54 protein-coding genes (2 of these 54 running past the window's edge) are annotated in these 57,671 nt (G+C 43.0%); 31 read left to right on the top strand and 23 right to left on the bottom strand.

Going from position 1 to position 57,671, the window contains the following annotated elements:
- Positions 1-415 carry the 3' portion of an ASCH domain-containing protein gene (locus K1F36_RS04735; RefSeq protein ID WP_220112757.1) on the top strand. Its footprint begins 50 nt before the window's first position, so only the last 415 of its 465 coding nucleotides appear in the window; the start codon falls outside the window, past its left edge; the stop codon is at positions 413-415.
- 50 nt (positions 416-465) lie between these two features.
- Here K1F36_RS04735 and K1F36_RS04730 read toward each other — a convergent pair whose 3' ends face one another.
- The 5 genes from K1F36_RS04730 to K1F36_RS04710 all read right to left on the bottom strand — a co-directional run bounded on the left by K1F36_RS04730 (position 466) and on the right by K1F36_RS04710 (position 5,682).
- Complete coding sequence (locus tag K1F36_RS04730) at positions 466-1,602, bottom strand: Gfo/Idh/MocA family protein (RefSeq protein ID WP_220112756.1); 1,137 nt, start codon at positions 1,600-1,602, stop codon at positions 466-468.
- A gap of 20 nt (positions 1,603-1,622) precedes the next feature.
- Entirely contained in the window at positions 1,623-2,858 is a 1,236-nt protein-coding gene (locus tag K1F36_RS04725; RefSeq protein WP_220112755.1) for an MFS transporter, read from the bottom strand.
- A gap of 102 nt (positions 2,859-2,960) precedes the next feature.
- Positions 2,961-4,190: a nucleoside permease gene (locus K1F36_RS04720; protein ID WP_220112754.1), complete on the bottom strand. Its 1,230-nt coding sequence runs from the start codon at positions 4,188-4,190 to the stop codon at positions 2,961-2,963.
- Positions 4,191-4,213: 23 nt separating this feature from the next.
- Positions 4,214-4,657, bottom strand: a complete 444-nt coding sequence (locus K1F36_RS04715) for a DinB family protein (protein WP_220112753.1) — start codon at positions 4,655-4,657, stop codon at positions 4,214-4,216.
- 26 nt (positions 4,658-4,683) lie between these two features.
- Positions 4,684-5,682, bottom strand: coding sequence for a sugar phosphate isomerase/epimerase family protein (locus K1F36_RS04710; protein WP_220112752.1), 999 nt, complete (start codon positions 5,680-5,682; stop codon positions 4,684-4,686).
- 136 nt (positions 5,683-5,818) lie between these two features.
- On the opposite strand from K1F36_RS04710, the gene K1F36_RS04705 reads away from it, so the two are divergent.
- The 5 genes from K1F36_RS04705 to K1F36_RS04685 all read left to right on the top strand — a co-directional run bounded on the left by K1F36_RS04705 (position 5,819) and on the right by K1F36_RS04685 (position 12,022).
- Positions 5,819-7,537, top strand: a complete 1,719-nt coding sequence (locus K1F36_RS04705; protein ID WP_220112751.1) for a GMC oxidoreductase — start codon at positions 5,819-5,821, stop codon at positions 7,535-7,537.
- Complete coding sequence (locus K1F36_RS04700) at positions 7,537-8,190, top strand: gluconate 2-dehydrogenase subunit 3 family protein (RefSeq protein ID WP_220112750.1); 654 nt, start codon at positions 7,537-7,539, stop codon at positions 8,188-8,190. The genes K1F36_RS04705 and K1F36_RS04700 overlap by 1 nt, the downstream gene beginning before the upstream one ends.
- A gap of 588 nt (positions 8,191-8,778) precedes the next feature.
- Entirely contained in the window at positions 8,779-9,069 is a 291-nt protein-coding gene (locus K1F36_RS04695) for a hypothetical protein (RefSeq protein WP_220112749.1), read from the top strand.
- A gap of 235 nt (positions 9,070-9,304) precedes the next feature.
- Positions 9,305-10,039 carry a LytR/AlgR family response regulator transcription factor gene (locus tag K1F36_RS04690; RefSeq protein ID WP_108245468.1) on the top strand — a complete coding sequence of 245 codons (735 nt, stop codon included), beginning with the start codon at positions 9,305-9,307 and terminating at the stop codon, positions 10,037-10,039.
- Between the two features lie 15 nt (positions 10,040-10,054).
- Complete coding sequence (locus tag K1F36_RS04685; RefSeq protein ID WP_220112748.1) at positions 10,055-12,022, top strand: tetratricopeptide repeat-containing sensor histidine kinase; 1,968 nt, start codon at positions 10,055-10,057, stop codon at positions 12,020-12,022.
- On the opposite strand, the gene K1F36_RS04680 is transcribed toward K1F36_RS04685, so the two are convergent.
- Entirely contained in the window at positions 12,015-12,584 is a 570-nt protein-coding gene (locus K1F36_RS04680) for a DUF3109 family protein (RefSeq protein ID WP_220112747.1), read from the bottom strand. The two genes, K1F36_RS04685 and K1F36_RS04680, sit on opposite strands and share 8 nt — an antisense overlap.
- Positions 12,585-12,705: 121 nt before the next feature.
- Here K1F36_RS04680 and K1F36_RS04675 point away from each other — a divergent pair, with 121 nt between their 5' ends.
- Entirely contained in the window at positions 12,706-13,290 is a 585-nt protein-coding gene (locus tag K1F36_RS04675) for a MarC family protein (protein ID WP_220112746.1), read from the top strand.
- A 9-nt stretch (positions 13,291-13,299) separates the two neighbouring features.
- Complete coding sequence (locus K1F36_RS04670) at positions 13,300-13,500, top strand: hypothetical protein (RefSeq protein WP_207031408.1); 201 nt, start codon at positions 13,300-13,302, stop codon at positions 13,498-13,500.
- Position 13,501: 1 nt separating this feature from the next.
- On the opposite strand, the gene K1F36_RS04665 is transcribed toward K1F36_RS04670, so the two are convergent.
- The 3 genes from K1F36_RS04665 to K1F36_RS04655 form a co-directional block, all read right to left on the bottom strand.
- A complete protein-coding gene (locus K1F36_RS04665) occupies positions 13,502-15,130 on the bottom strand; it encodes a S41 family peptidase (protein ID WP_220112745.1) in 1,629 nt (542 codons plus the stop codon).
- A gap of 14 nt (positions 15,131-15,144) precedes the next feature.
- Positions 15,145-15,582 (bottom strand): deoxycytidylate deaminase, encoded by a 438-nt coding sequence (locus K1F36_RS04660; RefSeq protein WP_207031406.1) that lies wholly within the window; start codon positions 15,580-15,582, stop codon positions 15,145-15,147.
- 85 nt (positions 15,583-15,667) lie between these two features.
- Complete coding sequence (locus tag K1F36_RS04655) at positions 15,668-16,252, bottom strand: HupE/UreJ family protein (RefSeq protein WP_220112744.1); 585 nt, start codon at positions 16,250-16,252, stop codon at positions 15,668-15,670.
- Between the two features lie 239 nt (positions 16,253-16,491).
- Here K1F36_RS04655 and K1F36_RS04650 point away from each other — a divergent pair, with 239 nt between their 5' ends.
- Positions 16,492-17,646, top strand: a complete 1,155-nt coding sequence (locus tag K1F36_RS04650; RefSeq protein ID WP_220112743.1) for a PepSY-associated TM helix domain-containing protein — start codon at positions 16,492-16,494, stop codon at positions 17,644-17,646.
- On the opposite strand, the gene K1F36_RS04645 is transcribed toward K1F36_RS04650, so the two are convergent.
- Complete coding sequence (locus tag K1F36_RS04645) at positions 17,643-18,380, bottom strand: TerB family tellurite resistance protein (RefSeq protein WP_220112742.1); 738 nt, start codon at positions 18,378-18,380, stop codon at positions 17,643-17,645. The two genes, K1F36_RS04650 and K1F36_RS04645, sit on opposite strands and share 4 nt — an antisense overlap.
- Positions 18,381-18,502: 122 nt before the next feature.
- Here K1F36_RS04645 and K1F36_RS04640 point away from each other — a divergent pair, with 122 nt between their 5' ends.
- The 4 genes from K1F36_RS04640 to K1F36_RS04625 all read left to right on the top strand — a co-directional run bounded on the left by K1F36_RS04640 (position 18,503) and on the right by K1F36_RS04625 (position 21,874).
- Positions 18,503-18,913, top strand: a complete 411-nt coding sequence (locus K1F36_RS04640) for a BrxA/BrxB family bacilliredoxin (protein WP_014032829.1) — start codon at positions 18,503-18,505, stop codon at positions 18,911-18,913.
- A gap of 78 nt (positions 18,914-18,991) precedes the next feature.
- Entirely contained in the window at positions 18,992-19,726 is a 735-nt protein-coding gene (locus tag K1F36_RS04635) for a lysophospholipid acyltransferase family protein (protein ID WP_220112741.1), read from the top strand.
- Positions 19,726-20,385 (top strand): HD domain-containing protein, encoded by a 660-nt coding sequence (locus K1F36_RS04630; RefSeq protein WP_220112740.1) that lies wholly within the window; start codon positions 19,726-19,728, stop codon positions 20,383-20,385. Before K1F36_RS04635 ends, K1F36_RS04630 begins: the two co-directional genes overlap by 1 nt.
- Positions 20,386-20,449: 64 nt before the next feature.
- Entirely contained in the window at positions 20,450-21,874 is a 1,425-nt protein-coding gene (locus K1F36_RS04625) for a Gfo/Idh/MocA family protein (RefSeq protein WP_220112739.1), read from the top strand.
- 113 nt (positions 21,875-21,987) lie between these two features.
- Here K1F36_RS04625 and K1F36_RS04620 read toward each other — a convergent pair whose 3' ends face one another.
- The 7 genes from K1F36_RS04620 to K1F36_RS04590 all read right to left on the bottom strand — a co-directional run bounded on the left by K1F36_RS04620 (position 21,988) and on the right by K1F36_RS04590 (position 34,018).
- Positions 21,988-23,061 (bottom strand): PA0069 family radical SAM protein, encoded by a 1,074-nt coding sequence (locus K1F36_RS04620; RefSeq protein ID WP_220112738.1) that lies wholly within the window; start codon positions 23,059-23,061, stop codon positions 21,988-21,990.
- 108 nt (positions 23,062-23,169) lie between these two features.
- Entirely contained in the window at positions 23,170-24,723 is a 1,554-nt protein-coding gene (locus tag K1F36_RS04615; protein WP_220112737.1) for a hypothetical protein, read from the bottom strand.
- A 24-nt stretch (positions 24,724-24,747) separates the two neighbouring features.
- On the bottom strand, positions 24,748-25,530 hold the full coding sequence (locus tag K1F36_RS04610; protein ID WP_220112736.1) for an enoyl-CoA hydratase/isomerase family protein: 783 nt from the start codon (positions 25,528-25,530) through the stop codon (positions 24,748-24,750).
- Between the two features lie 39 nt (positions 25,531-25,569).
- The gene (locus K1F36_RS04605) at positions 25,570-26,985 is read right to left on the bottom strand and encodes a sensor histidine kinase (protein ID WP_220112814.1); all 1,416 of its coding nucleotides are present in this window, start codon (positions 26,983-26,985) and stop codon (positions 25,570-25,572) included.
- Between the two features lie 130 nt (positions 26,986-27,115).
- A complete protein-coding gene (locus K1F36_RS04600; RefSeq protein ID WP_207031388.1) occupies positions 27,116-27,661 on the bottom strand; it encodes a CopD family protein in 546 nt (181 codons plus the stop codon).
- Between the two features lie 19 nt (positions 27,662-27,680).
- Entirely contained in the window at positions 27,681-30,806 is a 3,126-nt protein-coding gene (locus K1F36_RS04595; RefSeq protein ID WP_220112735.1) for a VPS10 domain-containing protein, read from the bottom strand.
- A gap of 77 nt (positions 30,807-30,883) precedes the next feature.
- Positions 30,884-34,018 (bottom strand): WD40/YVTN/BNR-like repeat-containing protein, encoded by a 3,135-nt coding sequence (locus K1F36_RS04590; RefSeq protein WP_220112734.1) that lies wholly within the window; start codon positions 34,016-34,018, stop codon positions 30,884-30,886.
- 106 nt (positions 34,019-34,124) lie between these two features.
- Between K1F36_RS04590 and K1F36_RS04585 the strand changes: the two genes are divergently transcribed.
- The 7 genes from K1F36_RS04585 (at position 34,125) to K1F36_RS04555 (ending at position 41,473) form a co-directional block, all read left to right on the top strand.
- Positions 34,125-34,913 (top strand): 3-keto-disaccharide hydrolase, encoded by a 789-nt coding sequence (locus tag K1F36_RS04585; protein ID WP_220112733.1) that lies wholly within the window; start codon positions 34,125-34,127, stop codon positions 34,911-34,913.
- Between the two features lie 10 nt (positions 34,914-34,923).
- Complete coding sequence (locus tag K1F36_RS04580; RefSeq protein WP_220112732.1) at positions 34,924-36,348, top strand: Gfo/Idh/MocA family protein; 1,425 nt, start codon at positions 34,924-34,926, stop codon at positions 36,346-36,348.
- Positions 36,349-36,366: 18 nt separating this feature from the next.
- A complete protein-coding gene (locus K1F36_RS04575) occupies positions 36,367-36,873 on the top strand; it encodes a DinB family protein (RefSeq protein ID WP_220112731.1) in 507 nt (168 codons plus the stop codon).
- A gap of 61 nt (positions 36,874-36,934) precedes the next feature.
- On the top strand, positions 36,935-38,011 hold the full coding sequence (locus K1F36_RS04570; protein WP_258538934.1) for a DmpA family aminopeptidase: 1,077 nt from the start codon (positions 36,935-36,937) through the stop codon (positions 38,009-38,011).
- Between the two features lie 99 nt (positions 38,012-38,110).
- On the top strand, positions 38,111-39,250 hold the full coding sequence (locus K1F36_RS04565) for an SPFH domain-containing protein (RefSeq protein ID WP_220112729.1): 1,140 nt from the start codon (positions 38,111-38,113) through the stop codon (positions 39,248-39,250).
- A gap of 187 nt (positions 39,251-39,437) precedes the next feature.
- Positions 39,438-40,532: a TFIIB-type zinc ribbon-containing protein gene (locus K1F36_RS04560; RefSeq protein WP_220112728.1), complete on the top strand. Its 1,095-nt coding sequence runs from the start codon at positions 39,438-39,440 to the stop codon at positions 40,530-40,532.
- A 5-nt stretch (positions 40,533-40,537) separates the two neighbouring features.
- A complete protein-coding gene (locus K1F36_RS04555; protein WP_220112727.1) occupies positions 40,538-41,473 on the top strand; it encodes an SMP-30/gluconolactonase/LRE family protein in 936 nt (311 codons plus the stop codon).
- A 1-nt stretch (position 41,474) separates the two neighbouring features.
- Here K1F36_RS04555 and K1F36_RS04550 read toward each other — a convergent pair whose 3' ends face one another.
- Genes K1F36_RS04550 through hemH form a run of 4 tightly spaced genes read right to left on the bottom strand, consistent with a single transcriptional unit; the run spans position 41,475 to position 45,925 of the window.
- Entirely contained in the window at positions 41,475-42,575 is a 1,101-nt protein-coding gene (locus tag K1F36_RS04550) for a lactonase family protein (RefSeq protein WP_220112726.1), read from the bottom strand.
- Positions 42,576-42,628: 53 nt separating this feature from the next.
- Positions 42,629-44,005, bottom strand: coding sequence for an MATE family efflux transporter (locus tag K1F36_RS04545; protein WP_220112725.1), 1,377 nt, complete (start codon positions 44,003-44,005; stop codon positions 42,629-42,631).
- Between the two features lie 47 nt (positions 44,006-44,052).
- Entirely contained in the window at positions 44,053-44,877 is an 825-nt protein-coding gene (locus K1F36_RS04540) for a DUF3050 domain-containing protein (protein WP_313790062.1), read from the bottom strand.
- 1 nt (position 44,878) lies between these two features.
- Positions 44,879-45,925, bottom strand: coding sequence for a ferrochelatase (hemH, locus tag K1F36_RS04535; protein WP_220112724.1), 1,047 nt, complete (start codon positions 45,923-45,925; stop codon positions 44,879-44,881).
- Positions 45,926-46,071: 146 nt separating this feature from the next.
- On the opposite strand from hemH, the gene K1F36_RS04530 reads away from it, so the two are divergent.
- The 3 genes from K1F36_RS04530 (at position 46,072) to K1F36_RS04520 (ending at position 49,439) form a co-directional block, all read left to right on the top strand.
- Positions 46,072-47,145: a mechanosensitive ion channel family protein gene (locus K1F36_RS04530; protein WP_220112723.1), complete on the top strand. Its 1,074-nt coding sequence runs from the start codon at positions 46,072-46,074 to the stop codon at positions 47,143-47,145.
- Between the two features lie 85 nt (positions 47,146-47,230).
- The gene (locus K1F36_RS04525) at positions 47,231-48,586 is read left to right on the top strand and encodes a hypothetical protein (protein WP_220112722.1); all 1,356 of its coding nucleotides are present in this window, start codon (positions 47,231-47,233) and stop codon (positions 48,584-48,586) included.
- Positions 48,555-49,439 carry a DUF1460 domain-containing protein gene (locus K1F36_RS04520; RefSeq protein ID WP_258538933.1) on the top strand — a complete coding sequence of 295 codons (885 nt, stop codon included), beginning with the start codon at positions 48,555-48,557 and terminating at the stop codon, positions 49,437-49,439. The genes K1F36_RS04525 and K1F36_RS04520 overlap by 32 nt, the downstream gene beginning before the upstream one ends.
- Here K1F36_RS04520 and K1F36_RS04515 read toward each other — a convergent pair.
- Together K1F36_RS04515 and K1F36_RS04510 are read right to left on the bottom strand one after the other, a co-directional pair.
- Positions 49,425-50,183, bottom strand: coding sequence for a ThuA domain-containing protein (locus K1F36_RS04515; protein WP_220112721.1), 759 nt, complete (start codon positions 50,181-50,183; stop codon positions 49,425-49,427). The genes K1F36_RS04520 and K1F36_RS04515 overlap by 15 nt on opposite strands.
- An 11-nt stretch (positions 50,184-50,194) precedes the next feature.
- On the bottom strand, positions 50,195-51,073 hold the full coding sequence (locus K1F36_RS04510) for an AraC family transcriptional regulator (protein ID WP_220112720.1): 879 nt from the start codon (positions 51,071-51,073) through the stop codon (positions 50,195-50,197).
- A 210-nt stretch (positions 51,074-51,283) separates the two neighbouring features.
- Here K1F36_RS04510 and hemA point away from each other — a divergent pair, with 210 nt between their 5' ends.
- The 8 genes from hemA to hemB all read left to right on the top strand — a co-directional run.
- Positions 51,284-52,540: a glutamyl-tRNA reductase gene (hemA, locus tag K1F36_RS04505; protein WP_220112719.1), complete on the top strand. Its 1,257-nt coding sequence runs from the start codon at positions 51,284-51,286 to the stop codon at positions 52,538-52,540.
- Complete coding sequence (gene hemC, locus K1F36_RS04500; protein WP_220112718.1) at positions 52,537-53,463, top strand: hydroxymethylbilane synthase; 927 nt, start codon at positions 52,537-52,539, stop codon at positions 53,461-53,463. Before hemA ends, hemC begins: the two co-directional genes overlap by 4 nt.
- A complete protein-coding gene (locus K1F36_RS04495; protein ID WP_220112717.1) occupies positions 53,441-54,151 on the top strand; it encodes a uroporphyrinogen-III synthase in 711 nt (236 codons plus the stop codon). The genes hemC and K1F36_RS04495 overlap by 23 nt, the downstream gene beginning before the upstream one ends.
- Positions 54,152-54,212: 61 nt before the next feature.
- Entirely contained in the window at positions 54,213-55,238 is a 1,026-nt protein-coding gene (gene hemE, locus K1F36_RS04490; RefSeq protein ID WP_220112716.1) for a uroporphyrinogen decarboxylase, read from the top strand.
- Entirely contained in the window at positions 55,235-55,726 is a 492-nt protein-coding gene (locus tag K1F36_RS04485) for a DUF6973 domain-containing protein (protein ID WP_220112715.1), read from the top strand. The genes hemE and K1F36_RS04485 overlap by 4 nt, the downstream gene beginning before the upstream one ends.
- A complete protein-coding gene (gene hemF / locus K1F36_RS04480; protein WP_220112714.1) occupies positions 55,723-56,625 on the top strand; it encodes an oxygen-dependent coproporphyrinogen oxidase in 903 nt (300 codons plus the stop codon). Before K1F36_RS04485 ends, hemF begins: the two co-directional genes overlap by 4 nt.
- A gap of 28 nt (positions 56,626-56,653) precedes the next feature.
- Positions 56,654-57,442 carry a PhzF family phenazine biosynthesis protein gene (locus tag K1F36_RS04475; protein ID WP_220112713.1) on the top strand — a complete coding sequence of 263 codons (789 nt, stop codon included), beginning with the start codon at positions 56,654-56,656 and terminating at the stop codon, positions 57,440-57,442.
- A 27-nt stretch (positions 57,443-57,469) separates the two neighbouring features.
- A protein-coding gene (gene hemB, locus K1F36_RS04470) for a porphobilinogen synthase (protein WP_220112712.1) crosses the window boundary here: on the top strand, positions 57,470-57,671 show its 5' portion. It continues 788 nt past the right edge of the window; 202 of the gene's 990 nt are visible here — the first part of the coding sequence; its start codon is at positions 57,470-57,472; the stop codon falls past the right edge of the window.

Here is a 57,671-nt window from a genome sequence, read left to right as displayed (position 1 = left end):
TTTGGAGTTTGCTTCTGAGGATGCGCCCAAGACCATCCACTTTTGCGATAATGAAAAGGATGCGGACCTGTGTGCTGATTTAATCTGTAAAGAGACCAAAAGGGCCACCACACACTCGCTAAAAGGAATACAGCTCCGCAATGAAGCTTTGCCCAAAATCGGGGATTTTTATGTGGTTACGGACTGGAGTGGCGATGCCAAATGTATTATACGAACCACTGCTGTTAAGCTTCTTCCCTACTTCAGCATCAGGGAAGAGCATGCCCGTTTGGAGGGTGAAGGAGATAAAAGTCTGGATCATTGGAAAAAGGTCCATTGGGAGTATTATACCCGGGAACTATCTGACTTAGGGGCCAGGCCTACCGAGAGTATGATTGTGGTCTTTGAGCAGTTTGAGATGCTGTACAAAAAATAATGGCTGCCAATCGGCAGCCATTATCTATGCTTTTTTGAACGGGGTCAGGTTTAATCCATGTCCACCCAAATGTTCCCTTGCTTGTGGGATGCTACCGTGTTCTCTATAAAGTTCAGACCGCGTACACCATCCATCATGGTAGGGAATTCACCATCATTGTATTCTTCCCCGCGAATGGCTCTTGCCACGCCTAAATAGATATTGGCCATGGAATCAAAAATACCTTCTGGGTGCCCAGGGGGCAACTTTGTTCCGTCCAAAGACAGTTTGGAATTATACTCATGTCCTGGCTTGTATACCTGCAACGGTTCGGGGTCGTTCAATTTGTATAGATAATTGGGGTTTTCCTGTTCCCATTTCAACCCTCCTTTTTCACCGTAAATGGCTATGGTCAGATTGTTTTCCTCTCCAGTGGCCACTTGACTTGCCCTAATGACTCCTTTTACGTTCTTGTCCATACGTATAAGGGCGGTACCATCCATGTCCATCACATTGTCATCGTACATGTAGTTGAAGTCGCAAAGCAAGGATTGCACCTGCAGACCGGTGGTGTATTCTATCATGTTAAAGGCGTGTACACCGATATCTCCCATACAGGAACTGATTCCCGCTTTTTTGGGGTCGAGCCTCCATACGGTTCCTCTCTTTTCCTTATCGTGGATAATGGGGTTCATCCAACCTTGATAATATTGTGCATCAACTTTGTGTACTTTCCCAATAACACCGTCCTTTATCATCTCGCGCATTTGGCGCACCATGGGATAACCTGTGTAAGTGTGCGTTACAGCAAATACCTTTTTGACCTCTTTAAGGGTCTCTTGAAGAATTTTAGCCTCTTCATATGTGGTGGTCATCGGTTTTTCACAAATGACGTGGAAACCGTTGTCCAACAGCTTTTTTGCCATGGGAAAGTGCAAAAAGTTGGGCGTAAGAATAGAACAAACTTGAATACGTTCGTCTTCTGGAAGCTTCATTTCTTCTTCTATCAACGTATCAAAATCTTTATAGATACGATTGGTTGGAATATCAATTTCCTTGGCAAAGGCTATACTTTCATTATGGTCTGGGTTAAACACAGCACCAACAATCTCGTAATTATCATTAATGAAGGCTGCCACCCTGTGCAGCACACCAATAAGCGAATCCCCTCCTCCTCCGAGAATTCCAAGTCTAATCTTTTTAGGCATTTTTATTGTTTTTTTTCTAATTATACTACTTCTTCTGTATGGCCCTGCGGCACTCTTCTTTCTTCCAATTTCTTACGGAACACGAACAAAATGGAAAACAGAATCAACACTGCCAACGGAAAAAACATCATTTTCCCTAAGGTTGCCTTTCCTGCTGCCAATTCCGCCACCTCATCGGCAAGTCCAGATGAAACTGCCGTTTCTTTTGCAGTGTCCAACCACCCACCGATTACCGGTTGCCAAATGGCCGTGGAGAACATTCCCGCACCCCCTACCAAGGACATTCCCAATGCCCCTGTTTTTGGAAGATATTCCGAGGTAAACCCTATCATGGTAGGCCAAAAATAACAAACTCCCAACGCAAAAAGAACGGCTGCCAAATAAATCATGGAGCCTTCGGCAACACTCATACTATAAACTGCGGCTGTTGTGATCAAGGCGGACATCACCAAAACCCCGATGGGATTGAGCCTATGTACAATGGGCCCGGCAAAATATCGGCCTATCGCCATAATACCTGTCACCATGGCCAAGACCAGCATTGGACTAGCCCCAGAATTACCCAAAATTCGTTCCACCCATTGTTGAGGGCCAAATTCTGAAATTGCAGTGAGGGTCATACACAACATGATAAAAATAAACAAGGGGTCTGCAAGACCTTTGATGTTCTTGGTGGTATCCGTTTCGATATGTTCGCTTTCTGGAAACTGTTGCTTAAAGAACATATATCCGTAAATAAGCGTAGGTATCAACATTACCGCAATCTGTAATTGCCAACCCATTCCAAAGTCGGTCATAAACTTGGAGATAAGTGAGCCGATTACAATTCCTCCAGGGAACCATACGTGGAACCTGTTCAGCATCGCCGTCCTGTTCTTGGTGAACATATCGGCGATCATTGGATTACAGGCCGCTTCCACCGAACCATTGGCGAAGCCAATAAAGAAGGTGGATATAATCAGTGTCCAAAAACCTCCTGCCATCATAGTTAGGATCAACCCAAGCATATGGCAGACAAAAGCCGTTACCATAAGTTTACGTGCTCCGATTTTATTGTAGAGCAATCCGCCAAAGATCATGGCAATGGGGAATCCAAAAAAGCCCATACTGTTTATCCAACCCAATTGTTGATTGGAAAGCATGAACTCCTCCCCTAATTGGGTCAATATACCAGCCCTAATGGCAAAGGTCATGGATGTGACCACCAGCGATATACAGGCTGCTAGAAATAGCTGATTCTTGTTTACGTTTTTCATGTTTGTTTCGGTTAATTGTGGTTTAATCTATAAATCTTATGTCACTTCTTGTTTTTATCATATTGAATCAAAGGATGTCCGAGCATGTGCATTCTCGGTTGCCTAAGATTTATATTCGACTTTCTCGTTCTTGAATATTAGTGCAAATAGGATAAATACGACTGCCGCGAACGCTGCTGGATAAATCCAGATACTCTCCCAAGCATGGGCACCGTCTTTCATGGTAAGTGAATCTGTAATTTGTCCTGCAATCCAGAAACCTATGAGCATTCCCACTCCATAAGTAGCCAATGTGATCAACCCTTGAGCGGCACTCTTGTACTTTTCTCCAGCTTTGGTATCCGTGTAAATCTGCCCGGATACAAAGAAGAAATCATAACAAATTCCGTGCAGTGCAATTCCAAGAATCAACATAAACGACAATTCATCCGCATTACCATAGGCAAAAAGCAGGTAACGAACAGTCCAGGCCAACATACCTACCAATATGGTCTTCTTAAATCCAAATCTGGTAAAAAAGAAAGGTAGTGCGAGGATAAAAAGTGCTTCGGAAATTTGGCCTATGGCCATTTTACCGGTTGGATTTGGCAACCCTATTTCTGCCAAGAACGGATTGGCGTTTTGATAATAGAAAGCCAATGGGATACAAATCAATACCGATGAGATAAAGAACACCAAGAAATTTTTGTTCTTCAAGAGTTTCAATGCTTCAAGTCCCAACACATCAGAAATGGTCACTTTTTCGCTTTTGTCCACTTTTGGTGGGGTCTTTGGCAAAGTAAAGCTGAAAAGTCCCAAAACTGCCGAGGCAATTCCGGCCATTAAAAATGTATTTTTAAGCATTCCCGCTTCCAAGGCTTCTGGAGAGTCCCAAACAAAAAGGTAGCTTATTACCAATCCCGCAACAATCCACCCAATGGTTCCAAACACACGGATGTTCGAAAACTCCTTTGCCGGGTCTTTCATTTGATTAAAGGAAATGGAATTCACCAAAGCCAATGTTGGCATATACAAAATCATGTATCCCAACACATAGGGGTAGAAAGCAACAAAATCCTCCGACTGATACATCTGGTACATTAAAAAAGCACCAATAAGGTGCAGTACTCCTAAAATTCGTTCGGCATTAAAATATCTGTCGGCAATCAGTCCTATAATGAACGGGGCTATGATAGCGCCCCAAGATTGTGTGGAAAAAGCCATTGATGACTGCCCTGCAGTTGCTTCTAGATTATTCCCTAGGAATGTTCCCAAGGTAACAAACCAACCTCCCCAGATAAAAAACTCGAGGAACATCATAAAGGATAGTTGGAATTTGGTCTTAATATTCATTGTTGGTATTCAAAAATTAGTAATTATCGTTTGTAATGCACATAGTCCAAAGGCTCGGGCACTATCCCCGCATTTCTCAACTCCATCATAATTTGCCCTCGATGGTGCGTGGAATGATTGATGATATGAAACAGGATGTCCTCCAGTTTATTTGAAAAATTCTTTCCTGTGCTGTTGGTATATTCCACTCGTTTATCAAAAGTATCCGTGCTGGATACAATTTCAAAGGAAGTTCGTTGATTTTCGTAATGAATGTCTTCCCATATATCTACCTTATGCAGGTCCCAGACTCCAAATTCAGTTGGGGATTCCAGTATCCTTTGGTTCCAAATATGATGGGCATTGAGTATATGACTAAAAAGTCTAATGCAGTTGTCCGGAACCTGGCCCGGACCACTGCATTGTTCAATTATTTTTTTGTTACAATAAAAATTGTAATCGAAGAGCTGTTGTAAAAATCCCTTCATCTACCCATTTATATTTAGTAGGATAATTATTCCAGTACTTTTTCCAAAAGTTTCTTGGTTGCCAATATTCCTTCTTCTTCGCTAAGTTCAGAGCCTTCGTACTCCACTCCCACATAACCTTCGTATCCAGCCTCGATAACAATATCCATGAGTCTTTCAAAATCAATGACGGTTTCATTACCATTCTCATCAAAATTGTAGGACTTCGCGCTCACCCCTTTGGCGTAGGGCATCAATTCTTTTACACCTTTATATTTGTCATACTCTTCCAAACATTTGGACGAATAATAGTCTCCTTCTTCCCTTTTGATACAGAAATTTCCAAAATCCGGCAGTGTCCCACAATTCTCCATACCTACTTTTTCCATTACCTCGGCCAGCATTTCCGCATTGGAAGATGGTCCTCCGTGATTTTCCACTATTATATTGATGTTCTTGTCCTTGGCGTACGTGGCCAATTGCTTTAGTCCGGCCACCGAAGCTGGCATCCATACTTCGGGTTCCATGCTTCCGTTAAGGTTAACGCGAATGGAATGGCAGCCCAGAGCAGCAGCTGCATCTACCCATTTATAGTGGTTTTCCACGGCTTTTGTTCTTTCAGCTTCATCAGGAACCGCGATGTCGCCCTGTCCGTCCACCATGATTAAAAGGTTTTTTAGACCATATTTTTCACTCTCGGCCTTACTTTTTTCCACCCAGTGGCTCATGGCTTCTTCAGAAAAATTGGCTGCTTGCAGTTCTTTATAGTATAGGGCACTCACGTATTCCAAGCCTTCAAACCCCCATTTGCTTGCTTTTTCCGCAAACGTGTAGGGATCAACGCCTTCTTCAAAGATCATTTTGTGTATGGACCATTGTGCCAAAGAAAGCTTAATGTCCGGTTTAGGCTCATCTTCTGCTACCACCTCGGTGGCAGATTCCTCAGCTGTTTCCTTCTTTGAATTCTCTTTACAGGAATAAAATCCTAAAAAAGCCACGGCAATAAGTGTGACAATACTTTTCTGTGCTAAACTACTTCTGTTCATATTTTTACGTTAGTTAATTTCGTGCGGAATCCAAAAACTACAACGTTATAGTGCTGAATTCTCAATAAACATAGGGATTAAATGTAGAAAATTAATTTAATAATTAATACATTTAGCAAATAAACAATCCGAATAAATGAGTAAATTTTATTACAATCAGGAGCAGGAATCCTACGATGCCATAGTGGTAGGTACGGGTATCAGCGGTGGTTGGGCTGCAAAAGAATTGTGCGAAAACGGTCTCAAGACTTTGGTCTTGGAGCGTGGCCCCATGGTAAAACACCGTGAAGATTACCCTACGGCCAATATGGACGATTGGGATTTTAAGCATGCGGGCAGAGCAACCCGAGAAGACGTTAAGCAACAAGAGAAACAATCCAGAACTGGTTATACCACCGGTGCAGCTTCAAAGCATTGGTTTGTAAACGACTTGGACCATCCTTACAACGAGACCAAACGTTTCGATTGGATGAGAGGTTACCACGTAGGTGGACGTTCTATTATGTGGGGACGACACAGCTACAGGTGGAGCGACATTGATTTTACTGCAAACAAAAACGAAGGAATCGCCGTTGATTGGCCAGTACGTTATAAGGATATAGCTCCTTGGTACGATAAAGTTGAAAGTTATATCGGGGTATCCGGTGAAAATTTAGGTCTGCCTCAACTTCCCGATGGACAGTTTGAGCCCATGATGGAACTCAATTGTGTAGAGGACCACGTAAGAGGCAAGGTCGCCGAACATTTTGGTGGCCGTGTCATCACCGCAGGTAGGGTGGCCCACATAAACAGTGACAAACAGTTTGATGGTGACGGTCGGGTTCGTTGTCAATTTAGGAACCGTTGTATTAGAGGATGTCCTTTCGGAGCATATTTCAGCAGCGTTTCCTCTACATTGCCAGCTGCCGAAGCTACAGGAAACATGACGCTTAGACCGGATTCCATTGTACACGAGGTAATCTATGACCCCAACACCAAGAAGGCTACAGGCGTTAAGGTCATCGATAGAGAAACCAAAGAAGAGTTTGAGTTCAAGGCAAAAGTTATTTTCCTATGTGCTTCTGCCATTGCTTCTACTTCCATTTTGATGCAATCCAAATCGGATAGGTTCCCTAATGGTTTAGGAAACGACTCCGGAGAATTGGGCCATAATGTTATGGACCACCATTTCTTGGTAGGCGCATCCGGTAAGTTTGATGGGTATGAAGACAAATACTACAAGGGTAGAAAACCAAACGGAATCTACATCCCAAGATTTAGAAACCTTGGCGGTGATTCCGATATGAAAAACTTTAAACGTGGTTATGGCTACCAAGGGGGCGCAGGTAGAGGCAATTATGAAGAATTGATCGCGGAAGCTTCGTTCGGTAAAGATTACAAGGATGCCGTTCTTACCCCGGGAGGGTGGACAATGAACATGCTCGCGTTCGGTGAAACCTTGCCTTACCATGATAACAAAATGACCTTGGATTACGACAAGAAAGACAAATGGGGGCTTCCTACCGTTACTTTTGATGCGGAAATTCGTGAGAATGAGCTGAACATGAGAAAAGACATGCAAGATCAAGCCGTTCAAATGCTCGAAAAAGCAGGCGCGAAAGACATTACCCCTTACGATGCGCCCTATGCATTGGGTCTAGGTATTCATGAAATGGGTACCGCAAGAATGGGACGTGATCCAAAGACTTCCGTTGTAAATGGCAACAACCAAGTACACGGATGTGAAAACGTATATGTTACCGATGGCGCCTTTATGGCATCTGCAAGTTGTGTAAACCCATCGTTGACATATATGGCATTTACAGCAAGGGCTGCCAACCATGCTGCCCAAGAACTTAAAAAAGGAAATATATAATGGAAAGAAGATCAGCACTTAAAAATATGGGATTGGCCTTCGGTTATGCCGTGGCCACGCCGACATTGTTATCGCTATTGCAGAGCTGTAAAGACAAACCTGCATATGCGGAGTGGACACCTAGTTTCCTAAGCAAAGAACAAGGATATGCCATGGCTCAAACGTTGGATGTCATACTTCCAAAAACGGATACACCATCTGCAACCGAGGTGAACGTGCATACGTTTATAGATGCCTATTTGGATGAAGTTATGCCATTGGACCAAAGGGAGTTTGTCGTCATGAAAATGAACAAGTTCTATGACAAGGTCTTGGCCGATTCCGGGAAAGAATCTTTAATGGATATTGAAGCTGCCGATATAGAGCCTGCATTGCAAGCCTATCTTAGAAAGCGTTCGGACGAAGAGGAAAAGGTACATTCTGAGGCCATAATGAACTATATGCAGGCCATTATGCAAGGAGGTGAGGCTAGTCTGGACGAAGATATTGCCCGATTCTCTTTTGCAAACGATCTGAGGGATTTGGCCACTTGGGCCTATAAATCATCAGAATATGTAGGTGAAGAGGTATTAGCTTATTTGCCAATTCCAGGTGAATATATCGGATGTGGCGACCTTGAAACCTTAACAGGTGGAAAAGCTTGGTCAATCTAAGGCTTAGATAACATCCATAAAATTAAAAAACCTCCAAATTATTGGAGGTTTTTTTATGTCGGTTTCTAAAAAAATACCCCGGATGTTCTGTTGTGGGGTGAACATTTCCGAGGTATTAAATCAATAAACACTATCACCTGTGCCATTCTAGGCACAAAATAACTGTATACACAATACAGGAATATCTGTTGTATCGGCACAGTAATTTGTTGAAGATTTCCTAAAACGGTTTTAGTATCCTACGCTTTTCAGCGTGTGGAATCTACCTAATCTAGTTCTTGGGTCAACGCCGACAAAGATTTAAAAATACCTTGAGTTTTTAAAGATTCAACGCTAAAAACACCCGTAAAGTTTTTAACATAAAATGTTGAAATCTAGGCACTGGCTTAATTTGTAAGCAATACTTTACAAAATCTGTAAAAACAAAAAGACCAAGTAACATATCAGTATGTTTACTTGGTCTTGCTTTTATGATGAACCGGCTAAATAGTCAAATATTACCAAAGAGTACGGCCTCTTCAATCGAGCCTTACTAAATCTTTTTTTGTCCTAGGTAGTTCCCCCGAAACCTAAAATCAAATCCAGATTATGGCCAAACAGAAGTTAATTGTGCAAGCGGTTTATACAATCAAAAGATTGGTTGCCGTGGCCGTACAATTATTTGGTAATACAAAATTTTTAAGAGCTATCGTGTTACAAGATTATTTCCTTGCAACAACCTTATTCCAATCGCTGCCCAATTGGGCGTTGTTCTTTTCTGATACTGCGGCGAAAAACAGGGCCGCTATCAAAATCAAAAACAATATTGCACATTTTTTCATTTTCTGGCTATTTCAAAATTGTCCTCTCATTTTTGACATGCCGAATATAGACAACTAAATTTCACACATATAATGCGTATGTATAAACTGTTCTGTTTTATGTATAATTGGTTTTTGGGTATGGGAAACTAGCTTTAGCTTTTCTGTAAACTATAGTCCCAAACAGAAAAAACCAGTGATTTTTCACCTGATTCCCCTTTTTATACCAGTTATACGTGCTAAATATCCATTAACACATTATTTTATTGCCATGTAGAGAATAATTCTAAATTTGGTATAACCTATATTAGATTATGCTAGAAGCAGTAATAGTTGATGACGAGATAAAAGCCCTCCAAAGCCTAAGCTGGGAACTTACCAACTTGAGCGATGAAGTGGATATTATTGCATCTTTTACAGATGCCAGGGAAGCTTTGGACTATTTGGAAAAGAACACTCCCGATTGTCTATTTTTGGATATTGAAATGCCCGCAATGGACGGGTTCCAGTTTATAAAAAACTTGAAAAACAAGGATTTTCCGGTAGTCATTACTACAGCCTATAACCAATATGCCCTGCAGGCCCTAAAAAATGAGGCCATCGACTATCTCCTAAAACCCATAGACTCGGATGATCTGGAGGAAACCATAGCCAAAATAAAAAAGTTCAACGCTAAAAATTTGACCGTTGAACGCTTGGAAAGAATTCTTCTTAACTTTAATTCGGAATCGCAAAGCAAAAAAATAACCATCAATACGGACGGTAAATTGGTCTTTTTGAACAGCGATGAAATCCTGTATGCAGAATCGGATGGTAATTACAGTACTATTTTTTTAAAGGATGGACAAAAAATCCTTCTCACGAAAAAATTGAAGGAAGTCAATGCTTTGTTGCCAGAAAGCAGCTTTTTTAGAATACACAACTCATATATAATCAATCTCAACAAAATAAAAGAATTCCTCAAAACCGACGGCTATGTGGTTCTGGAATCCAATCATAAAATCCCTGTTTCCCGGCAAAAAAAATCCGACTTTTTGGATATGCTATAATCTCAAAATGTTCCCGTGCCTATAGTAAAGTTCCTCCTTATCAAAAACCTGCATCGAGCGCGAACCGGGTCTCTGGTCACCTTTTTGCTGTTCTCCTTTTTATATACTTTACACGCTCAAAATCTCTCCGACGAGTTTATTGACAAAACGGAAATACTGGTAAAACTTAAACCCAAGACCTACGAGGCACTGGATGAAGAGCTATCTTCCGAAAAACGGGACACCTCCTTATTAAGATACTTTGCCGACTTTAGCAAAAAAAACGACTATCTAGAAGGACAATCTTATGCCTTGAACCAATTGGGCATGAAGTATCGGAACTTTTCCCAATATGAACAGGCCGTAGCATTGCACGAACAAGCCTTGGCCGCCTCTGAAAAAGCGAACAACATTGATTTTAAAGTACTCAGTTTAAATATGCTAGGTGTGGTCTATAGACGTACCGATGGGATAAAGACCGCATTGGATTATCACCAAAAGGCGCTTGAACTGGCAGAACAAATAGAGAACCCATCCAACCATATTAAAAGAAGTATAAATGTTGCCCTGAATGGTATTGGAAACCTTTACCAAACTTTGGAGCAGTACGATTTGGCCATATTACAATTTAGAAGGGCATTGAAACTGGAAGAGGAACTGGGCAACAAACTGGGGTTGGCCATAAACCATCAAAATATTGGGCATTGCCTAGAGGAAAAGGGCGATTTGGAAGAGGCTCTGGAAAATTACAGGAAATCCTTGGCCTATAACGAGGAAATCGATTCGGAAGTAGGCCGTGTTATATGCAAGAACAGTCTGGCCCAAATCTATTTAAAACAGAACATGCCCTATTTGGCGTTGGTACTTTTAGAGCCCCTACATTCAGAATCCGAAAAAATAGGCGATTTCTCCGTAACAGGCCTGGTGTATATCAATACGGGATGGGCACATACCAAATTGGGCAACTATGAGGAAGCAGAAACCTTTATCCAAAAAGGACTTACAATGGCGCAAAACCGAAATATGCCCAGCAATATTTTGTATGCGTACGAAAAGATGTCCGATCTAGAAAACGCCAAAGGTGATTTTAAAAAAGCCTATGAGTTTTACAAAAAGGCCAGTGAACACGAAAAGGAGATTTCCAGTGCAACCAACCTACGGTACATGAACGATATTATCGTTAGGTACGAAAACGACAAGAAGAACAGCCAAATCGCAGTTTTGGCGAAAGAAAATGAAATCGTTCGGCTAAGGCTTAAAAAAAATCAGACAACTCTTCTGGTAAGTGCATTGATCGTTGGGCTTATTTCATCCATACTCTACATTCTTTACCGACAATACCAGAGTAAGAACGAGAAGAGGGTACTCACTTTGGAGCAACAAATGCTGCGCAGCCAAATGAACCCCCATTTCTTGTTCAACTCCTTGAACTCGATTAAGCTGTATATTATAAACAACGAGCAAAAAAATGCCGTTCATTATCTGAACAAGTTCTCCAAACTTGTCCGAAAAATTCTAGAAGCATCTTCCCAAAAGGAAATCCCGCTATCCGAAGAACTGGGAACCATGGAGCTATACATGAATATCGAAAATATCCGGTTCTCCAACGAAATAGATTTTAAAATAGAAGTAGAAAAGAACATCAATATAGATAATATCAAAATTCCATCTTTGACACTTCAGCCTTTTTTGGAAAACTCCCTTTGGCATGGCCTATCTCCCAAAGAAGGAGAAAAGAAAATTCAAATTAACGTGAAACACAAGGACCGAGGACACGTTACAATTGAAATTGTGGACAATGGTGTTGGGCGAACCATGGCCGAGGTAAACAAAGAAAACCGTGTGCTAAAAAGGAAATCCTTGGGTATTCGCATTACCAAGGAACGATTGGCCAATTTTGCCAAAGACTATCAAAACAAATTTGATGTGGATATCTTGGACCTGTTCGATGAGAACGGTGATCCCATTGGAACCAAAGTTGTGCTGGACATCCCCACTATCTAGTCTTTTCTGCAGCTACTTCCTCCAATTCCCTGTACCAGGCCTTTCCGAACTTTTTGATCAAAGCATCTTTTACAAACTTGTAGATAGGGACTTTCAATTCCTTACCCAAGGAGCAAGCCGGGTCACAGATTTCCCATTTATGGTAATTGACTGCGGTAAACTCCGAATATTCCCTTGTACGAACCGGATACAGATAGCACGAAATAGGTTTTTTCCATTTGGTGGCACCGGCCTCATAAGCAGCTTCCAGTCCACATTTGGCTATGCCATCATCAGAAAAAACCACATAAGCGCATTCATTATTGTTCACCAAAGGGGTTTCCCATTCACCATCCTCTCCTTTTACAAAAACCCCATGTTCTTCAATGGCAGCAATACCTTCCGGGCGCAAAAAGGGCTTTACCTCATCATAAATATTGAGTAACTTGTCCGTCTCGGAATCCTCCAACGGTGCACCATACTCGCCACCCACACAACAAGCTCCTTTGCAAGCATTCAGATTGCAAACAAAATCATTTTCCAGTATCTCTTCGGATACTATGGTTTTTCCTATCTGGAACATAATATGTCCTTACTTTTTGGGCAAAGGTAAATCAAAACCAAAAAATTGATGATTTATAAACACTTTATATGATCCAAAAGTGTTTTTTACCCGTAAATTTGCCGTCCAAAAAAAAGACGCCATGAATTTTAATTTTAAGGAAATAGCGACCGCTGGAATGGTATTGTTTGCCGTAATCGATATTTTAGGAAGTATCCCTATTATTTTATCGCTCAGAAGCAAGGTGGGTCATGTACAATCGGAAAAGGCTTCCATCGTGGCCATTTCGATCATGATTGCTTTTCTTTTCGTTGGAGAAAGCATTCTTTCTTTGATAGGAATCGATGTAAACTCCTTTGCTGTCGCTGGGGCCTTTATCATCTTTTTCCTTGCCATTGAAATGATTTTGGGAATCTCGCTCTATAAAGACGATGAACCGGAAACTGCTTCCATTGTGCCCATTGCCTTCCCGTTGATCGCGGGTGCGGGGACGCTTACTTCTATTTTGTCCTTGCGAGCGGAATACCATGTGGAGAACATTATAGTGGCCATTATTATAAACGTTATCTTTGTGTACATCGTGCTTAAATCCAGTGCCCGGATTGAACGTATTTTAGGCAAAAACGGACTTAACATTATCCGCAAAGTATTTGGAGTGATTCTTATGGCTATTGCCGTAAAGCTTTTTGTGACCAATGTAAACGGGCTACTATCGCACGGTGCTTAAAACATTGACATGAACAGGACATTTGCTTTAATTTTGATACTACTGGCGTTGGGTCTTATCGCCTACAACGTGACTTTGGTAGATTTTGAAAATCCAATACAAGGTGACAGTACGATTGCCCTAATAGGAATCGTAGCTTCTTTATGTGCCATTGTATTGATGTTGATTTTTATGACTTCCAAAAAGATTGACAAAAAACTGAAGAAGTAAGTTAAGGCTTGATGTCTATTGCCCCTAGTTGGGATTCATCAATCTTGGCCTTGTCCAAAGCCTTTACTTTTTTGAGCATTGGGTCGTACTCTCCTTTTATTTGGGCCGATAGGTTTGGCGAATACAGTTGTTCCGCAATATTCGCCTTTATGAACGCCTTGATCTTGTCCTCGTAGGCATAAAAATCCAGTTTTATCTTACGGTCCAGTACAAATTGGATAAAGTTATCAAAAAGGATATCGTCCACTTGGAATTCGTCCAAAAATTGGTTCTGTTCATAACTATCGTACATGGTTCTGTCCTCTTCTAAATGCTCGAACACAAAACGTGCGAAAAACTGATAGGTATCGTCCATACTCTCGATGGCCTCCTCCTGATTGTTCCCGATCGGAACAAAAACATCGGGGATGATTCCTCCACCTCCATAAACTACTTTGCCTTTGGGTGTAACAAACTTTAATGAGTCCGCCACCTTGATACTGTCCGCCGACTGAAGTTCGCCACTTGCATAGCGCTCCATAAACCTTTGGTAATAGTCATGGTTCCCGTCTTTATAGGATTTTTGGATGGATCGCCCCGTTGGGGTATAATAGCGTGAAACGGTCAAACGAACGGCAGACCCGTCGCCCAAATCCATTTCTCGCTGTACCAATCCTTTTCCGAACGAACGGCGTCCCACAATGGTGCCTATATCGTTGTCCTGTAAAGCTCCTGCAATAATCTCACTGGCAGATGCCGAGCGTTCGTTGATAAGAACATATACCTCTCTATTTTCAAAATCACCTTTTTTAGTAGCGTAAGCTTTTTTGACTCTTCCCTTTTTGTTTTTTGTAAATAAAATAAGCTTATCATCCCCCAAAAACTCGTCTGCCAATTTTTCGGCTATGCCCAAATAGCCTCCAGGGTTGTCCCTAAGGTCCAAGGTCAGTTTTTCAGCGCCTCTTAGTTTCAATTTGCGCAAAGCATCTTTGAACTCATCAAACGTGGATTCGGCAAAACGGTTTATTTTAATATAGCCCATATCCTTGGTCAGCATATAATAGGCCTCCACACTTCTGATGGGAACCCGATCACGGACCACGGACATATTGATCATCTTGTTTTCCGTTTTTCTATAAACTTTCAGATTGACCTTGGTACCTATTTTGCCCTTTAGGGTAGAGACCACATCATCGTTAACTATTCTTTTACCGTACAGTGTATCGGTGTCGGCCATAAGAATACGATCGCCAGGTTTTATACCGCTGATGTAACTGGGGCCGTTCTTGATGGTTCTTATCACGGTAATAGTGTCCCGGTACATATAAAAGCTAACTCCTATTCCCGCAAAATCGCCCTTCATGCTTTCGGCGACATCCTTCATTTCATCCTTTGGAATATATACAGAATGAGGGTCCAACTTGCCCAAAATATTATTGACCGTTACATCCACGATGCTATCGGTATCTACATCATCCACATACTCGTAGTCAATATAATCGATAAGCCGGTTGAGCTTGTCCTTTTTTGAATTGGTGGAGAAGAGCTTCTCCGGGGAATCGTTAAAATGGAGTTTGCCCCCTATAAAAATACCTATGGCTACTGCCAAAGCAAGTAGGGTGGGCCAAATATATCCTTTAATCTTTTTCATATAGCAATATGGTCTTAAACCATTTCTTCCAGAACTGGCAAATGAACAATCTCCACACCTGCCCTTTCCAGAAATTTTATTCCAGAGTCATCTTTATATGCACTCTGGTATACCACACGTTTTATGCCAGCTTGGTGCACTAGCTTGCTGCACTCCCTGCATGGGGACAATGTGATATATAATGTGGCACCCTCGCAAGACTGCGTTGAAGAGGCGACTTTAAGAATTGCATTGGCTTCAGCGTGAAGGACATACCATTTGGTGTACCCTTCCTCATCTTCACAATAATTTTCAAATCCTGTTGGGGTACCATTGTACCCATCGGAAATGATCATCCTGTCCTTAACTATAATAGCTCCGACCTGCCTTCTTTTACAATACGATAATTTCCCCCATTCTTGGGCCATCCTCAAATAGGCTTTATCGTACTTTTCTTGTTTGCTCGCCTTCATAAATCAAAAAAACGCTGATAATTAAATAAATATACCTGCTTTGATAGACCCTCACAACCTTCTTCAATAAATTTTAACTAAGGGCCTATATGGGGAACGTTGCTATGAGCAAGGGTATTGTAATGGCTATGATCAAAATTGAAGCGACCGTAATATAAATAGACCGTTTTACCTTCAAAAGACCTAAAACTACATAGGCAATAGCCAACACAACCAATATGATGGTCACTTGCGATAATTCTATACCGGTCGCAAAACCTAATAGAGGGGTAATCTTGTCCTCTTCTTCGGCCATCAACATCTTAAAATAGTTGGAAAATCCAAAACCGTGTATCAAACCAAAAAAAGCTGTGGACAAAATATGCAGAAAAAGACCAATATCTAGGGATTCTTTGAACACATACGCAAAATTGAACAAGGCCGTAAGCAAAATGGTGACCGGTATCAAAAACTCAATAAGACCAACATCTGCCGTAGCCACCTCATACACGGACAATGCCAACGATGTACAATGGGCAATGGTGAAAATAGTGGCCAAGACCAGTACCTTTTTCCAACTTTTAAAAGTGAACGGAACTGCAAGGGCCGACAAGAATAAGATATGATCGTAGGCTCCAAAATCCAAAACATGGGTAAGTCCCAATTTTATGTAGAACAGAAATTCTTGCATGAAGTTTTGTTTTCAAATTTACCAATAAAAAACATTTCCTCATCCAAAAGCCGGTAAACACCTTGGAATTTATTTTAAATTAATCCAAATAATGATTCTGTTTTAGGGACCAGCCATTATATTTGCGAAAATTGGATTTCAACATTAAATCAATTAAACGATTGAACAGATGTGCAGTCGTATACCGGAATTTGATTCATTTAATCCAGTTGAAATAACATGAGCGCTTAATAATCGGTATGGGAAAAAATAAGAAATACGGAATCAGAGACTTTATCAACGACGTTCACCTATGGTTGGGGCTCGTTAGCGGTATCATTTTGTTCTTGGTCTGCCTAAGCGGAACAATTCTAACTTTTGAGGAAGAAATCGAGGGCTGGTTCAAAAAGGACATGAAGGTTGAGGCCGTAGGAACCAAAAAATCAATTTCCAATTTGATAAATGACCCTGCAATCCAAGAAAAAGGAATTCTCACATCCATCACCATTCCAACCGATGAAACCTCTCCGTATGAATTTTCCATTAAAGAAGACCCCAAGCAGCGAAGGGGAACAACATACGAGATAAACCCTTACACCGCGGAACTTTTAGCCCCTGAAGATACGGGAATAGACAAGTTTATGTTCAGTATGTTCCGTATGCACAGATGGTTAATGATGGACATTAAGTTGGGAAGGCCCATAGTAGGCATTGCCACCATTATTTTTATGATATTGGCCATTTCCGGAATTGTGCTATGGTTCCCTAAAAAGATAAAATGGAAAACCGTGAAAGCTGGCTTTAAGATAAGGACCAATGCCAACTGGAAGCGTATCAATCACGATTTGCACAACACTTTGGGCTTTTATGCCTGTATCTTGATTTTGATTATGGGCATTACAGGCCTCTGCTGGTCGTTCGAAGGTTACAGGGACGGTTTAAGTGTCATTATGGGCACTCGGGTGTTCGGGAACCGTGGTGGAGGTCCGGAAATTGATTTGGAAAGTTTCGACAACGAAAAATCAATCAGCTTGGAAGAAGCCATCGCCCTTGCAAACAGAGAACTGGATTACAAAGGATTCCTATCCATTGGTCTGCCAAGTGATGAGAACCCCATGTACAGTTTTAGAAAACTGGCGGACAATTCTTGGTCAACCATTGCGCAAGACAGACTGCAAATTCATACTTCCGGGGAGGTGGTCAGCAAAGAAATCTATGCGGATAAACCGCTAAACGTTAAAATTGCGTCGGCAATCAAGCCCATCCATACAGGAACCATTTTTGGAACGTTTAGCAAATGGATATACTTCTTGGCCTGCTTGATCGCGACCAGTTTACCCATCACAGGAACTATCATTTACATAAACAAACTTAAAAAGAAGAGTAAGCGAAAAAAGAGTTTGGCCACCGTTTAGGAAATGCCCCTTTCCTTTTGAATGGTCTCGTAGGCCTTTTGTACTTCTTTGAACTTTTCTTCGGCCCCTTTGCGAATGGCCTCATTTTCGGTTACCACGCGGTCGGGATGGTATTTTTTGGCCATATTTCGATACGCCTTTTTCACCTCATCATCGGTAGCGGTCTTCTCGATTTCCAAAATCTTGTACGCGTTGTCCGTAGATTTGATGAACATGGCCATGATGCTCTCAAAATCGTGTTGGTTGACCCGAAAATATCCAGCAATCTCTCTTAATTTTTCAATCTCGGCCTTACTTACCTGTCCATCGGATTGGGCAATACCGAACAAAAAGTGAAGCATTTGCAAGCGAACTTCGTATCGGGTACGCTGCACCATAAAAGTACAGATGCGCTGCGCCGATATCTCCCTCTTTTTAATTACCTCGTTGAAGGTCCTGAAAATGGCGTTCGCTTTTTCTTTGCCATAGGTGCTCAAAAAATATTGTCGCACATAATCGAGCTCCCGCTGGTTCACCTGCCCGTCGGCCTTAATAATGATGGAGCAAAGTGAGAGTAAGTTCAATTCAAAATCGGCCGGGGAAACGGATTGTCGGGTCACATTTTCAAAAATGGAGCCAGTCCTTTTTCCGGAACCTCCAAAATTATCCAGAAAGGTCCCTACGATAAACCCTAATACCGCACCTGGAAATCTAAACATAAAATAACCGAGCAAGGCGGCTATCCACTTGATCATGTTTCAAAATTTAAAGCGCAAAGATAGGGGTTTGATTAACAAACAAAGCTTTATGCAATGTTAACGGTGATGAAAAAATCCTCACAATACCGTATCTTTGTAACATAATCAAAAAGAAGTCTATGTATCCAGAAGAATTGGTAAAACCTATGCGCGAAGACTTGGCCAGTGCCGGGTTTGAAGAACTACATACAAGTGAAGCCGTAAACGAAGCTCTAAAAAAGGATGGAACTACTTTGGTAGTGGTGAATTCGGTTTGTGGTTGTGCCGCAGCGAATGCACGGCCAGCCGCTAAATTGAGCTTGCAAAACAGCAAAACTCCAAACAACTTGGTAACCGTTTTTGCCGGTGTGGACATGGAAGCCGTTGCTACGGCAAGAAATCACATGGTCCCTTTTCCTCCTTCTTCACCAAGTATGGCCCTTTTCAAAGATGGAGAATTGGTTCACATGATCGAAAGGCACCACATTGAAGGTAGACCTGCCGAGCTGATTGCAGAAAACTTGATGGAAGCATACAACGAGCATTGCTAAAATCAGGTAATTTAAGATATGAACACGCCACCCAAATGGGTGGTTTTTTTATTTTTACCTTAATTTAAATATGTATCCGTGCTAAAACTATTGTCTTACCCACTTACCGTTCTATTCTTTTTGCTTTTTGGTCTGGTTCTGGTCATATTCCATCCCATACAATGGTTTTGCCTAAAAGTATTCGGGTACAATGCGCACAAAAAAAGCGTTTCCATATTAAATTGGTTCATTATGCGATGCACCAATGTTCTGGGTACCGGATACCGTTTTATAAACGAACAAAACATTCCCACCGATAGGCCACTGATCATTGTTACCAATCACCAAAGTATGTACGACATTCCTCCCATTATTTGGTACATGCGAAAGCACCACCCCAAGTTTGTGAGTAAAATAGAGCTGGGAAAAGGGATTCCCAGTGTTTCTTATAACTTAAGACATGGTGGTTCTGCCCTGATTGATAGAAAAGACCCTAAACAGTCCATTTCCGAGCTTCAGAAATTGGCCAAGTACATTAATGAGAACAACCGAAGTGCCGTAATTTTCCCCGAGGGTACCCGAAGCAGGGACGGTGTGCCCAAACCATTCAAAACGACCGGGCTTAAAATAATGTTGAAGAATGCTCCTTCGGCCTTGATCGTGCCCATTAGCATCAACAACTCTTGGAAATTGTTGCGTTACGGAAAGTTTCCCATGGGATTGGGTTCCCAGGTTACGTTCGAGGTACATCCTCCCATTGAAAATGAAGGCAAAGCCGATGAACTTATCGCCCAAATAGAAAGCACCATCGTGGGAGGGGTCAATACCAACTAATGAAGGAAACACAACTTATACAACACACCATCGCTTTTGTAAAGGCAGAGCTCCAAGATGCCGAAGGTGGGCACGATTGGTTCCATATTGAGCGTGTTTTCAATACCTCCAATCTACTATTGAAACATGAAGAAGGAAATGCTACGGTCGTAAAATTGGCTGCTTTGCTTCACGATATTGCAGACCCAAAATTCCATGGAGGAGACGAAAGCATTGGGCCAAAAACTGCCAAAAGTTTTCTGGAATCCCTTTCCGTTGATGAGCGGACCATTGACCACGTAGTGAACATCATCAAGCATATGTCCTTTAAAAATAGCCTGGACAAAACCGGAGGATCATTTACCTCTAAAGAGCTTCAAATTGTACAGGATGCCGACCGACTGGATGCCATTGGGGCCATTGGTATTGCCAGAGCGTTCAACTACGGAGGTTTTAAAAATAGGGAACTTCACAATCCGGATGTCCCGCCCAACCTCAACATGAGCAAAGAAGAATACAAAAACTCCAATGCGCCCACCATCAACCATTTTTACGAAAAACTGTTGTTGCTCAAAGATAAAATGAACACCGCTACTGGAAAAAAACTGGCCGAGGCACGTCATCAATTTATGCTGGATTACCTTGACCAGTTTTACAAAGAGTGGAACGGTGATGCATAAAGCATAGGATTTCTCTTCCCCTTTTTTGTATCTTGTGGACTCACATAATATCAAACTAAACATAATGCAAAGAAGAAAATTCATCAGAAATGCCGCCGCTGCTTCGGCAGCATTTTCGATTGTACCCAGTCACGTACTGGGGAAAACCCACATTCCTCCCAGCGATACCCTTTATGTGGCCGGATTTGGAGTCGGCGGAAGGGGAAATTCAGTAATTAATGGCCTGAACGATACCGGAAGAGTGAAATTTGTTGCCTTTTGCGATGTGGATGACCGTCGTGCACAACAAACCTACGAGCAATTCCCTGATGTAAAACGATACAAAGATTTTAGAAAGGTCTTTGATGCGCATTTAGGTGACATCGATGCCATTGCCGTAGCTAGTCCGGACCACACGCATGCGACCATTTCCTTGCCCTTTATGCGCGAGAAAAAACATGCCTACGTGGAAAAACCTCTTACGCACAACATATACGAAGCTCGATTAATGACCCAAGTGGCAAAAGAGCAGGGCATTGTGACCCAAATGGGGAACCAAGGAGCATCCAGTGATGGAAGCAGAATTGCCCGTGAATGGGTAGAATCCGGCATCATTGGAAAAGTACATACCATAGACTGTTGGACCAACCGACCTGTTTGGCCGCAGGGGGTGCCACTGCCCACGAAAAAAGACAGGATTCCCAAAGGATTGGATTGGGACCTTTGGTTGGGCCCTGCAAAAATGAGAGACTACAACGATGCTTATCTACCGTTTAAATGGAGAGGTTTCTGGGATTTCGGAACGGGTGCATTGGGCGACATGGGGTGCCATATTATGGAAACACCCTTTAGCGTACTTGATCTAGGCTATCCTACCGAAGCAGAGGCCAGTTGCACAACGGTTTGGGTGGATGATTTTGTGGAAGCGGATTATAGTCACTCCTGTCCACCTTCTTCTAAAATCCATTTAAAGTTTGAGCACGAAGAACATGGGGACATTGCATTGAATTGGTACGATGGCGGCCTTAAGCCTGACCTACCGGACGAACTAAAAGACGATGAGACCATTGGTGATTCCGGTGGAGGAAGTATTTTTTATGGTGATAAAGGCATTTTGATTTGCGATACCTATTCCCGAAACGCTAGATTGCTCCCTTCCGAAGTGATGGATCTATACAAATCCCCAGCACCGAAATATGATAGGGTACCAGGGGGAATAGATGGCCACTTTGCCAACTTTGTGGATGGTTGCCAGAACGGTACGCCAACTTCTTCCAATTTTGAAAAAGCGGGACGGCTTACAGAGACCGTGTTGATGGGTAACTTGGCAGTAAAGGCCTACCAATACAAAGAACTTAAGGAAGGTAAAAAACTGGGGGATTGGGATCCATATGGTTTTCCTGGTAGAAGAAAGCTTTTCTGGGACGGCGACAATATGAAGATTACCAACTACGATAAAGCCAACGATTGGGTAACCCGCGATTACCGTGATGGCTGGGAATTGAAATAAACTCCCCATAATTATATTAAAATGGCCCAAATTGGGCCATTTTTTGTTTTATCATTCTTGGCAAATACGAATCTTTTACAAGGCGAACATCCTTTTTTTTTGGCCGGTTGAGGCTAAAATAATTTCATCTGGCCGTCTTTGTATTGTTCATGAAGCTCCATGTTCAATCTCGGAAAGTTTCTGTTCTTAAAATATCGTTTCCTTGCAATCTGTGCCATTTCGTGTATTTGCTCGGCAATTTTACCTTCACCCTTGGTTCTTGTTCCAAATCGACTATCGTTGACCGTCCCACCATGGCAATCCTGAATCTGGTGCAGTACCTTCTCCGCCCTGTCCGGCATGGCCTTCTTGATCCAGTCAGAAAAAATCTGTCCAATGGCACCATTGAGCCGTACCACCGTCAATCCAAAAGAAAGCGCTCCATGGTCCGCCACCGCCTTGGCCAAGGGCAATAACTCGTGCGAATTTATTCCCGGAATCATAGGTGCAAGCATGGCGTTAACAGGGATGTTGTTATCGGATAGAACTTGGATGGTTTTAAGCCGCTTTTGGATGGATGCCGTTCTGGGCTCCAGCTTCCGCCTTGTTTTTTCGGACAAAGTTGTAATCGATACATTGACCCCCACCAATTGATGCTCATTAAGTTGCCTTAAAATATCCAAGTCCCGTAACACCAAGGCATTTTTGGTGATGATACCCACGGGATGGCGATACCTTAAAAAAACCTCGAGGCATTTCCGTGTAATCTCGAACTTTTGCTCAGCTGGCTGGTAACAATCCGTATTCCCCGAAAGCACTACGGTATTTGCCTTCCAATTTTTATGTTTGATTTTTGCCTCCAGCAACTCTGGTGCAGATTTCTTCACTAAGATTCTACGCTCAAAATCCAAACCTGCGCTATAGCCCCAATATTCGTGTGTATTCCTGGCATAGCAATAAATACAACCATGCTCGCAACCTTGGTAGGGATTCATGGAATATCCCATGCCCACATCGGGGCTGTCCACTTTGTTAACGATGGTCTTTGGAAAAATGGGTATGTACTGGGTTTTATTGCTTTCGTATTCTTCACCTTCCAATCGACAGAACTCCAAAAAGTCGTCCCGCATTTCGAATACATGCTGCAAAAACCGATTGTCCGTATTCTTTTGAGCTCCCCTTCCCTTCAAGAATTTATTGAATGACATATATTGGATTTATTCCAAATATATGGATTATATCCTAGTCCAATTAAATGGTAATCATAAAAAAAGCCTCCATTGGAGGCCATTACTATCAAACTATGTATTGCTCAACTATTTAAAGCCAACTTTTACGAGTTGCTTTCTGCCTCCTCTTTTGGCATAGAACAACATTTTATCCTCTGCCTCATCCTTTAAGGGTTTGGAAACCATAAGTGGTAACCTGGCCTCTTGCTGATCAATGATTTTTTCATAGTCCATGACCCCATTCTCATCCAACGAGATCATAAACACATTCCTGTTACGGCTAAAGCCCTGTTTAAATATCAAACGTTCGTTGTTGATCAATTGAGGGTTTTCTGCCGCAGTACAGATAAAGAAGTAGGTATTTCCATCCTTACAATACGAGCTGTAGGAAGCGTATGCGCCATCTCCTTGGGTCACTTCTGTTTTGTTGATGTTCCTCGCCCATTCCATATTACCATTTTGATCAAGCTTTACACTGACTATATCGTTATGGTGATAGCGTTCGATTTTGACCCGCTGCCCCGCACCGGTAGTTTCCAAGCCCGAGGTTACGAAGTACTCTTCGGCATTAAAGAATATTTCGTTGTTCTCCGTTACTTCGACATTTTTGAAAACAAGGTTTTTAATGTCCTTATCCTCTTCCCGGCCAAATTTATCATCCATAAATTGCTGCGAAAAGGGATTGTATTTCTGAGAACGAATATCCATTGTGTTCGGATTTACATCAAAATAAACGATGCCATTGTACCTGTTGTCCTTTCTATCGGCATAAAATCCCGTACAGACCAGTTTGTTTTCTATCAAAACGGGGTATAATGCTTCAGGGTATTTTCCTGGGTCCACAAACGACTGTGTCTGGCTCTCACTTTGGGACACTTTTATCAATTCATATTGAAACTTTCTCTCATCGACCCTAAATCTTCGTTTTTTAAAGTAAGCCTTGCCTACTATGTATGCGGTTTGAAGATCATTTGAAAATGCAACGTTCTCAAAAGCATAGTTCTTTTCCTCTACTTCATCCGAAAAATCGAACTCGAACTTTTTATTGAGCGCCGTATCGTACATATGGATCATATGTTTATTGCTTTTGCCCCTTTTGTGATGCGTACTGATCACAAAACCTGTTTTTTCCTCATTAAAAAGGATAGCCGTAGTAAATCCGCGCGAGAAATCACGGTTATAATAATTCTTCCCGACCGGATCATCCACTTTTTCCGAAGCAATGGAGAGCAACTTTTTTTCTTGAAAATTGAAATCGATAATTGGGCTACTGTGCGCCCAATATTCGTATTCACCTCTGTTTGAGTTATAGTTTAGAAACAAAAGATTCAACTGGCCGTTTTTAAGGAATCCATCTACAAAATCAAGGTCCTTGAGTTTATAATTGTACTCTTCCACGAGCTCTAAATCGCTATTGTATTTTTCGATGAGATATCCTTTTGGCTTAAGAATAAGTCCTTGATAGTAGGCGCGCACCAAAATATAGCCCCCGGATTCGTCCTCATCGATGGCCACTAAATTGGAGTAGCGGTAACGGTCCTTGTATTTTTCACCAAAATCGTAAGAAACGGGCATTTTTTGTGCGTTTACGGCCATGCCCGACAGCACAAAGCTAAATAGAAGAAGCAGGTATTTTTTCATGATTAGGCTTGGTTAGGCCAATGGTCAAGATCCAGGGAAATCGGCTTTGCGTTTTTCCAAAAATGCAGAGGTACCTTCTTTAAAATCGTCGGTCCCAAAGCAAGTTCCAAAAGCATCAATTTCCGCCGAATAGCCATCAGCATCATACCTAAAACCAGCATTTACCGCTTTTATTGCATGTTTTATGGCAACGGAGGAATTATTCGATATCCTGCTCGCTATTTTGATGCAAAAAGGCAGGAGTTCCTCGCTGGCCACTACATGGTTCACCAGTCCGTAGCCAAAGGCCTTATCGGAATCTATCATCCCAGCGGTCATGATCATTTCCATGGCCCTGCCCTTGCCCACCAACTGTGGCAAGCGCTGTGTGCCTCCATATCCGGGAACCAGACCCAAGGATACTTCCGGAAGTCCCATTCTGGCATTACTGCTGGCTACCCTAAAATGGCATGCCATGGCCAGTTCCAATCCGCCTCCCAATGCAAATCCATTGATTGCAGCGATAACGGGGGTGGACAGGTTTTCAACGAAATCGAACAGGGTCCGTTGTCCAGTTGCCGCCAATTGTCGTCCCTCCTTTACAGAGAAATCGGCAAATTCAGAAATATCGGCACCTGCCACAAAAGCCTTTTCCCCGCTTCCCGTAATAATGATCACCTTGGTTTCCGGGGCCTCATCCAATTCCTTGAAAGCTACATGTAACTCTTCTATGGTCCTTTTGTTGAGTGCATTGAGCTTTTTGGGCCTATTTATGGTAATAGTGGCCAAATTGTTTTCTTCTTCAATGTAAATGTTTTCATAATCCATATCAATCGCTATTTGGGGCGGCAAGTGTACAAATTGCCGTTATTTCTTCTGTTCCTTGGGAAAATCTATGGTAAATACGGTGCCTTTCCCAACTTTTGAAGTAAAGGTAATGGTTCCTCCATAGTTTTCCACAATGTTCTTTACCATGCCCAACCCTAAGCCAGTTCCACTGGACTTGGTAGTAAACTTGGGCTCAAAAATCCGGTGTTTGTTCTCATCTGGAATACCCAGTCCGTTATCGGCAACAGAAATCTTTACCCGGTCGCCCACCGTTGCCACCGTAACCAAAATCCGTGGAGATTCCACTTCAGGAATGGCCTGAATGGCATTTTTGACCAAATTCGTAATTACCCGAATCAATTGGGTGCGGTCCAATTTGGCCACCAATTCTTCCTCATCGGCTATAAAATGAATATAGTCTTCATTAAAGATCTCCAATGCCAATTTTACCACCTTAACCACATTCAAGGTCTCATTTTGCTGGGCGGGCATGTCCGCAAAACTGGAAAAAGCCGTGGCAATATTGCTCATGGTATCGATTTGTTGGATCAAGGTCTTGGAAAACTCCTTCACCTTTTTCTGTATATCGGGGTCACTGGGATCAAACTTACGCTCAAAACTCTGGACCGTGAGACGAAGGGGCGTTAACGGGTTTTTGATTTCGTGCGCCACTTGCTTGGCCATCTCGCGCCAAGCCTGTTCACGTTCGCTACGTGCCAATTTCACCGCGCTCTCCTCGAGCTCATCGATCATTCGGTTATAGGAATCCACCAGTTTACCAATTTCTTCGCCAGGGCTTTCCAAATAGATTTTCTCGTTCTGACGGGTCAGATTCGTGCGATTCATCTTGTCCGATATGGTCTGAAGGGAACGTGTAATATATTTTGATATAAAATAAGCCAGAACAATGGCCACGAGCAGCATCAGAATATAGACCATGGCCAGCCTAAAAAGAAACTCCTTGAGTTCCATATTATTGAAGGTATTGTCCTCAAAATAAGGAAGGTTCAATATACCGATGGGTTTAAATTTAAGGTCGTAGATATACGTATAGATGGCCTGATAGTTGTCCCCCGCGGCTCTCTTTTCCTCAACAAACTTGGTTTCCCCGCTTTCCCTTAAAAAATTGAGCACTTCGGCGTCCAAACAGGTGGCAATGGTATTCGAATCAAAACTGGGCCTTGAATTTTTGATCAAATTGCCCTCAAGATCATAAATGTTGAAATTTACATTCTGAATGTTCGCGATTTCATAGATCTCCTCGCTAAAAATCAAGTGCAAATTTTCGGTGGTAACAGGATAAGTGGTTTCCTTTAGCGTATAGTTGATACTCTTGATGAGCTGCTCTTCTTTTCGCTCCAACCTTTCTTGGTGATAATCGTTTCCCTGCTCCTTATATTGATAAACGGTGACCCCAGCAATAAGAACAGAAGCCAGCACCACCAGGGTGATCATGGAAATAAATATTCTTGACCGTAAGGAAAGTTTTTTTAGCAAGCCCGCTTGATTTTGGTATTAAATTTAAGCAATTATCGAGCCAAACAAAGCGCAAATTCAGGAGCCAAGTTCAAATCCGTTGGATTTGCTACGCATTGGGATTACGGTCCCTCACCTTTTTGTACCATCGAATGCCAAGCATCAACAGAATCATAAGTACAAACATGCCCACTATGCCGTAAATCCAATTAAAGGCACTTTTTAGTACCACCAAAAAGACCACGGCAAAAAGAATAATGGTCGCCACTTCGTTCCATATCCGCATAAATTTTGAGGTGTATTTGACCTCATCGCGCTGTAGCTGTTTAAAAATTTGATGGCATTTAAAATGATATACAAAAAGCAGTAGCACAAACGCCAATTTTACATGCATCCAAGGTTGTTGCAACCATGCTGGCATTAAAATCAACAACCAAATGGCCGTAAGCGTGCACAAAATTGCCGATGGCCAAGTGATGATATACCAAAGCCGCTTTGTCATCAACTTGAGTTGTTCGGACAATATCTCCTTGTCGGGCGATGGTTTTTGCCAAGCCTCAATATGATAAATAAAGAGCCTGGGAATGTAGAACAGACCCGCAAACCAGGTCACCACAAATATGAGGTGCAACGATTTTATGTAGGGATACAACAATTGACCTGTTTTTTAGATGTTACATTCGAATGGCGCCGATGCCATTCTCCCAAAGTTTGGCGTTAAAATTAGGTATTTCTGAATTCATCAGTGCTTCTGCACGCCGTTTTAATCCCACCCATTGTGCATCCAGCTCCGCTTTTCTATCCTTTGATGGTTGATTGATCTGTGGTAAAGCGCTGTTGCTATGGTTCATCACAAACAGATATTCTGCGGTAAACTTGTTGGGAAAGTTCTCCACATCATCATACGCTTGTGATTTACGCTGGACCATTTCGCCATCCCATTCCTTTAATTTATCCAGCAATGCTTGGCCTTCCTTTTTAAGCACCTCATTGTCCAAATCCTTCAAAAGGGTCTCCAGCTGACCTTGCACTTCTTTCAACTTGTTCACTTTGTTGTGCATATCCGTCAACTTCTTCTCAAAATCCATCATTATGGAATGATACTCTTTAAAACGCTCCTCTGTCATGTTGGTATTCGGCGTAGGAACAATGGCGCCTACTGTGGAAACCATTTTATCTCCTGCTTTCAAATTAATGGTGTATGTGCCCGGTGGCACTTTATGTCCTGAAAAGTCCGCCTCGATATATACCCCGGGTACGCCTGGGACAATGGGAGTTTTTAAATCCCAAACAAAACGATTAAGCCCTTTATCCGTCCCCAAAACTGGTTTGGGCGGGGCACCGCCGCCGTTGTGGGGAATATAACTATCATCTTTCTTGGAGGTAAAGCTACGGACCAATTTACCCGCCTGGTCCAGAATTTCCATGGTCACTTCGGTCGAATCCATTTCCTTTGGAAGATTGTAATATATCACCATACCATTGGCCGGGTTAACTCCTTCATATGGATTGGTGCCTGTCACACTTTTGGAACTACTGCTGAGCGGACTTCCCCAATATCCATGAATGGCTTCTTCCGGCTTATAAATTTTCAACTCACCTGTATTTCCCTTGTATTGGGAAAGCAGGTTGATGTTGTCCAAAATCCAAAAACTCCTTCCCGATGTTGCCACGATCAAATCCCCTTGATGCACTTTTAGGTCGGTAATCGGTGTTTTGGGTAAATTCAGTTGCAGGGCCTCCCATGTTTTGCCATTGTTCCACGATGCATAAAGACCCTTCTCGGTACCTGCATATAACAATCCTTTCTGTTCTTGGTCTTCCCGAACCACCCGGGTAAAGGCTCCGTAGGGAATTCCTTCGCTAATGTTTGTCCAACTTTTTCCATAGTCGGTACTTTTGTACAATCCAGGTGTATAGTCGTTGAATTTATATCGGGTGGTGGCAATGTAGATAGTGCTTGGGTCATGAGGCGATACTTCAATGGCGTTCACCAAACATTCCTTTAAGCCCTTCGGGGTAATATCTTCCCATGATTCTCCTCCGTTTTTAGTGATGTGTACCAACCCATCATCACTTCCCGTGATCAAAACGCCCGCTTCATGCGGTGATTCAATCAGATAGGCCAGGGTACCGTAGTTTTCGGCTCCAACAGCTTCGTTGGTGTAGGGACCACCACCTTTTCCTTGCAGTTCGTCTTGATCTCTGGTGAGGTCAGGGGATATTTCTTCCCAAGTCACTCCATTGTCCCTGGTTCGCAAAACCAGTTGTGCTCCGTGATAAAATGTTCCAGGTTCATGCTTGGACCAAATAATGGGTGCGTTCCAATTATACAGATATTTCATATCGCGGGCATCGTGTCCCAAGTATTGAATGGGTGCCGCCATCACGTTGCTGGACATTTTGGATTCCATATCCAACAGTTCGATGGTTCCCAAATAACTTCCACCCATCACATAACGTGGATTATCGGGATCAAAACCCAAAAAGGCGCTCTCGCCCCCTGCGGAATAATGCCAATCTTCTTGGTTGATACTCCATCGGCCCATAGAAAGACTTGCAATCTTTACCGAGGTGTTGTCCTGCTGTCCACCGTAAATGTTATAGGGAAACAAGTTGTCTGTATTGATACGGTAAAACTGGGCTGTGGGCATATTGTCCTGAAGCGTCCAATTCTCCCCATAATCAAAGGAAATGGTTGCACCGCCATCATCTGCCAAAAGAATGTTTTTGGAATTGTTTGGGTTGATCCACAAGTCGTGGGTATCGCCATGGGGAACGGATATGGTTTCCCATGTTTTTCCGCCATCTTCGGAACGGAACATGGAAGCACTTAGCACATAGACGGTATCTTCATCATTGGGGTCGGCAAATACTTCGATATAATACCAAGCACGCTGTACCAAACGGTTGTCGCCACTTACCATGTGCCAGCTATCCCCTGCATCATTGGAAACGAACAAGCCACCTTTATCTTGATCGGAATCACTTTCTACCAATGCGTACACCTTATTGGAATTGGCGGCGCTCACCGCAATGGCCATTTTCCCTTTTTCTTCGGGTAGCCCTTTGGTCATTTCTTTCCAAGTGTTGCCGCCATCGGTACTTTTGTACAATCCGCTTCCAGGCCCGCCACTGATCACTTTATTTGGTTTTCGTTGATGCTCCCACATGGCCGCGTACAACACCAATGGATTGTTGGCATCCATGGAAAGTTCGGCTGCTCCCGTACCTTGGTCTACATAAAGAATCTTCTCCCACGTTTTTCCACCGTCCGTGGACCGATACACTCCTCGTTCTTCATTTGGGGCGTACAATGCCCCTTGCGCAGCTACGTAGACAATATCGGGATTGGTCGGGTGGATAATGATCCGCGAAATATGCTGTGTCTTTGCAAGGCCCAACTTGATCCATGTTTTTCCTGCGTCGTTGGATCTGTACATGCCATCACCATAAGAGGTCATTACTCCCCTCGGGGCATGCTCGCCCATGCCACAGTACACAATATTGGAATTGGACTGGGACACAGCGACAGCACCCACAGAGCCCATTTCAAAAAAACCGTCCGAAATGTTTTCCCAAAGGCCTCCGGCATTGGTGGTCTTCCAAAGGCCACCTCCCGTTGTACCCATGTAATAGGTCAAAGGGTCTCCCACTACGCCACTCGCTGTTACGGAACGTCCACCCCTAAAAGGACCAATGTTCCTAAATTTCATGGGTTCAAAATAATCGTTGGCGGTCTGTGCAAAAGTGAGCGATCCAAAAACTGCACTCAGCAAAAAAAGAAATCCTCTTTTCATTGTGATGGTTGATTTGTATTATTGGTAGGTGGTCTACAATCTAAAAGCCCCTATGCAAAAACATAGGGGCCGTATTACTATTCCTCGATGCTCAAATAATCCAATTTGAGTTGATTAAATTCTTCGTTGAAGGCTGAAATCTCCTTGTCGACCAAAGCATCAAAGGCTTCCAATTGTTCTTTGATTTGACCACCAATTTCATTTTTCACGGCAATGTCCTGCTCTGTTGGGGGGAAATCGTCAATAGAAACCAAGCTGTTCAAATGCGCCAATTTGTTGGTCAATTTGATAGGGAAGTTCAATGGGTCTTGATTACTTCTGTTCTTGGTCTGATAGAGCTCCTTTTCAATGGACCCGAATTCTTCCTTCATCTTTTTGGCTTTCTCTACCAAGGCCTTCGTAGCTTCATCATCTTTATACTTTTTGATGAAGTCGTCCAGTTTGCCGTTGATCGTCCTAATCTTTTTGATGGATTGGTGCGCCCTGTCCACGGTCTCGTTCACCTCGGTGATGAAATCGTACTGTTTCTGCATATCGGCCGCAGTGACCTCTGCCCTTGGATCGGGAAGAATGGTAAAGTTTTCGGTCTGGGTCTCACCGTTTACGTTCAGCGTGACCTTGTATGTTCCAGGTACTGCTTTGGGTCCATTTAAGTTGGCCCACCATAGAATCATGCCGTCCAATCTTTCAGCACCTTTGCCACGGGTATCCCACACATAGGTGTTCCCGCCTTTCTTAGCTTCCAGTTTTTTGTCCTTTTCCTTGGCGTAAGTGCTGTAGGTTTCCAACGTATCGCCATTCATTTTGGAGTAGGTCAGGGCAATACTGTCCTTTTCCGAGAAATCCTTTAAATAAAAATGGGTGATTACACCATTCGGCAGGTTTTCCCCTTCTGTTTTTGATGGTCTGCTTGAAGCTCTTCCTTTGGTTCTATAGCTGTCCCTTGGTTTGTACAAAATGGCATCGGCCGATTTTTTCACATCATCCAATTGATGAAGTACGGTAAGGTCATCAATAACCCAAACGCTTCTACCTTGGGTGGCTACGATCAAATTGTTGTCCTTAATGGCCAAATCGGTGATAGGCACTATGGGCAAGTTCAACTGGAATTTTTCCCAATCGGCACCATCGTTGAAAGAAATGTACATTCCCGTTTCGGTTCCTGCATACAGCAATCCTTTTCTTTTCGGGTCCTCCCTTACCACACGGGTAAAGTGCTCATCTTCGATTCCGTTGGTGATTTTGGTCCAAGTTTTACCATAATCGGTGGTCTTGTAAAGGTACGGAGCAAAATCGCCTAGTTTATACCGCGTTGCAGCGACGTAGCAAGTACCTTCATCAAAAGTGGAAGGCTCGATACTGTTGATCATGTTCCATTCTGGCATACTCGGCGGAGTTACATTTTCCCATGTTTGGCCTCCATCCTTGGTCACATGGATAAGTCCATCATCACTACCGACCCAAAGCAATCCTTCTTTCAATGGACTTTCGTTGGCCGCGAAAATGGTACAGTAATATTCCACACTCGTATTATCCTGTGTAATGGGTCCGCCACTGGACACCAATTTTGTGGGGTCGTTCCTGGTGAGGTCGCCACTCAACAGTTCCCAACTCTGACCTTCATTAGTGGTCATATGCACATGGTTGGAGAAGGTATAGAGTTTATTAGGGTCGTGCTTACTGAACATGATGGGGAAGTTCCACTGAAAACGGTACTTCATCCCTTCGGCACCATGGCCCATGGGGTTATCTGGCCATACATTGACGGCCCTTGCCGTATTCTTCTCATGATTGACACGTGTCAACAAACCACCGTAACTACCCCCATAAACAATGTCGTTATTCTCGGGGTCCACTGCAATATGGGCAGATTCACCACCAGCGGTTTCTTCCCAATCATCCTCACCTATGGAACCATCATCACTCCTATAATTGATTCTAAGGGTAGAGTTGTCCTGTTGCGCCACATAAATACGGTATGGAAAAGCATTGTCCGTAGTGACCCTATAAAATTGTGCCGTAGGTTGGTTGTGATAGGTACTCCATGTTTCTCCGCCATCGTAACTCACTTGAGCTCCACCGTCATCTGCCATGATCATACGATCGGAATCTTCTGGAGCTATCCATAAATCATGATGGTCACCGTGGGGAGCATTGTTAGATTCAAACGTTTTTCCTCCATCGGTACTTTTATGATAGCTTACATTGAGCACATATACAACATCCTCATCATTGGTGTCCGCATAAATTCTGGTGTAGTACCAAGCACGTTGTCTTAGGCTTCTGTCACTATTGATCAGCGACCAAGTTTTTCCTGCATCTTCGGAACGATACAATCCTCCTTTTTCCTTGTTTTCCACCATGGCCCAAACCCTGTTACTGTTTTTGGGAGATACGGCCACGCCAATAATTCCCAATGTATCGGTTGCAAAGCCTTTGTTATTGGAAATTTCGGTCCACGTTTCACCGCTATCAGTACTCTTCCAAAGTGCAGAACCTTCCCCTCCACTATTCAAGCTGTAGGGTGTACGTTCAATTCTCCAAGTAGATGCATATAAAATTCTTGGGTTGTTGGGGTCAAAAGTAAGATCAACAGCTCCTGCCATATCATTGGCATAAAGCACTTTTTTCCAAGTCTCTCCACCATCCGTACTCTTGTAAACACCACGCTCTTCAGTAGGTTTATACAGATTGCCCATCACGGCGGCGTACACGATGTTGTGATCTTGGGGATGAATTCTCATTCTGGAAATATGACGGCTTTTGTCCAATCCCAAAGATTTCCATGTTTTCCCGGCATCCTCGGTCTTCCAAACACCGTAACCTGAAGACACGTTACCGCGAACGGTCTGCTCACCTCCACCTACATAAATTACATTATGGTCGCTTTGCGCTACCTCAACGGCACCGATACTTCCTCCAAAATAACCGTCGGAAATATTTTCCCAGGTGCGGCCTCCATCTTTGGTTCTCCAAACTCCGCCACCAGTGGCACCGAAATAATATAGGTTAGGTTCTCCAGGTACACCGGCAACTGTGCCAGAGCGTCCTCCTCGAAAAGGACCGATCAATCGGTATTCCAAACTGGAGTAAAGTTCTTGAGGGTATTCGGGCGAACTTTGTTTCTTGTTCCTGCGCTGAGAATGAGCAGGGGAAATAAATAATGTGGTGGCAAGCAAAAGCATACCAATTTTGAAAAAGCAAGTCTTCATTTTTAAAGTGTTGAGTTAGTCGGCTTTAAATGTAGTGAAAAAGACACAAAAAAAGTTGTTCAATATTTTGTACTTTAACCCAGCTTATTAAACCTAAAACTAAACAATGCTTAAATTTTTAAAGGTCGCCATTTTGATTCTGGCGATAACCGCCTGCAAAAATCAAACAAACAAAAAAGAAGAAACAGCAATCCCAGAGCCCGAAAAGGAAGAATTAGAATGGATCTATCTTTTTGATGGCTCCAGTCTGGAAGGCTGGCGAGGGTACGGAATGGACTCCCTGCCCCCTGGATGGACCATACGAGACAGTATCCTCACTTTTGATACCGAACTGGGACTGGAACAGGACTATACCGGTGGAAAGGATATTATTTACGGAGCCGAAGAGTTCGATAATTTCGAACTCTACCTTGAATGGAGAATACCTGAGGGAGCCAATAGCGGAATTTTTTATCATGTAAAAGAAGGGTATGATGGTCCTCCCGTGGTTGCACCGGAATATCAAATTATAGATGATGAAAACTATGGGAACATCCATGATCTTACAGGGTACAACTCTCAATTTGGTGCAGAGCACCCAGAACTGCTGCAAGACTGGCAAAAAACAGGGGCCGATTATGCCATGCACACGGCCGATGAATCGCAAAAAAACCTTAATCCGGTCGGTGAATGGAATTCCTCCAAAATCGTGTTCACTCCCGAAAAGGTGGAACACTGGCTCAATGGCAAAAAATTATTGGAATTTGTCCCTTGGTCAGAAGAATGGAATGCAAAAAAAGCATCGGGAAAATGGGACAACGCCCCTGATTATGGAAAATACAAAACTGGGTACATTGCCCTGCAGGACCATTCAAGTCCAATTTGGTTCAGAAACATAAAAATTAAAAAACTATAACCTCCAGACCATGAACAAAAGAGAATTTTTAAAAAAAAGTAGTGTTGGGGCGCTCGGTATTATGCTGGCACCTTCAATTTTAAAGGCAGGATTCCCAAAAGACAAACTTCGCACCGCCCATATTGGGGTCGGTAACATGGGAATGGAGGATTTAAAAGCGGTCTCTTCCCATAGTGCTGTTGAAGTGATAGCACTATGCGATGTGGATGCAATCAACTTATCCACGGCACACAAAATGCACCCCGGAGCACGTATCTTTTTTGATTACCGTGCCATGTTGGAAGAAATGGGGGACGAAATCGATGCGGTAATTGTTTCCACCCCTGACCACACACATGCCCCGGCTTCCCTGATGGCAATGAACATGGACAAGCCCGTGTACTGCCAAAAACCGTTGACCCACTACGTTTCCGAATCCAGGGAAATGAAAAAGGTGGCCGCCGAGAAAGGACTGGTCACCCAAATGGGCATACAGGTACATTCCTTTTACGACTATAAACTGGCCACGCTTTTGATACAGTCCGGCATCATTGGAAAAGTGCATACCGTACATGCGTGGTCCCCTAAAAACTGGGGTTATGATGGCCCATTACCAGAGGGTGAAGACCCCGTTCCGGACCAGTTGGATTGGAACCTTTGGTTGGGAACATCAAAACAACGTCCCTATAAAGATGATATGTACCACCCGGGCAACTGGAGAAAGTTAATGGACTACGGTTGCGGTACCTTGGGCGATATGGGTGTTCACATTTTTGACACTCCGTACAATGCCCTTAATCTGGATGTGCCCAGAACCATTAAAACGGAATGTAGACCGACCAACGGATTCGGTTTTCCGGAAAAGAATACCGTAACCTACGAGTTTCCAGGAACAGAATACACCGGAAAATCCCTGAAATGGGTTTGGTATGATGGCCCCGGAGCACCAGAAATGCACGAAGACCTTTTGTTGCCAGGAATGGAAATGAAAAAGGACAAAGATACCTCCGGTAAGAGTGATGAAAACAGCATTTCATTGGATGCTGGTGTTGCTGGTGAAAATGAGTTGCCAGAACAAGGAGCCATGTTCGTCGGAACCAAAGGACGTTTATTGTTGCCCCACTTTATGCAATTGCCCAAAAAGATCGTTCGTGGCAAATATGTGGATATCTCCAAAGAAATAGCCAAGGTATCCGAAGAGCACAATTTGGGTGAACCCATCCGAAATTATGCTACCGAAGGTCCCAAGCACTATCATCAATTTGTGGACGCTTGTTTGGGGAAGGATACCACAACCGCTCCTTTTGATTATGCCGCAAGATTGACAGAAACCATTCTGTTGGGCACCATTGCCGGTCGTTTTCCAGGAGAAACCTTGCATTGGGATGCAGAAACTGCACAGTTCAAAGAAGAAAAAGCCAACAAATATTTGGCCGGGGATTATCGTGATTTTTAAAATAGATAAATAAAGATAATGCCAACGACCCAAGAATATTGGCTTAGTGGTGCCATACTCGATGTACCAGCACTGTTACAGCCTGCGGCCCATGCGCTTTTACAGTCTGTTCGAGAAATAAAGACCTATTTAGCGGATTTTCCCGAGGATAAACTTTGGGAAAATCCATTTGGTCGGGCTTCTATTGGCTTTCATTTACGACATATTACCGGAGTATTGGACCGTATGCTCACCTACGCCGATAACAAGGGATTGACCGAAGAGCAATTTCATTTTTTAAAAAATGAAGGCAATGGAGAATCCGCGCCCTGGTCCCAACAATTGATCGCCGATTTTGAAAAAAAGGTAAATCAGGCTTTGGAATATTTTAAAAATACTCCTGAATCCATTCTTACCGAGAAGCGTTTTGTGGGGCGTAAAAAATTGCCGTCAACGGTTATTGGACTGCTGTTCCATGCTGCCGAGCACAGTCAACGCCATGTGGGACAATTGTTGGTGACGGTTAGCGCATTGAAAAATCAATAAGTCAGTTATGAATGGACTACACCATCGTTTTTGTTTTTTATTTTTCATATTGCCAATATTGATGCTAGCACAAAGCAGACTTAGAGATCATGGTGTTGAAGTAGGCGTGTTGCGTCCAGGGACTTTAAATACCATTACAGATGTACCAGGGGTAAAAGTGGGTCAATTTACTTTAAACCAAGGATATGATATTCGAACGGGCATCACCGCAATTCTACCCCATTCAGGAAATATCTTTCAGGAAAAAGTGCCTGCTGCCATCTACGTGGGCAATGGGTTTGGCAAGTTGGCAGGATATACCCAAGTCAAAGAGCTGGGCAACTTGGAAACACCTATCATATTGACCAATACCTTGAGTGTTCCCACGGCTGTAAATGCCGTAATCGGTTATACGCTCAATCAACCTGAAAACGAAAATGTCCGTTCCATAAATGCCGTGGTCGGCGAAACCAACGATGGCTACCTCAACGATATTCGAGGCCGTCATATCACAGAAGAGCATGTGCTTAAAGCCATTGAAAATGCATCAACGGGCCCTGTTTCAGAAGGAAGTGTCGGAGCAGGAACGGGAACCATTTGTTTTGGTTTCAAAGGCGGTATCGGAACATCATCCAGAGTATTACCAAAGCAATCAGGAGGGTATACCGTAGGCGTATTGGTACAGACCAATTTTGGAGGTGTTTTGCAAGTAGCTGGAGTGGAAGTAGGGAAAAAACTGGGGCATTATTCCGATAGTTTTAAATATTCCCCCGATGGTTCCTGTATGATGGTCGTACTCACCGACGCCCCCTTGGACTCCAGAAATTTGGAGCGTTTGGCCAAACGGGCCATGTTGGGGCTTTCACACACAGGCGGCATTGCAAGCAATGGTAGCGGTGATTACGTGATTGCCGTTTCTACGGCAGAGGCATGCCGAATTCCTTATGAGAGTGAAAATCCGATTCAAAATGTTCCGACCTTGAGAAATGAGGCCATGACCCCACTATTCCTTGCCACCATCGAAGCGACCGAGGAAGCTATTCTGAATTCCCTTTTTGCAGGAGAAACCATGATTGGTAGAGATGGGCATAAAATTGAGGCACTTCCAAAGGAAAAAGTGTTGGAAATGTTGAGGGAGGCAGGAAAACTTGACAGATGACACGCCAACTGTAACAATCCGACGTCATTTCACACTAATCTAACGGAAGTAATCTTCATTTTTCATAAATTAAGCATCATTTAAACTAAAAACACGACCATGGATATTTTTGGAAAAATAAAAGAAAAGCTCAGCAACGAGTTTATTGACATTGTTGAGTGGCTGGACTACACGGACGATACCATTGCCCATCGTTTCGAACGCTATCAAAATGAAATAAAAAATGGAGCCAAACTGATTGTGCGCGAAGGGCAGACCGCCGTTTTTATCAACGAGGGGCAATTGGCCGATGTATTTGCCCCCGGCACTTACGACCTCACCACAAAAAACTTGCCTATTCTGGCCACTCTAAAGGGCTGGAAATATGGATTCAACTCTCCTTTTAAAGCGGAGGTGTATTTTGTGAACACTCACTTGTTCACTGACGAGAAATGGGGGACCAAAAGCCCCATCACTTTAAGTGATGACCGCTTTGGTCTGGTGGAAATCCGAGCTTTCGGGACCTATGCTTTTAAAATTTCAGATGCTGGAAAGTTTATAAAAGATATTGTAGGTACGGACAGTAACTTTACCAATTTTGAAATCAACGAGCACTTAAAAAGTTTGATTGCTACACGGTTCACGAATACCGTGGGCCAGGCCAATTTGCCCATCGAACTCTATGCTGCCAACACCACCGAGCTTTCGGACACCTGCCGCGAGGTCATGTCGCCCGAGTTTGAAAGCGTGGGGATTTCCTTGGAAAAATTCTACATCGAGAACGTATCCATGCCAGAAGACCTTAAAAAGGAAATCTTCGAATACAGCCGTATCGATAAGCTTGATTTGGATAAATTAACCAAATTCAAAACCGCCAAAGCCATTGAGGCAGCTGCCCAAAACGAAGGCGGAACCGCCGGTGCCGGAATGGGCATGGGCATGGGATTTGTGCTGGCCCAACAAATGGGCGGTATGATGGGCGGAAACACGCAAGCAGCCCCACAACAAGCGGCGCAATCGTCGGGTGGAGCAGTACCTCCGCCAATGCCTGCACAAACGATGTATTTTTATGCTTCCAACGGAACACAGCACGGCCCCGTGAGCTTTGAACAAATGCAATCCCTTTTTGCTTCGCGGACCATTAACCGCGATAGTTTGGTTTGGAAACAGGGCATGTCCACATGGACCGCCTTGAAAGAGGTGGATGAGTTGAAATCGTTCTTGGGAGGCAATACACCGCCGCCCTTACCAACGGAATAGTTTATTATTCAATGTCTTTTCGAAATGAGCTTGCTCGGCAACGATTGAGAAATCCCTGCGTTGCAATTTAGATTTCTCAGTCGCAAACTCCTTCGAAATGACAAACAGAACACTAATTATACTATCATTCCTGTGAAAGCAGGGATCCTTAAACCATCAAGATTCCCGTCTTCACGGGAATGAAGATATGGAAGAGCAAAAAATCCAAAAGACCGAACTCAAAAAAGCCTGCACCAATTGCGGGGCGGAGCTTAAATACAAGCCTGGCACCACCAGTATCAGTTGTGAATATTGTGGCCACCAAGAGTCCATTGAAGTGGACAAAAACGGGTTTGAGGAATTGGAGCTACAGCCATTTTTACAGGAAATGGGCTCGCAAAAGCACAGTGAGGAAATCTCCATGCTGCATTGCAAAAATTGCGGTGCCGACCAACATGTGGAAGAAAACTACAAATCGCTCCATTGCGTGTATTGCGGCCAACCCTTGGTTATAGAGGACGCCTACAAAGAGAATTGGATATTGCCCGGTGCGGTGCTCCCTTTTCAAATTGATAAAAAACAATCCTTCATCATTTTTAAGAAGTGGGTAAAGCGTTTATGGTTTGCACCGAACAACTTAAAAAAAGCCTCTCTGGACCCTCAGTTTACCAAAGGGCTTTATTTGCCCTATTGGACCTTTGATGCACAATTGTACGCCTCCTATACAGGTCAGCGCGGGGAATATTATTATGAGACCAAAAGAGTCCGTAATTCGAATGGAAAAATGGTGACCCAACGAGTCCGTAAAACCAGATGGTATCCAGCCGCTGGAGAAGTTTCAGGTTTTGTGGACGATACGTTGATCAAGGCATCACATCAAAAGGCTGGAAGAATCCCTGGAAAAATTGCCTTTTGGGATTTGAAAAAACTTCAACCTTTCAACAGCGGTTTTTTATCTGGATTTGTTACCGAAAAATATACCATCCCCTTAAAAGATGGGCATTTGCATTCCAAAGAGGTGGCAAAGGACATTGCAGATTCTTGGTGCAGGCGCGATATTGGTGGCGACACCCAACGTGTGCTTTCCATGGACATGAAACTCTCCGAGGAGACTTTTAAGCATATTCTATTGCCCGTTTACGTGAGTGCCTATCGCTACAATGGCAAAGAATACAATTTTTTTATCAATGGGGAAAACGGGCAAATTTCGGGCACACGACCTTATAGTTTTTGGAAAATATTCTTTACTGTTCTTGCTGGACTAATTTTGATTGGTGTGATTGTTTTTCTTTCCAAAAAGTAAATATCATGCGTGTAATATTCATTCTAGCAGTTGTTTTGATAACATCTTGTTCCAAAAGCAACCACAGTGTCAAATTGAATTTTCATAAAGATTTGATTCCAGAGGGCATCGCCATTGATCCTGTTTCCCAAAAAGTTTATCTGAACAGCCTTTTTAAAAACAAAATTGTAAGGTCCAATCTGGATGGTACGCAACCTGAAGTTTTTATAGAAAGCAACCAATTTGGTTACCTTTCTGGTTTTGGAATGACCATAAAAGGTGATACACTTTTTGCTCTGGGCAATAGCCATACAGGTCCGGACAACCAATCCATTTTACTGTTGTTAGATGTTTCGACCGGTCAATTGATCAATACGTATTTATTGAAGAATTTTGATAAATCTTACCTCAACGATATAGCTGTAGGTCATAACGGTAATTTTTACATCACGGATTCTGAACATTCCGCCATATATACACAAAATAAGAAAAATGGACATTTGGAAATCTATTTTTCAAATACAGAAATACAGCACCCGAACGGAATTACGGTTTCCGACAATGGGCAGTACCTTTATATTGCTTCAATGAAAAGTGGAATCCGCATATTGGATATTGCCACCAAAAAACTGCTAAATTTTCCCAATGACCACAAGGGAATCGATGGAATGAAGTTTTATAAAAATACTTTGATCTGCATCGTGAATGCTCGACGTAACCCTGAAAAGAATGGTATTTTTCAGTTTACCTTAAATAAATCGGGAACCAAAATTACTGGGCAATCCAAACTTGGGTCATTTGAGAACCCAACGGATATCCCAACAACTTTTGCAATTCACAACAATCACATGTACTATGTTGCTGATTCTCAAATGGACATGTTCGATGAGACATCAGATCAAATAATAGACACTTCCAAATTGGAGGACTACCACTTGATTCAATTGAACCTAAATCCTTGATCTATTCTGTAAAAACCAAACAAACAGGGTTAGGGTGTTCCGTCTCATTCAAAAAAGTCAGGGTTCCGTTTTCCGTATCTCTTTTGAAAACCACGATGTTGCTGGTCTTTTTGTTGGCGACCAATAAGAATTCACCTGTTGGATCTATGGAAAAATTTCGGGGCCAATCCCCGCGTACCGATTCCCTTCCGACCAATTCCAATTTTCCTGAAGTACCATCCACAGCAAAAATTACGATGGTGTTTTCACCACGATTGGAACCGTACAAAAACTTTCCATCGGGTGATAGGTGAAGATCGGCACAAAAGCTTTCTCCATCAAAATCGGGAGCCAAGGTTGGAACCACTTGAACCTCCTGGTAATTTCCGTTCTCAACCCTTTCAAAAACGGAAATGGTACTGTTCAGTTCATTGATGACGTATAGTAGTTGACCTTCATTACCAAAGGTAAAATGGCGTGGCCCTGCTCCATCTTCAAACGGTATGGATGCTTGTTCGGCTTGAACGAACTTACCATCTTCTTTTCTGTATCTTTTTACAGCATCCAATCCCAAATCGGTTACCATAAGCCCATCCATATTGAACTGTGCCATGTGAGCATGCGATGTTTTTACGGAATCCAATGGTTTATGATCTATTACCTGCGGATTATCGGCCAAGGAACCATCACCATTAAGTGAAAATATGGCAACATTACCGCCTGTGTAATTGGCTACGGCCAAATGGCCATCACCCGAAAATGATACGTGGCAAGGATGTGCGCCCTGAGTGCCCATACTGTTTTGAAGTTCCAGTAAATCCTTGTTCAAACTAAAGGCCGTAACACCGCCACCCAAACTATCGAAATCATCGGTTTCCTGAACGGCATAGAGGTGTTTTTTATCTTCTGAAATGGCCAAATAGGATGGATTGGTCAACTTGGCAGCCAGTTTTTTACTGGACAGCTCTCCAGTATTCGCATCAAAAGTGTAGGTGTAGATGCCCTCGCTATCACCATCGGTGTAGGTTCCAACAAATAAGGTGTACATGGGTTTTTCTTCAGGTTTTTCGGAGCAGGCCAATGCTAAAACTACAACCAAGCCCGCAAGAACAAATTTTTTCATGGATGTTTAGTTAAACGACCCAAATTAAACATTCTAGATCAAACTGGAAGTATTTAAGATAGTTCGGCCCTGATTTCTTTCTGAAGAAAAAATCCTGTGACGACCGTTGAAAGCACATCGGCAATACAAAAGGATAGCCACACCCCTATTTCTCCCATAAAATTGGGAAGAATCAAAATCAACGGGATAAAAAAGAAGCCTTGACGCGTCAAGGTCAGCAACAAAGCAGGAATGGCCTTGCCAATGGCCTGAAAATAAGCGGCTCCTATCAATTGTATGGCAATGATCGGCGTTGCGGCAAAAACCAATCGCATGGCCAAGGGCGTATGTTGGCGCACAAAATTATTGGTCTCTATTTCCTCTGGGGACAGCTCAGGGCGATTGCTCAAAAACAGGGATGCTATTTCCGAAGGAAAAACCATCAACACCACAAAAACAAGGGTTGCCACCAAAGCTGCATATTTAATGGCAGTGTAAATGGATTCCTTTACCCGATCGTACTTTACCGCTCCATAATTGTAGCCAGCGATGGGCAAAAATCCTTGGGTGACACCAAAAACGGGAAATAGGGCGAACATCAGCATTCTACCGATTATGGCATACACGGCGACCATGGCCTCCCCGCCCAAATTGAACAATATATTGTTCATCAATAAATACGTGATGCTAGTAACCGCCTGTCGGGCCAAGGTCACAAATCCCAAGGAACCGATTTCCCGAAGAATAGATCGATCCAATCCAAAATGGGAGATATCGATTTTTAATTCGGAGTTGTCCGATAAAAAAAAGTAAAACACATAAAAAAAGCAGAGCAAGTAGCCCACCGTGGTGGCCCAAGCCGCACCTTGCATGCCCCAATCGAACACATAAATAAAGATATAATCCATCAATAGGTTTCCCACAGATGGAATGATCATGGCGATCATGGCAAAACGAGGCTTGCCTTCTGCACGGATCACGGTATTTCCCATCATACAGAGGGCCAAGAAAGGAACTCCGTACAAAATGATGGTATAGTAAATCTTGGCGGGTTCAAAAATGGCACCTTTGCCGCCAAAGGCTGGAATCAAACTATCCACAAAATAAAGGCCTAGAGCCACCATGGTGATGGTAACCAACAAGGTCAAAGTAATCTGGTTCCCGAAGGTTTTTAGGGCCTTATCGCGATTATTGGCACCCAGTGCCCGCGAAATAATGCTGGATCCCCCGATACCGATGGCCATTCCCAATGCGGCGATAAAGAAAGATACCGGAAGTACCACGTTTATGGCGGCAATGGCGATGGAACCTATCCAGTTGCCCACAAAAATGGAATCCACCAGCACGTTCAGGGACATCACCAAAATACCAATAGAAGCGGGTACGGCCTGTTTGATCAGTAATTTTCCAATGGGTTCCTGCCCAAGTTCCTCGGAGGTTATTTTGGCCATGCCAGCGGGTATTCTTTATTTAAAATGAAGGCAATTCTGGTTCAAAACTACAACGCATTCACCAAATTCCCTTTGTTCTCTTTTAGTTTTTCGGCAATACTGTCCCAAAGCTCGATTCGGAATTGGAGCGCTTGCTTGCTGTATTGTAAAACATCGTTCCACTTTTTGTCGTCGGTACCGCAAAGTGCCTTAATCATGCGCAATGCCAAAGGGCCGTGCTCGTCCCCATCCAATTCAATATGTCTTTTGAGGTAATATTCCAGTTTTTTGTAGTTGCTCGCACCTTTTTCCCCAGATTGCTCAATGATGCCCAAGAACATATCGGGAATCAAGTCTTCGCGACCAAAGGTAAAGGCAGCCGCAATACGATGCGGTTGTTGACTATTGATGACCTGGAAAGTAAATTGAAGAAAATTCTTTTCGGCCCGATTGAGTTCTGCCCCTTCAATTTGGTTTGAAATCGTTTTTAAATCAGTGAAAGACGAAATGATGGCTTCAGCCTTCTGGGTGTCCGCCTGCACCTCCTGCATGGCATCGAGGTACATTTCAAAATGACTTTTGGGTTCTCCCTCCTCGTTGAAATCGCTCTCTTCCTCCAGCACAATCTCATTAATGAACCGTGCCACCGAAGTATCGTCGGCGGGGTGCCATGGCAAGCTCACACAGGTCAAATGTTGCTGCAGGGCTTTTAAAAGTGACATAAAATCCCAAACGGCGTAGATATGGCTCTCCATGAAGGTTTTAATATCCTCAACGGATTCCAATTGAGCATACAATGGGTGGTTCTTTAATTTTTCACGAAGGGGTTGAAGCTCGTGCTCCAAGTTTTCAATTTTCATGGCAACTATTTTGTTCTCTTCTTCTTTACGCAATTTATCGGATGTTGGTTTCGGGCAATAGATCCCTTTCTTCCCAATTCTTGATCCATTTGGCCATCAATTCGGCCCAATCATCACGGTCGTTCAAACAGGGAATATGGATGTAATCACCCCCTCCAGCTTCTTGAAACTGCTCCTTTCCCTCCATGGCGATCTCTTCCAAAGTCTCCAAACAATCACTGACGAATGCTGGGGTGATCACGGCCAGTTTTTTGATACCTTCTTCCCCCAAGCGCTCAAACTCTTTGTCCGTGAAGGGTTGCAACCAAGGGTCGCTTCCCAATCTGGATTGGAACGAAGTGCTCACTTTATCCTCTGGCAGGCCAAGTTCCTTTTTTACCAGCTCGGTAGTATCATAACATTGGTGCCTGTAGCAGGTTTGGTGGGCCACAGAATTCGTCTTGCAACAAGTTCCGTTCAATTGGCAATGGAACTTGGTAGGGTCCGATTTTCTAATATGCCTTTCGGGAATTCCATGATAGGAAAATAGAATATGGTCGTAGTCAAATCCCTGTAAACCTTCGGCAATACTTTTTGACAATATTTTAATGTAATCTGGGTTACTGTAAAAAGCGGGCAATGTGGTTATGTGCATCTCGGGAAAATCCTGTTGTTGCACTTCAAGTGCTTTTACAACGACTGTTTCGTAGGACGACATGGCATAATGTGGATACAATGGTACCAAGAACACCTCATCGACCCCTTTCTCCTTTAATTCTTGTAAACCTTCTTTAATGGACCCCGAACCGTAACGCATCCCAAGGGCCACGGGAAGGTCTGTATGTTTTTGCACTTTTTTCGCGAATCTTTCGGAAATAATGATCAACGGAGACCCTTCATCCCACCAAATTTTGGAATAGGCCTCCGCGGATTTCTTGGGACGGGTATTTAATATAATCCCCCGTACAATGATGTTCCTTAACACAGGATTGACGTCGATAACGCGTTCGTCCATCAAAAATTCATCCAAATATGGCTTTACATCCTTTGCGGTAGGGCTATCGGGAGATCCCAAATTGACCAATAAAACTCCTTTTTTCACGGCATTTTAGTTTAGGCCGCTAAAATACAACACGAAGCGGACTTCACCTTTTCCACATCAAAATACTTTTTTATGATAAAATAATGATTTTCGATTTTGTTTAAGCATTCTTCCTTCCTTGGGCTTTTCTGTCTTATTTTTGAAATATGGAGTCCTTCTACGACAATGTTTCCAAAGAATCCCTTATTTATTTGGGCATTGCCCTTTTTGTACTGGTCGTACTGTATTGGAGCACATCCGTTGTGCTGAAACGTTTGGGCAAAAACCCAAAATATCTTTTGCCAAAAAGCGCATTTCGTCGCTTGGCCATTCCATTGGTATTGATTTTTATATCGGTTCTCCTACGAATGAAAGCGCTCCGCGACCTCTTGAATTTGGAAAACGCGGAATACTGGTTTAAAAAAGCCAGTACCTTGCTCTTTATCTTTGCGATGGCCTGGGCCATGATCGCTTTGCTTAAAATCATAAAAAAAGCAGTCATTCAAAATTATGATATTGGAGTAGCGGACAACCTAAAGGCACGAAAGGTGTATACACAGTTTACCATTCTAGAACGCATCTTCATTTTCATTATAATACTGTTGAGCGTAGGCTTTATTTTGATGAGCTTTGAAGAAATCCGAGAAGTGGGCATCAGTATTTTTGCCTCTGCGGGTGTTGCGGGAATCATTATTGGTTTTTCGGCACAGCAGTTTATCGGGACAATTTTGGCCGGTATCCAAATTGCCATTGCCCAGCCCATAAAACTGGATGATGTGGTGATCGTGGAAGGCGAATGGGGGCGAATCGAGGAGATTACTTTGACCTATGTGGTGGTGAGCATTTGGGACAAAAGACGTTTGATCGTGCCCACACCCTACTTTATCAACCAACCGTTCCAAAACTGGACCAAGACCTCATCTGAACTACTGGGGACCATATTTTTATATGTGGATTACAATGTTCCTTTTGATAAAATTAGGGAAGAACAAACACGTATCTTAAACAACACGGACCTGTGGGACGGTAATGTAGATGTGGTGCAGGTTACGGACACCAAACCCAATTATGTAGAAATCAGGTGCTTGGTCAGTTCCAAAGATTCGCCGACAGGATGGGATTTACGGGTGCATGTCCGTGAGAAGCTTATTGAATATTTACAAGAAAATTATCCCGAGAGCATTGCGAGGACTACGCGATTGACGGTTGAACGTAAAGAGGACAACCGCACCAACGCTTAAACTCAACCTTGTTTTTTACTGTTTGCCAGAGTTTTCTACGGTATTTTATTGAGATACTTATCTTTAAAGCAACCAAACTATGTACATGAAAAACCTATTCCCATTGTTACTGGGCATTCTTTTTATTTGTAATGGATGCTCCAAAGACGAATCCCAACCACCTAATCCCAATCCTACGGAAGGAGAAGAACCAACAAATGAAAACCCTGACGAACAAGAGCCAGAAATGGTGACCTATTTTACTTTTGAGGCTTTAACCAACACCGGTGATACAGATGATTGGGTCATCATTCATGATGAAAATGGCGTTTTGTTAGACTTTAAATCGTTCGAGTTTGGAGACAAATTTGAATTTCAGGTTTTAAAAGAAGAACCCCATCCCGATAATTTCACCATTACACTATTCAACTACAAAAACTCAGTTGAAGGAGAAATGTTGCATACAATTAAATCCTATCCAAATATATCGACGGAATCAAATTGGAAACATACTCCTAATGCTAAAGCAAACAACGAAGTTGAAAGGGGAAGCCCACTTGGCAGTGTAAGCATAACCGTGAATGATGCCATATCACCCAAATATCAGTTCTTTTCGGACACAGGAGGTTTTATTCAATCCGATTACGGTCCGGATTTTGAAGGTGTCACACAAAATATTTTCAATGAAAATATTTCTATTTATCAAGAAGAAAAGTTGTTCTACTCATTCTATGACTCCAACAACCAAGTGAAATATTATTCAATCGAAAATGTTTCCGACGGGGATGAAATCATCCTGGATTATTCAGATTTCCAGTCTTATGATAGCTATCTTGAGGTGAACCTTCCACAAGATAGTGCTCAACACAATCTATTGGCTGTGGTGAACACCTTTGAAGAAAATCAAAATATAAGTGTGTCCAACGGTATTCACTTCTATTTTATTATTGACATTGTTGATTCAGATTCCACCGACCCACTAAAGCTTGGCTATTTGGATGCCTATTCCAAATATCACAGCGTTTTATCATTAAACAATGACACCTATGCTTATAGCTTAGTGAAATTTGGTGACAAGCCGAATGAAATATCCATTCCTAATGATGCGACAATAACTGTTTTTGATGAATCAATCTCCAATTATCAATTTGAAACCAATCTGGATTTTCAAATGCAAGATGTTTCCTGGGAGGTTACAGAAGGCGAAAGATATGTAGATTTAGTTCAGACTAATTGGAATATTATTTCTGCGCCTGGGAGTTCAGGAACTATTGGGGACATTCCGGAAGAAATACAGTCAGCTTATCCAAACTTAAAGATTGAAGATTTAAATTTGACCTCGACCAAATTACATTTGGACTTCATCACCTATGATCAATTGTTACAGGTTGAATTTATCAACCCAGAACTTAAAACATATTACAACTCCCATGAGATATTCATTTTCAAACATTCTAACTAAAAGTTTTTTTCTGTTTTTTTTGATGTTGTTGGGATTCTTGACGAAGATAGAAGCCCAACAAATCACCTGTTCTACAAAGGACAAATCCCTTTTCGAGACCAAAATATCTGTGCTGGAACAAACAAAAGCATCGGGCTTAGGGGATACCATTGCTTTGGTCGGACAATCCTTTTTGGGAACGCCTTACGTGGAAAAAACCCTTGAGGTTGGCGATACGGAAACCTTGGTCGTGAATTTTGGTGGACTGGATTGCACCACTTTTGTGGAAAATGTGCTGGCCTTTAGCCTGATGCTGAAAAACCAACAGCAGGATTTTGAAAATTTCACGGAAAACCTAGAGACCGTTCGGTATAGAAACGGAAATTTAGAAGGTTACCCCTCTCGTCTCCATTATTTTACGGAATGGATTCGAAACAACGAGAAAAAGGGTTTGGTCAAGGATATCACCGCCGAACTAGGCGGAGTGGAGCTTGAAAAAGCTATCAATTTTATGGGGACACATCGAAACTTGTACCCATTTTTGGCCAGTGACGAGAATTATGAAGCCATGTTAGCTGTAGAGAAAGATATTGCCGAGGAAAAACTCTGCTACCTGCCACAGGGCCAAATTGAAGGCAAGGAACACCTCATCAAGTCGGGAGACATTCTTGCCTTGGCCACCTCCATAAAAGGGTTGGACGTGACCCACACGGGAATCGCCATCCATCAACCTGATGGAAGATTGCATTTATTGCACGCCTCCAGCAAAAATGGTGAGGTAGAAATATCCGAATTGCCCTTGGCGGATTACCTAAAAAATATCAAAAGCAACATTGGAATCATTGTGGCAAGACCGACCTTACTTTCGCTTTAGGCACCATTCAATGGCACCTAAAAGATGTTGGCGGAACATAGGTTCATCATAGGCGTCCTCGGTATGGCCACCGCCCGTATAGAAAGCTCTTCCTCCATCAAATTCGTGATACCATGCTATCGGATGATTGGAGCCATTGGTTCCGCCTTCGTAAGTGGTCTCATCCAAATTGAGCAAAACAGTAACGTCCTGATTTAAATCCTTAAAGTTGTACCACTCATCGGTTCTAGTCCAGGAATCTTGTAAGTGCTCCGTGGACGGATGCGCCTTGCTCACCACATCAATTTTTGCCTGCCGGACGTTGGGGTCGCTGGGGTGACTTACAAAATAACCCCCTACCAACTTTCCATACCAAGGCCAATCATATTCGGTATCCGACGCTGCATGGATTCCCAAAAAAGCACCTCCTCCTTTAATGTACGATTCAAATGCACGTTGTTGTGCGTCGTTCAACACATCCAACGTGGTGCTTAAAAACACGACAAGTTTGTAATTTTTAAGGTTTGAGGCCGTAAAATCCTCTCCTGATTCCGTCTGTAAAGCGATAAAACCGTTTTCCCTGCCCAGTTCCCTAAGCGTCTGCACTCCTTTCTCAATCGATTTATGCCGCCATCCTTTGGTTTTGGAGAAAACCAGTACCAATTCTGGCATTTTTTGGGCTTCCGATTCAGTTGTAGGTGTGTCTTGCGCCTCCATTTGAAATATAAAACAAAGGGCAAGCAAGGATAATGTGAAGATTCTCATATGCTGTTTGTTTAGACGTTTGAAGTTAAGTATTTTTTGGGTGTTGTACCGAACTTCTTTTTAAAAGAGGCTATAAAATGACTGGCCGTACTGTACCCGACCTTAAGTCCCACTTCGTTGACATTGTGCTTGCCGGTTTCCAGCATTTTGCGGGCATATTCCATTTTATAATCGAACAGAAACCCAAATACGGAGTCTCCATAGATTTGTTTGAAGCCTTCTTTCAACTTTTTAAGGCTCAATCCCACTTCTTGAGACAGTTCGGCCAATGTTGGCGGCTCGGCCATTCGAGAAATCATAATCTCCTTGGCCATACGGATACGACGGACATTATCCTCATCTGCCAAATAGGGGCATTGTTCCAGATCGGCGTCTTCGGTCTTGTTGAAATAGAGGGAAATCAGTTCGTAGACCTTACCCTTTAAATACAGTTTTTTGATGGATGGATGCAAGTTATAGTTCATCAATTGGCTTAGGACAACGGCCGTGGCGGGGGACACCATTTCTTGGGAATAATACTTTTTCTCCTTGTTTTCCTCACTCAAAAACGGAATGTAGTCCGCTTCATCTGAAAATAAAGAGTGAAATTTCCTGATGGTCATGACCACCGAGAGCAGCCAAGACCCTGGCGACACCACTAAATCAAGCGGTAAATCTTTTTGGGTATTGTAGAGCAAAAGGGAGTTTTCTTCATTTACCTCCAAATAGTAGTTGCCCTCGTTAAAATTGAACTTTGACTTTCCCTTCAAACAAAAGTGAAATTGAATGTAGGAACTGTCTATATCCCTTGCTATCAGCTTAGGTTCTTGGGTATCGTTCTGGATTTTGAGGATGTAAATTCCGTCTTCGACCAAAATTTCATCATATGAACCGCCAGCGATATTTTTCATATTGGTTTTCAATCTGATTTTGCTTTTGACTTAATTTAGAATCGCTCTAAATTGTATTGTTGATTATCAAATTTATCAATAATACCAATGTGTTATGTCATTTTAATCAAAAATAAATCATAAAATAACAGCCGTAGTTATTTATAGTACCGCTAGCGTTATTTTTTGACCTATAAGCCTGTTATTTTTGTGCTGCGATTTATATCCTTTATGAGGGACTACCATATTTCAAAACATAATTCCTTCTATGCCGTTGGGTTAAGTTACAAGAAGGCGGATGCAGAGGTGAGAGGAAAGTTCAGTCTGGATGTTCCTGCCATTGACCATATTTTGGGCAAGGCCAAGGAAATCGGAATTGATGGTCTTCTGGCCATCTCTACTTGTAACCGTACAGAACTCTACGGTTTTGCACAACACCCCTACCAGCTTATCAAATTACTTTGCGACGAGACCCATGGAACGGTTGAAGAGTTCCAGGAAGTGGCCTATGTGTACAAAAATCACGATGCCATTTCGCATATGTTCAAAGTGGGAACCGGTCTTGACAGTCAGATTTTAGGTGATTTTGAAATCATCAGCCAAATTAAGCAAGGGTTTTATCGTGCCAAAAAGTATGATATGGCCAATCCGTTCATGGAGCGCTTGTGCAATGCTGTGATTCAGGCCAGCAAGCGTATCAAAAACGAAACGGAAATATCTTCTGGTGCCACATCCGTAGCTTTTGCTTCGGTAAAATATATTTTGGACAATGTTGATGACATTTCCGACAAGAACATCCTCTTGTTCGGAACGGGGAAAATTGGAAGAAACACCTGCGAAAACTTGGTAAAGCACTCCAATAATTCCCATATTACCTTGATCAACCGAACTCGGGAAAAAGCGGAGGACATTGCAGGCAAATTTCAGTTGACCGTTAAGGATTATGGCGATTTGCAAACCGAAATACGTAAAGCAGATATTCTTGTGGTTGCCACGGGTGCCCAATTACCCACCGTTTCCAAAGCACTCATCTATCCCAAAAAACCATTATTGGTGTTGGATTTGTCAGTTCCCAAAAACGTATCGGACGATGTGAAGGAACTGGACAACGTGACCTTGGTGCATTTGGATCAACTCTCACAGATTACCGACGAAACCTTGGCCAAACGAAAAGAATACGTTCCCAAAGCGGAAGCTATCATAGAAAAAGTAAAAAAGGATTTCCTGAAATGGCTGGAAACCCGCAAGTTTGCCCCTGTGATCAATGCACTCAAGGACAAACTGAACACGATGAAAACCGAGGAAATCGATTTTCAGACCAAAAAAATTGAAGGATTCGACCAAATTCAGGCAGAAATCATCTCAGACCGGATCATTCAAAAAATCACCAAGCAGTTTGCCAACCACCTGAAGAGCAACGAGGTCGATACCGATGATAGCTTGGAGCTGATCCAGAAAGTTTTTCAGCTAGAACTACACTCCAAATGAGCAAAATAATCCGCATTGGAACCCGCGACAGCGAATTGGCGCTGTGGCAAGCCACCACCGTACAACAAAAGTTGGAAGCACTTGGGTACGACACCATTTTGGTTCCGACCAAATCTTTGGGAGACCAAGTGCTGGACAAGCCACTTTACGAGTTGGGCGTTACGGGCATTTTTACCAAAACTTTGGATGTTGCCCTGCTCAAAGGAGACATTGACATTGCGGTACACTCCATGAAGGATGTACCCACCCAACTGCCCAAAGGAATAGTTCAAGTAGCGGTTTTGGAACGCGCGATGACCTACGATATTTTGGTGCACAAAGGGTCAGCCTTTTTGGAAAATGACCAGCCCGCAACCATCGCGACTGGAAGTTTGCGGCGAAAAGCGCAATGGTTGAACAAATATCCCAACCACAAAGTGGTTGATCTCCGGGGAAATGTCAACACCAGATTGCTGAAACTCATTGAAAACGATTGGGAGGGTGCCATTTTTGCTCAGGCCGGATTGGAACGCATCAAACTATTGCCCAAAGATGCCATTCAATTGGATTGGATGATTCCCGCTCCAGCTCAAGGCGCCATGTTGGTCGTGGCCAAGGAAGAAGACGATTTCACCAAAGAAGCATTGGGCAAACTCAACCATCCCGAAACCGAGATGGGAACCACCATCGAGCGTGAATTTTTACGCACCTTGGAAGGAGGTTGTACCGCACCAATAGGTGCTTTGGCGCAAATAAAAGACCAAACGGTTCATTTTGAAGGTGTTGTTTTCTCTTTGGATGGCAAGCAGAAAATCGATATCAAAAAAGAAGTGAAATTGTCCGAAGCCAAAGACCTTGGAAAAATAAGTGCCGAAGAGGTATTGCAAAAAGGGGGCGATAAATTGATGCAGGAAATCAGAAATGAAAACAGTGCTCTCCACTAAAATACTGACCCCATCACAAAAGGAACTCTTTCTAAATTCCAGTTTGGGATTGGTGGAGTACGATGCCTTAAAAATCGAACCGCTGGACGTGAAGATTCCCTTCAACTACTCCAACTATATTTTTACCAGCAAGAATGCCGTGAAGGTATTTTTGAATCAATCCGAGCGTCTGGAGAAATCAAAGTTCCGCGCCTACTGTGTGGGGGAAAAAACAAAAGCACATTTGGAAGAAAATGGCGTAAAAGTGGTTGAAATGGCCCAAAATGCATCAGAATTGGCTGAAATTCTTGTGAAAAATCATCAAAACGAGTCTTTCCTATTTCTTTGTGGCAACAAGCGAAGGGATGAACTCCCTGAAACTTTGACAAAAAATAACGTTCAGTATAAAGAGCTGGAAGTCTACCGAACCCATTTAAATCCAAAGGCGTTTCAAAGGGATTTTGATGGTGTTCTGTTTTTCAGTCCAAGTGGCATCCGAAGCTATCTTTTGGAAAATTCATTAGGGAACAGCATCTTGTTCTGTATCGGAGAGACTACAGCTGCTGAAGCTCAAAAACATTCAAAAAATATAATTACAGCTAACAAACCAACCGTGGAAAATGTGTTGGTGCAAGCGATAAAAGAATTATCGATTCGTGGGGATGCTGAGCGGAGTCGAAGCGCCTTTCAAAATCGAAAAAACAATTAAAAGATTCCTGCCGGAGTTTATGCTGAGTTAAACGAAGTACAGGAATGACAAATTAAAATCTATGATAAAAAATGACCTGTTCCTAAAAGCTTTAAAAGGTGAAACCGTTGAACGTCCGCCCGTGTGGATGATGCGACAGGCAGGGCGCTATTTGCCCGAGTTTATGGAACTCCGTAAAAAATACGATTTCTTTACCCGCTGCCAGACACCGGAATTGGCTTCCGAGATTACCGTACAGCCCATTCGCCGATACGGAATGGATGCCGCTATTTTGTTCAGCGATATTTTGGTGATTCCCCAGGCTATGGACATCGAAGTGCAGATGAAACCAAATTTTGGACCTTACCTGCCAAACCCTATCCGTTCGCAAGCTGATTTGGACAACGTAATCGTGCCCGATATCCAGGACACTTTGGGCTATGTGATGGAGGCCATAACCATGACCAAGGAAAAATTGAATGATGAAATTCCCTTGATCGGGTTTGCAGGTTCTCCTTGGACATTGCTTTGTTACTGTGTCGAAGGCCAAGGAAGCAAGAGTTTTGACAAGGCCAGAGGATTTTGCTTTACCCAACCGGAAGGTGCACACGAATTGCTTCAAAAAATCACGGATACCACCATCGCCTACCTAAAAGCTAAAGTCAAGGCGGGTGTCAATGCCGTTCAAGTATTTGATTCGTGGGGCGGGATGCTCTCGCCTCGGGATTACCAAGAATTTTCTTGGAAATACATTCAGCAAATCGTGGATGCATTGAAGGACGAAGCACCCGTAATCGTTTTTGGAAAAGGATGCTGGTTTGCGTTGAAAGAAATGGCCAACTCCGGGGCTTCCGCTGTAGGCGTGGATTGGACGTGTTCCGCCCAAAATGCAAGGTACTTGACAGGGGGCAATGTTACCCTTCAAGGTAATTTTGATCCCGCCCGCTTGCTTTCGCCTCCATCAACCATCAAGGAAATGGTCACGCAAATGATTCGTGATTTTGGCAAGGATAAATATATTGTAAACTTGGGTCACGGTATTTTGCCACATATTCCCGTAGAGCACGCAAAAGCATTCATCGATGCGGTTAAAGAGTACCAAGAGTGAACCTTTTTGCGGTACTGAAACGGGTTGATTTTAAAAATATACTGAAAGTTATTTTTATAGGACTGAGCCGTCCTCACTTTATAGGGCCAACCATTAAAGCCACCAAGGATTGCATCGCCATATCGACCGATAATTATGGGAGACTCCATCATAAAAATGGTCCGGCAAATGCTTTTAGACACGCCTTTTGGAATTATTTGATCGCCAAACGGTGTTTTAGATGGCAGCAAAATGAGGAAACTGTTTTGGCCTGGGCCAAAAAAGTGACGGATTGGCACGAGGATTCATTTCCGAACAAAAAATTGGAAAAGGCAATGGATTTGCACAACAACGAAGCGGGTCGTTTCATTTTTGAGCAAAATACCGATAAATCAGAAGAAGAAGTCATCGAACTATTGAGGCAAATGGCTTTGGAATCCATCAAAATTGATGAGAACTCAACACTTTCTGAATACAAAAACCGAATGGTACATATTTTGGAACAATGAAAGATAGATTTTACACATACATTCAACAATTACAGGACGCTATTACCTCCAAACTGGAAGAACTGGACGGAACCGCCAAGTTTCAACAAGATTTTTGGGAACGTGAAGAAGGTGGCGGTGGCAGGACACGCGTCATTGAAAATGGGGCCGTTTTTGAAAAGGGCGGTGTCAATATTTCCAAAGTCCATGGGCCACTGCCCAAAAGTATGCAGAGCTACTTTGGAGTGGAAGATGTGGATTTCTTTGCCTGTGGCCTCAGTTTGGTAATCCATCCCAAGAGCCCTATGGTGCCGACCGTGCACGCCAATTGGCGTTATTTTGAGATGTACGACAAAGATGGAAACATTGTGGATCAATGGTTTGGTGGCGGTCAAGACCTTACCCCCTATTATTTGTTCGATGAGGATGCAGCCCACTTTCACGCGGTTTGTAAAAAAGCTTGTGATAGTCATAATCCAGCGTTTTATCCTGCTTATAAAAAGAAGTGCGACGAATACTTCTGGAACGCCCATCGAAATGAAGCCCGCGGTATAGGCGGGTTGTTCTTTGATTATTGCAAAGCGACCGAAGAGACCAGTATGGAAGATTGGTACAATTTTGTTGCCGAGGTCGGGGACAGTTTTTTGGATGCCTACGCACCTATTGTTGAAAAGAGAAAGGACCTTCCCTATTCCAAAGAGCAGCGCGACTGGCAAGAAATTAGACGGGGCCGTTATGTTGAGTTCAATCTCGTGCACGATAAAGGCACCCTGTTCGGCCTAAAAACCAACGGCCGTATTGAAAGTATTTTGATGAGTCTGCCTCCGCACGTACAATGGCGATATGACCATCATCCTGAAAAAGGAAGTGAGGAAGAACAGTTGATAGCAGTGCTGCAAAATCCAAAAAATTGGGTTTAATCCTTAGCTTTGCCTTGAAACCAAGCCTATGAGACAGAAAATTTACCAAATAGATGCATTTACCAGCCAGACCTTTGGCGGAAATCCTGCCGCGGTCTGTATTTTGGATTCGTGGTTGAGTCCAGAATTAATGCAAAAAATCGCCCAGGAGAACAACCTGGCGGAAACCGCCTTTGCCGTAAAGAAAGACGGGCAATATGAAATTCGCTGGTTTACCCCCGAAGTGGAAGTGGACCTTTGCGGACACGCGACACTGGCAACTGCCTTTGTGCTCTTTCATTTTTATGAATTTGATGAAAATACCATTCAGTTTTATTCAAACCGAAGTGGAAACCTCAACGTGAACAAGGCAGACAATGGTTGGTTGACTTTGGATTTTCCAACCGATAATCTGATTGCCATTCAAAATATTGAAGAGTTGGACACGGCCATCGGGCAAGCCCCAATAAAAACCCTGAAGGGCAAAACGGATTATATGATGGTCTATCAATCACAAAAGGAAATTGAAGCCATTGAACCCAACCATCATTTGCTTGAAAAATTGGATGTTCGTGGCGTTATCGTAACCGCACCTGGGGACGAAGTGGATTTTGTTTCCCGTTTTTTTGCTCCCGCTTGCGGCATTCCCGAAGATCCTGTGACCGGTTCCGCCCACACTTCGTTATCGCCATATTGGTCCGAAGTTTTGGACAAAACCAAAATGACGGCCAAACAACTTTCCCAGCGAGGAGGTGACTTGGTCTGCGAATATTTGGGCGAGCGCGTTAAAATTTCCGGTAAGGCCGTGCTTTATTTAACTGGGGAAATCGATATATAAATAAAAACATCGCTTAAAACTAAATATATGTACCCACTCATAAGAAACAGAAGACTTCGAGCATCCGAATCCATTAGAAGATTGGTGCGGGAAACCACATTGACACCAGATGACTTTTTGGTGCCTTTATTTGTGACCGAAGGCAAGGGAATCAAAGAAGAAATACCTTCTATGCCCAACTATTTTAGGCTGAGTTTGGACAATTTGGAGAAAGAAGTAACGGAACTTT

The organism is Flagellimonas abyssi (assembly GCF_019457905.1).
GTDB lineage: Bacteria > Bacteroidota > Bacteroidia > Flavobacteriales > Flavobacteriaceae > Flagellimonas > Flagellimonas abyssi.
The sequence above is the reverse complement of the archived record's forward strand: the minus strand, read 5'-3'. Positions and strand labels throughout refer to the sequence as shown.

Bases quoted from the DNA above. Each gene is read 5' to 3' on its own strand.
- K1F36_RS04520 (WP_258538933.1), top strand. From the start codon at position 48,555: ATGAGATATTCATTTTCAAACATTCTAACTAAAAGTTTTTTTCTGTTT.
- K1F36_RS04620 (WP_220112738.1), bottom strand. From the start codon at position 23,061: ATGTCATTCAATAAATTCTTGAAGGGAAGGGGAGCTCAAAAGAATACG.
- K1F36_RS04695 (WP_220112749.1), top strand. From the start codon at position 8,779: ATGGCCAAACAGAAGTTAATTGTGCAAGCGGTTTATACAATCAAAAGA.
- K1F36_RS04625 (WP_220112739.1), top strand. From the start codon at position 20,450: ATGCAAAGAAGAAAATTCATCAGAAATGCCGCCGCTGCTTCGGCAGCA.
- K1F36_RS04645 (WP_220112742.1), bottom strand. From the start codon at position 18,380: ATGATCAAGTGGATAGCCGCCTTGCTCGGTTATTTTATGTTTAGATTT.
- K1F36_RS04720 (WP_220112754.1), bottom strand. From the start codon at position 4,190: ATGAATATTAAGACCAAATTCCAACTATCCTTTATGATGTTCCTCGAG.
- K1F36_RS04580 (WP_220112732.1), top strand. From the start codon at position 34,924: ATGAACAAAAGAGAATTTTTAAAAAAAAGTAGTGTTGGGGCGCTCGGT.
- K1F36_RS04660 (WP_207031406.1), bottom strand. From the start codon at position 15,582: ATGAAGGCGAGCAAACAAGAAAAGTACGATAAAGCCTATTTGAGGATG.
- K1F36_RS04725 (WP_220112755.1), bottom strand. From the start codon at position 2,858: ATGAAAAACGTAAACAAGAATCAGCTATTTCTAGCAGCCTGTATATCG.
- K1F36_RS04650 (WP_220112743.1), top strand. From the start codon at position 16,492: ATGGGAAAAAATAAGAAATACGGAATCAGAGACTTTATCAACGACGTT.
- K1F36_RS04700 (WP_220112750.1), top strand. From the start codon at position 7,537: ATGGAAAGAAGATCAGCACTTAAAAATATGGGATTGGCCTTCGGTTAT.
- hemF (WP_220112714.1), top strand. From the start codon at position 55,723: ATGAAAGATAGATTTTACACATACATTCAACAATTACAGGACGCTATT.
- hemE (WP_220112716.1), top strand. From the start codon at position 54,213: ATGATAAAAAATGACCTGTTCCTAAAAGCTTTAAAAGGTGAAACCGTT.
- K1F36_RS04495 (WP_220112717.1), top strand. From the start codon at position 53,441: ATGAAAACAGTGCTCTCCACTAAAATACTGACCCCATCACAAAAGGAA.
- K1F36_RS04715 (WP_220112753.1), bottom strand. From the start codon at position 4,657: ATGAAGGGATTTTTACAACAGCTCTTCGATTACAATTTTTATTGTAAC.
- K1F36_RS04680 (WP_220112747.1), bottom strand. From the start codon at position 12,584: ATGTTCCAGATAGGAAAAACCATAGTATCCGAAGAGATACTGGAAAAT.
- K1F36_RS04555 (WP_220112727.1), top strand. From the start codon at position 40,538: ATGCGTGTAATATTCATTCTAGCAGTTGTTTTGATAACATCTTGTTCC.
- K1F36_RS04615 (WP_220112737.1), bottom strand. From the start codon at position 24,723: ATGAAAAAATACCTGCTTCTTCTATTTAGCTTTGTGCTGTCGGGCATG.
- K1F36_RS04730 (WP_220112756.1), bottom strand. From the start codon at position 1,602: ATGCCTAAAAAGATTAGACTTGGAATTCTCGGAGGAGGAGGGGATTCG.
- K1F36_RS04525 (WP_220112722.1), top strand. From the start codon at position 47,231: ATGAAAAACCTATTCCCATTGTTACTGGGCATTCTTTTTATTTGTAAT.
- K1F36_RS04565 (WP_220112729.1), top strand. From the start codon at position 38,111: ATGGATATTTTTGGAAAAATAAAAGAAAAGCTCAGCAACGAGTTTATT.
- K1F36_RS04705 (WP_220112751.1), top strand. From the start codon at position 5,819: ATGAGTAAATTTTATTACAATCAGGAGCAGGAATCCTACGATGCCATA.
- K1F36_RS04570 (WP_258538934.1), top strand. From the start codon at position 36,935: ATGCTAGCACAAAGCAGACTTAGAGATCATGGTGTTGAAGTAGGCGTG.
- K1F36_RS04560 (WP_220112728.1), top strand. From the start codon at position 39,438: ATGGAAGAGCAAAAAATCCAAAAGACCGAACTCAAAAAAGCCTGCACC.
- K1F36_RS04530 (WP_220112723.1), top strand. From the start codon at position 46,072: ATGGAGTCCTTCTACGACAATGTTTCCAAAGAATCCCTTATTTATTTG.
- K1F36_RS04550 (WP_220112726.1), bottom strand. From the start codon at position 42,575: ATGAAAAAATTTGTTCTTGCGGGCTTGGTTGTAGTTTTAGCATTGGCC.
- K1F36_RS04640 (WP_014032829.1), top strand. From the start codon at position 18,503: ATGTATCCAGAAGAATTGGTAAAACCTATGCGCGAAGACTTGGCCAGT.
- K1F36_RS04545 (WP_220112725.1), bottom strand. From the start codon at position 44,005: ATGGCCAAAATAACCTCCGAGGAACTTGGGCAGGAACCCATTGGAAAA.
- K1F36_RS04630 (WP_220112740.1), top strand. From the start codon at position 19,726: ATGAAGGAAACACAACTTATACAACACACCATCGCTTTTGTAAAGGCA.
- K1F36_RS04675 (WP_220112746.1), top strand. From the start codon at position 12,706: ATGAATTTTAATTTTAAGGAAATAGCGACCGCTGGAATGGTATTGTTT.
- K1F36_RS04665 (WP_220112745.1), bottom strand. From the start codon at position 15,130: ATGAAAAAGATTAAAGGATATATTTGGCCCACCCTACTTGCTTTGGCA.
- hemC (WP_220112718.1), top strand. From the start codon at position 52,537: ATGAGCAAAATAATCCGCATTGGAACCCGCGACAGCGAATTGGCGCTG.
- K1F36_RS04575 (WP_220112731.1), top strand. From the start codon at position 36,367: ATGCCAACGACCCAAGAATATTGGCTTAGTGGTGCCATACTCGATGTA.
- K1F36_RS04515 (WP_220112721.1), bottom strand. From the start codon at position 50,183: ATGAGAATCTTCACATTATCCTTGCTTGCCCTTTGTTTTATATTTCAA.
- K1F36_RS04655 (WP_220112744.1), bottom strand. From the start codon at position 16,252: ATGCAAGAATTTCTGTTCTACATAAAATTGGGACTTACCCATGTTTTG.
- K1F36_RS04510 (WP_220112720.1), bottom strand. From the start codon at position 51,073: ATGAAAAATATCGCTGGCGGTTCATATGATGAAATTTTGGTCGAAGAC.
- K1F36_RS04690 (WP_108245468.1), top strand. From the start codon at position 9,305: ATGCTAGAAGCAGTAATAGTTGATGACGAGATAAAAGCCCTCCAAAGC.
- K1F36_RS04475 (WP_220112713.1), top strand. From the start codon at position 56,654: ATGAGACAGAAAATTTACCAAATAGATGCATTTACCAGCCAGACCTTT.
- K1F36_RS04710 (WP_220112752.1), bottom strand. From the start codon at position 5,682: ATGAACAGAAGTAGTTTAGCACAGAAAAGTATTGTCACACTTATTGCC.
- K1F36_RS04605 (WP_220112814.1), bottom strand. From the start codon at position 26,985: ATGATCACCCTGGTGGTGCTGGCTTCTGTTCTTATTGCTGGGGTCACC.
- K1F36_RS04670 (WP_207031408.1), top strand. From the start codon at position 13,300: ATGAACAGGACATTTGCTTTAATTTTGATACTACTGGCGTTGGGTCTT.
- K1F36_RS04585 (WP_220112733.1), top strand. From the start codon at position 34,125: ATGCTTAAATTTTTAAAGGTCGCCATTTTGATTCTGGCGATAACCGCC.
- K1F36_RS04590 (WP_220112734.1), bottom strand. From the start codon at position 34,018: ATGAAGACTTGCTTTTTCAAAATTGGTATGCTTTTGCTTGCCACCACA.
- K1F36_RS04595 (WP_220112735.1), bottom strand. From the start codon at position 30,806: ATGAAAAGAGGATTTCTTTTTTTGCTGAGTGCAGTTTTTGGATCGCTC.
- K1F36_RS04610 (WP_220112736.1), bottom strand. From the start codon at position 25,530: ATGGATTATGAAAACATTTACATTGAAGAAGAAAACAATTTGGCCACT.
- hemA (WP_220112719.1), top strand. From the start codon at position 51,284: ATGAGGGACTACCATATTTCAAAACATAATTCCTTCTATGCCGTTGGG.